Origin of the sequence: Propylenella binzhouense (assembly GCF_009866965.1) — a bacterium.
GTDB classification, from domain to species: domain Bacteria; phylum Pseudomonadota; class Alphaproteobacteria; order Rhizobiales; family Afifellaceae; genus Propylenella; species Propylenella binzhouense.
The window spans coordinates 1-56,437 of record NZ_SPKJ01000006.1; the positions used below are offsets into that span (position 1 = coordinate 1).

The 56,437-nt window shown below is 68.1% G+C and carries 52 protein-coding genes, 1 tRNA gene and 3 pseudogenes (1 of these 56 cut by a window edge); 33 read left to right on the forward strand and 23 right to left on the reverse strand.

What is annotated here, in order from left to right:
- A partial coding sequence (locus E4O86_RS03295; RefSeq protein WP_161139100.1) for a TetR family transcriptional regulator occupies positions 1–727 on the reverse strand: 727 nt, incomplete at its 3' end.
- Between the two features lie 454 nt (positions 728–1,181).
- On the opposite strand from E4O86_RS03295, the gene E4O86_RS03300 reads away from it, so the two are divergent.
- Positions 1,182–1,271, forward strand: a tRNA-Ser gene (locus tag E4O86_RS03300).
- Here E4O86_RS03300 and E4O86_RS03305 read toward each other — a convergent pair.
- From E4O86_RS03305 to traA, 6 genes and pseudogenes are all read right to left on the reverse strand, one after another.
- Positions 1,242–2,870: pseudogene (locus tag E4O86_RS03305) on the reverse strand (recombinase family protein); the annotation flags it as partial. The gene E4O86_RS03300 and the pseudogene E4O86_RS03305 sit on opposite strands and share 30 nt — an antisense overlap.
- The gene (locus tag E4O86_RS03310; RefSeq protein ID WP_161139101.1) at positions 2,867–3,328 is read right to left on the reverse strand and encodes a type II toxin-antitoxin system VapC family toxin; all 462 of its coding nucleotides are present in this window, start codon (positions 3,326–3,328) and stop codon (positions 2,867–2,869) included. The pseudogene E4O86_RS03305 and the gene E4O86_RS03310, both read right to left, overlap by 4 nt.
- Positions 3,325–3,573, reverse strand: coding sequence for a type II toxin-antitoxin system Phd/YefM family antitoxin (locus E4O86_RS03315; RefSeq protein WP_054308812.1), 249 nt, complete (start codon positions 3,571–3,573; stop codon positions 3,325–3,327). The genes E4O86_RS03310 and E4O86_RS03315 overlap by 4 nt, the downstream gene beginning before the upstream one ends.
- 86 nt (positions 3,574–3,659) lie before the next feature.
- Complete coding sequence (locus tag E4O86_RS03320) at positions 3,660–3,905, reverse strand: hypothetical protein (RefSeq protein ID WP_161139102.1); 246 nt, start codon at positions 3,903–3,905, stop codon at positions 3,660–3,662.
- A complete protein-coding gene (locus E4O86_RS03325) occupies positions 3,895–4,113 on the reverse strand; it encodes a helix-turn-helix transcriptional regulator (protein WP_161139103.1) in 219 nt (72 codons plus the stop codon). The genes E4O86_RS03320 and E4O86_RS03325 overlap by 11 nt, the downstream gene beginning before the upstream one ends.
- A 130-nt stretch (positions 4,114–4,243) precedes the next feature.
- A complete protein-coding gene (gene traA, locus E4O86_RS03330) occupies positions 4,244–7,150 on the reverse strand; it encodes a Ti-type conjugative transfer relaxase TraA (RefSeq protein WP_161139104.1) in 2,907 nt (968 codons plus the stop codon).
- A 171-nt stretch (positions 7,151–7,321) separates the two neighbouring features.
- On the opposite strand from traA, the gene E4O86_RS03335 reads away from it, so the two are divergent.
- Positions 7,322–7,648, forward strand: a complete 327-nt coding sequence (locus E4O86_RS03335) for a conjugal transfer protein TraD (protein WP_205520676.1) — start codon at positions 7,322–7,324, stop codon at positions 7,646–7,648.
- Position 7,649: 1 nt separating this feature from the next.
- On the forward strand, positions 7,650–7,919 hold the full coding sequence (locus E4O86_RS03340; RefSeq protein WP_161139106.1) for a conjugal transfer protein TraD: 270 nt from the start codon (positions 7,650–7,652) through the stop codon (positions 7,917–7,919).
- Positions 7,920–7,978: 59 nt separating this feature from the next.
- Here E4O86_RS03340 and E4O86_RS03345 read toward each other — a convergent pair whose 3' ends face one another.
- The 3 genes from E4O86_RS03345 to E4O86_RS03355 form a co-directional block, all read right to left on the reverse strand.
- Positions 7,979–8,467: a sensor histidine kinase gene (locus tag E4O86_RS03345; protein ID WP_246206177.1), complete on the reverse strand. Its 489-nt coding sequence runs from the start codon at positions 8,465–8,467 to the stop codon at positions 7,979–7,981.
- 511 nt (positions 8,468–8,978) lie between these two features.
- Positions 8,979–10,361 (reverse strand): ATP-binding protein, encoded by a 1,383-nt coding sequence (locus E4O86_RS03350; protein ID WP_161139108.1) that lies wholly within the window; start codon positions 10,359–10,361, stop codon positions 8,979–8,981.
- Positions 10,358–11,017, reverse strand: coding sequence for a response regulator transcription factor (locus tag E4O86_RS03355; protein ID WP_161139109.1), 660 nt, complete (start codon positions 11,015–11,017; stop codon positions 10,358–10,360). The genes E4O86_RS03350 and E4O86_RS03355 overlap by 4 nt, the downstream gene beginning before the upstream one ends.
- 145 nt (positions 11,018–11,162) lie before the next feature.
- Between E4O86_RS03355 and E4O86_RS03360 the strand changes: the two genes are divergently transcribed.
- The 10 genes from E4O86_RS03360 to E4O86_RS03405 all read left to right on the forward strand — a co-directional run bounded on the left by E4O86_RS03360 (position 11,163) and on the right by E4O86_RS03405 (position 21,059).
- Positions 11,163–11,477 (forward strand): PepSY domain-containing protein, encoded by a 315-nt coding sequence (locus tag E4O86_RS03360; RefSeq protein WP_161139110.1) that lies wholly within the window; start codon positions 11,163–11,165, stop codon positions 11,475–11,477.
- On the forward strand, positions 11,470–12,132 hold the full coding sequence (locus tag E4O86_RS03365; RefSeq protein ID WP_161139111.1) for a cytochrome b/b6 domain-containing protein: 663 nt from the start codon (positions 11,470–11,472) through the stop codon (positions 12,130–12,132). Before E4O86_RS03360 ends, E4O86_RS03365 begins: the two co-directional genes overlap by 8 nt.
- A gap of 166 nt (positions 12,133–12,298) precedes the next feature.
- Positions 12,299–12,832, forward strand: a complete 534-nt coding sequence (locus E4O86_RS03370) for a hypothetical protein (RefSeq protein WP_161139112.1) — start codon at positions 12,299–12,301, stop codon at positions 12,830–12,832.
- A 270-nt stretch (positions 12,833–13,102) separates the two neighbouring features.
- Positions 13,103–13,477 (forward strand): hypothetical protein, encoded by a 375-nt coding sequence (locus E4O86_RS03375; protein ID WP_161139113.1) that lies wholly within the window; start codon positions 13,103–13,105, stop codon positions 13,475–13,477.
- A gap of 64 nt (positions 13,478–13,541) precedes the next feature.
- Positions 13,542–14,012, forward strand: coding sequence for a DUF2271 domain-containing protein (locus tag E4O86_RS03380; protein ID WP_161139114.1), 471 nt, complete (start codon positions 13,542–13,544; stop codon positions 14,010–14,012).
- Between the two features lie 12 nt (positions 14,013–14,024).
- Complete coding sequence (locus E4O86_RS03385) at positions 14,025–16,232, forward strand: PepSY domain-containing protein (RefSeq protein WP_161139115.1); 2,208 nt, start codon at positions 14,025–14,027, stop codon at positions 16,230–16,232.
- Entirely contained in the window at positions 16,213–17,199 is a 987-nt protein-coding gene (locus E4O86_RS03390; RefSeq protein WP_161139116.1) for an FAD:protein FMN transferase, read from the forward strand. The genes E4O86_RS03385 and E4O86_RS03390 overlap by 20 nt, the downstream gene beginning before the upstream one ends.
- Positions 17,200–17,204: 5 nt before the next feature.
- On the forward strand, positions 17,205–19,112 hold the full coding sequence (locus tag E4O86_RS03395) for a heavy metal translocating P-type ATPase (RefSeq protein ID WP_161139117.1): 1,908 nt from the start codon (positions 17,205–17,207) through the stop codon (positions 19,110–19,112).
- The gene (locus E4O86_RS03400; RefSeq protein WP_161139118.1) at positions 19,109–19,810 is read left to right on the forward strand and encodes a VIT1/CCC1 transporter family protein; all 702 of its coding nucleotides are present in this window, start codon (positions 19,109–19,111) and stop codon (positions 19,808–19,810) included. Before E4O86_RS03395 ends, E4O86_RS03400 begins: the two co-directional genes overlap by 4 nt.
- A 676-nt stretch (positions 19,811–20,486) precedes the next feature.
- Positions 20,487–21,059 (forward strand): AAA family ATPase, encoded by a 573-nt coding sequence (locus E4O86_RS03405; protein ID WP_161139119.1) that lies wholly within the window; start codon positions 20,487–20,489, stop codon positions 21,057–21,059.
- On the opposite strand, the gene E4O86_RS23895 is transcribed toward E4O86_RS03405, so the two are convergent.
- The 3 genes from E4O86_RS23895 to E4O86_RS03415 all read right to left on the reverse strand — a co-directional run bounded on the left by E4O86_RS23895 (position 20,945) and on the right by E4O86_RS03415 (position 23,710).
- Complete coding sequence (locus tag E4O86_RS23895; RefSeq protein ID WP_343039083.1) at positions 20,945–21,226, reverse strand: helix-turn-helix domain-containing transcriptional regulator; 282 nt, start codon at positions 21,224–21,226, stop codon at positions 20,945–20,947. The two genes, E4O86_RS03405 and E4O86_RS23895, sit on opposite strands and share 115 nt — an antisense overlap.
- Before the next feature lie 63 nt (positions 21,227–21,289).
- Complete coding sequence (locus E4O86_RS03410; protein WP_161139120.1) at positions 21,290–22,567, reverse strand: amino acid ABC transporter substrate-binding protein; 1,278 nt, start codon at positions 22,565–22,567, stop codon at positions 21,290–21,292.
- 114 nt (positions 22,568–22,681) lie between these two features.
- Positions 22,682–23,710 (reverse strand): LacI family DNA-binding transcriptional regulator, encoded by a 1,029-nt coding sequence (locus tag E4O86_RS03415; protein WP_161139121.1) that lies wholly within the window; start codon positions 23,708–23,710, stop codon positions 22,682–22,684.
- Between the two features lie 126 nt (positions 23,711–23,836).
- Here E4O86_RS03415 and E4O86_RS03420 point away from each other — a divergent pair, with 126 nt between their 5' ends.
- The 6 genes from E4O86_RS03420 to E4O86_RS03445 all read left to right on the forward strand — a co-directional run bounded on the left by E4O86_RS03420 (position 23,837) and on the right by E4O86_RS03445 (position 30,489).
- Complete coding sequence (locus tag E4O86_RS03420) at positions 23,837–24,721, forward strand: NAD(P)-binding domain-containing protein (RefSeq protein WP_161139122.1); 885 nt, start codon at positions 23,837–23,839, stop codon at positions 24,719–24,721.
- On the forward strand, positions 24,718–25,146 hold the full coding sequence (locus E4O86_RS03425; RefSeq protein WP_161139123.1) for a cupin domain-containing protein: 429 nt from the start codon (positions 24,718–24,720) through the stop codon (positions 25,144–25,146). The genes E4O86_RS03420 and E4O86_RS03425 overlap by 4 nt, the downstream gene beginning before the upstream one ends.
- Positions 25,143–25,856 (forward strand): fumarylacetoacetate hydrolase family protein, encoded by a 714-nt coding sequence (locus E4O86_RS03430; RefSeq protein WP_161139124.1) that lies wholly within the window; start codon positions 25,143–25,145, stop codon positions 25,854–25,856. Before E4O86_RS03425 ends, E4O86_RS03430 begins: the two co-directional genes overlap by 4 nt.
- A gap of 151 nt (positions 25,857–26,007) precedes the next feature.
- Entirely contained in the window at positions 26,008–27,090 is a 1,083-nt protein-coding gene (locus tag E4O86_RS03435) for a C4-dicarboxylate TRAP transporter substrate-binding protein (protein WP_246206163.1), read from the forward strand.
- A 58-nt stretch (positions 27,091–27,148) separates the two neighbouring features.
- The gene (locus E4O86_RS03440; RefSeq protein ID WP_246206165.1) at positions 27,149–29,089 is read left to right on the forward strand and encodes a TRAP transporter large permease subunit; all 1,941 of its coding nucleotides are present in this window, start codon (positions 27,149–27,151) and stop codon (positions 29,087–29,089) included.
- A gap of 32 nt (positions 29,090–29,121) precedes the next feature.
- On the forward strand, positions 29,122–30,489 hold the full coding sequence (locus tag E4O86_RS03445) for an amidohydrolase family protein (RefSeq protein WP_161139125.1): 1,368 nt from the start codon (positions 29,122–29,124) through the stop codon (positions 30,487–30,489).
- A 43-nt stretch (positions 30,490–30,532) separates the two neighbouring features.
- Here the strand turns inward: E4O86_RS03445 and E4O86_RS03450 are convergent, their stop codons facing one another.
- The 4 genes from E4O86_RS03450 to E4O86_RS03465 all read right to left on the reverse strand — a co-directional run bounded on the left by E4O86_RS03450 (position 30,533) and on the right by E4O86_RS03465 (position 34,635).
- Complete coding sequence (locus E4O86_RS03450; protein WP_205520672.1) at positions 30,533–31,207, reverse strand: hypothetical protein; 675 nt, start codon at positions 31,205–31,207, stop codon at positions 30,533–30,535.
- A gap of 113 nt (positions 31,208–31,320) precedes the next feature.
- On the reverse strand, positions 31,321–32,205 hold the full coding sequence (locus E4O86_RS03455) for an alpha/beta hydrolase (RefSeq protein WP_161139126.1): 885 nt from the start codon (positions 32,203–32,205) through the stop codon (positions 31,321–31,323).
- Positions 32,206–32,207: 2 nt separating this feature from the next.
- Positions 32,208–32,501, reverse strand: coding sequence for a DUF2218 domain-containing protein (locus E4O86_RS03460; protein ID WP_161139127.1), 294 nt, complete (start codon positions 32,499–32,501; stop codon positions 32,208–32,210).
- 7 nt (positions 32,502–32,508) lie between these two features.
- On the reverse strand, positions 32,509–34,635 hold the full coding sequence (locus E4O86_RS03465; RefSeq protein WP_205520673.1) for a TonB-dependent siderophore receptor: 2,127 nt from the start codon (positions 34,633–34,635) through the stop codon (positions 32,509–32,511).
- 246 nt (positions 34,636–34,881) lie between these two features.
- On the opposite strand from E4O86_RS03465, the gene E4O86_RS03470 reads away from it, so the two are divergent.
- From E4O86_RS03470 to E4O86_RS03530, 13 genes are all read left to right on the forward strand, one after another.
- On the forward strand, positions 34,882–35,874 hold the full coding sequence (locus E4O86_RS03470; protein ID WP_161139129.1) for a helix-turn-helix transcriptional regulator: 993 nt from the start codon (positions 34,882–34,884) through the stop codon (positions 35,872–35,874).
- 36 nt (positions 35,875–35,910) lie between these two features.
- On the forward strand, positions 35,911–36,834 hold the full coding sequence (locus E4O86_RS03475) for a siderophore ABC transporter substrate-binding protein (protein ID WP_161139130.1): 924 nt from the start codon (positions 35,911–35,913) through the stop codon (positions 36,832–36,834).
- 45 nt (positions 36,835–36,879) lie between these two features.
- Positions 36,880–37,842 carry an iron chelate uptake ABC transporter family permease subunit gene (locus E4O86_RS03480; protein ID WP_161139185.1) on the forward strand — a complete coding sequence of 321 codons (963 nt, stop codon included), beginning with the start codon at positions 36,880–36,882 and terminating at the stop codon, positions 37,840–37,842.
- Complete coding sequence (locus E4O86_RS03485) at positions 37,817–38,803, forward strand: iron chelate uptake ABC transporter family permease subunit (RefSeq protein ID WP_246206166.1); 987 nt, start codon at positions 37,817–37,819, stop codon at positions 38,801–38,803. Before E4O86_RS03480 ends, E4O86_RS03485 begins: the two co-directional genes overlap by 26 nt.
- On the forward strand, positions 38,800–39,558 hold the full coding sequence (locus E4O86_RS03490) for an iron ABC transporter ATP-binding protein (RefSeq protein WP_161139131.1): 759 nt from the start codon (positions 38,800–38,802) through the stop codon (positions 39,556–39,558). The genes E4O86_RS03485 and E4O86_RS03490 overlap by 4 nt, the downstream gene beginning before the upstream one ends.
- 136 nt (positions 39,559–39,694) lie before the next feature.
- Positions 39,695–40,654 (forward strand): pirin family protein, encoded by a 960-nt coding sequence (locus E4O86_RS03495; protein ID WP_161139132.1) that lies wholly within the window; start codon positions 39,695–39,697, stop codon positions 40,652–40,654.
- Between the two features lie 89 nt (positions 40,655–40,743).
- Positions 40,744–42,675: a 1-deoxy-D-xylulose-5-phosphate synthase gene (dxs, locus tag E4O86_RS03500; protein WP_161139133.1), complete on the forward strand. Its 1,932-nt coding sequence runs from the start codon at positions 40,744–40,746 to the stop codon at positions 42,673–42,675.
- Positions 42,676–42,961: 286 nt separating this feature from the next.
- Entirely contained in the window at positions 42,962–43,570 is a 609-nt protein-coding gene (locus E4O86_RS03505) for an SCO family protein (RefSeq protein ID WP_161139134.1), read from the forward strand.
- A 26-nt stretch (positions 43,571–43,596) separates the two neighbouring features.
- On the forward strand, positions 43,597–43,737 hold the full coding sequence (locus E4O86_RS03510) for a hypothetical protein (RefSeq protein ID WP_161139135.1): 141 nt from the start codon (positions 43,597–43,599) through the stop codon (positions 43,735–43,737).
- A gap of 40 nt (positions 43,738–43,777) precedes the next feature.
- The gene (locus E4O86_RS03515; RefSeq protein WP_161139136.1) at positions 43,778–44,521 is read left to right on the forward strand and encodes a TlyA family RNA methyltransferase; all 744 of its coding nucleotides are present in this window, start codon (positions 43,778–43,780) and stop codon (positions 44,519–44,521) included.
- Positions 44,514–45,743 (forward strand): class I SAM-dependent RNA methyltransferase, encoded by a 1,230-nt coding sequence (locus E4O86_RS03520; RefSeq protein ID WP_161139137.1) that lies wholly within the window; start codon positions 44,514–44,516, stop codon positions 45,741–45,743. The genes E4O86_RS03515 and E4O86_RS03520 overlap by 8 nt, the downstream gene beginning before the upstream one ends.
- Positions 45,744–45,813: 70 nt before the next feature.
- A complete protein-coding gene (locus E4O86_RS03525; RefSeq protein ID WP_161139138.1) occupies positions 45,814–46,899 on the forward strand; it encodes a class I SAM-dependent methyltransferase in 1,086 nt (361 codons plus the stop codon).
- Entirely contained in the window at positions 46,896–47,201 is a 306-nt protein-coding gene (locus E4O86_RS03530; protein WP_161139139.1) for a hypothetical protein, read from the forward strand. The genes E4O86_RS03525 and E4O86_RS03530 overlap by 4 nt, the downstream gene beginning before the upstream one ends.
- A gap of 6 nt (positions 47,202–47,207) precedes the next feature.
- Here E4O86_RS03530 and ribB read toward each other — a convergent pair whose 3' ends face one another.
- From ribB to E4O86_RS03560, 6 genes and pseudogenes are all read right to left on the reverse strand, one after another.
- Positions 47,208–48,317, reverse strand: coding sequence for a 3,4-dihydroxy-2-butanone-4-phosphate synthase (gene ribB / locus E4O86_RS03535; protein WP_161139140.1), 1,110 nt, complete (start codon positions 48,315–48,317; stop codon positions 47,208–47,210).
- Positions 48,314–49,423, reverse strand: coding sequence for a chorismate synthase (aroC, locus tag E4O86_RS03540; protein WP_161139141.1), 1,110 nt, complete (start codon positions 49,421–49,423; stop codon positions 48,314–48,316). The genes ribB and aroC overlap by 4 nt, the downstream gene beginning before the upstream one ends.
- A gap of 91 nt (positions 49,424–49,514) precedes the next feature.
- Positions 49,515–50,775: pseudogene (locus E4O86_RS03545) on the reverse strand (MFS transporter).
- Between the two features lie 248 nt (positions 50,776–51,023).
- The gene (locus E4O86_RS03550; RefSeq protein ID WP_161139142.1) at positions 51,024–52,178 is read right to left on the reverse strand and encodes an AAA family ATPase; all 1,155 of its coding nucleotides are present in this window, start codon (positions 52,176–52,178) and stop codon (positions 51,024–51,026) included.
- Between the two features lie 145 nt (positions 52,179–52,323).
- Positions 52,324–52,734 carry a hypothetical protein gene (locus tag E4O86_RS03555; RefSeq protein WP_161139143.1) on the reverse strand — a complete coding sequence of 137 codons (411 nt, stop codon included), beginning with the start codon at positions 52,732–52,734 and terminating at the stop codon, positions 52,324–52,326.
- A 275-nt stretch (positions 52,735–53,009) separates the two neighbouring features.
- Positions 53,010–53,549, reverse strand: coding sequence for a winged helix DNA-binding protein (locus tag E4O86_RS03560; RefSeq protein WP_246206168.1), 540 nt, complete (start codon positions 53,547–53,549; stop codon positions 53,010–53,012).
- A 541-nt stretch (positions 53,550–54,090) separates the two neighbouring features.
- On the opposite strand from E4O86_RS03560, the pseudogene E4O86_RS03565 reads away from it, so the two are divergent.
- Positions 54,091–56,437, forward strand: a pseudogene (locus E4O86_RS03565) (hydantoinase B/oxoprolinase family protein); its annotated part runs 1,247 nt beyond the window's last position; the annotation flags it as partial.

Below are 56,437 nucleotides of genomic sequence, written 5' to 3' on the forward strand. Positions count from 1 at the left end.
CGTCCGCCGCGCCGGCCGGCGCGGCAGCCTGCCGCGCCGGCGGGCCGGGCGCCGGCATGAGACCTTCGGCCGCCCGTCCGAGCAGCCCCTCCGTGGTGACGCGTACGATCTCGTCGACCGCCGCGTCGGCGTCGCCGCCATCCGCCTCGCCGCGCGAGAGCCGGGTCACGCGCTCGGGATTGATGAGCGTGTAGTAGAGGCTGCCGAGCAGGAAGTGCGAGCGCCAGACGACGTCGCCGCGGCTGAGATGCGGCGCCGCCTCGTGGAGCGCGTCGATGAAGGCGTGGCTCGTGGCGTCGAACGCCTCCGCGATGGTGGCGCGGGCGTCGGCATTGTTCTCGGCCGAGAGCGCGGCCCGGAGCCGGGTGAAGCGCGCGCCGCCGCCTGCCTGGTCGCGGAGCGAGGAGAAGGCCGGCACGACATAGGCGCGGACGATCGCCTGCACGCGTTCGACCGGATCGTGGATGCGCCGCGCCTCCCCGAGAAGCTCCAGCCGCCGGGCGTTCATCGGCCCGCAATGGCGCCGGTAGATCTCCCGCAGCAGCCCGGCCTTGGTCCCGAAATGATAGGCGACGCTGCCGAGATGGGCGTCGGCCGCGCGCGCGATGTCCCGCACCGAGACGGAGCTGAAGCCGTTCTCCGCGAACAGCGCCTCGGCCGCCTCGAGGAGCGCCTCGCGGACATTGGCGTGGCGCCTTCCTCCCTGTCTTTCGGCTTGGTTGTTCATATTCCTTGTACACTCGACCAAGGAATTCGTCGTGTCAATCGGGGTGGGTGGGCATTTTCAGAATGTGGGATTGCGAAACGGCGCACCGGGGTCGGACTTCTGCATCCGCGCGCGAAGTCGCTTCGCCGCAGCCGTGAGCCGGCCGCGTTGCGGAATGCCTGCCGGCGCGGCGAAGCGTCCGGGCGCGCGGCGGGCGCCGTCCCTTTGCCCCAAGTTCCGCCCGGCCCGGAGGCGCTCTGCCGGAGGGCGCGGTGGGCGGCAGAGCGGACTGGGGCCATGTCCCGGCCGGGATCCGCTCCGCCGCGACGCCGGCTAACGCCATGCGCGTCCGGCGGCGTTCTCACGCCGGCGGTGAAATTCGCCCCTCCGCACCCCGGTAGCGCCGGAGGTCCTTGCCGGATCGCGGAGCAGCGTTTAGATAGCGCCTGCCTCGTGCCACGCACGCTCTTTACGCGGAGGGGTGCCGGAGTGGTCGATCGGGGCGGTCTCGAAAACCGTTGTGCGGGCAACCGTACCGGGGGTTCGAATCCCTCCCCCTCCGCCACTTCAGTCCCTGAGTGGGCACTGAGTTTACGCCGTTTTTTCCGATAAGCGCCTGTAGCAGCCGGGACTTCGATCCCATAATACGAACCTCGCCGTCCGCGACCTCTACCCGCTGCGCCAGTGCGCGCAGGTGGTCGCGGCGGTAACCACCGCCTTCGAGACGGATGCGCTGGCGGGCGGTCTTGGCGAAGGTGCGGACCAACTGCGGGGTAATGGCCTTGGCGCCAGAGTTGTCGAGCATGGCTTGGGCGCGCTCGGCGTCGGCCTTCGCTTGGTCCCTGATGGCCTTGAGGCCGTCGATGCGGTCTTTCAGCGCCGGGTCGTCGATGTCGGCCACGCCTGCCTCGATGGCGTCATAGAGCCGCTTGAGGCGCAGTTCCGATTCAACGGCGCGCTTGTTCAGTTCCGCGATGTGCTCGCGGCGGCGCTCGGATTGTTCCTGCCTGCGGTCGAGAACGCTGGCGAGGATCGTTTCCAGCCGCTCGGGCTGGAGAAGCTGATCTTCCAGATGGCTGGCGACAAGATCGTCCAACTTGTCCATAGGCACGGCCATGCCCTCACAGGCGGTCGGACCCTGCCGGGCTTTCATCGAGCAAGCATAGTAGCGGTAACGCCCGCCCTTGCCGGTGCGGATGGTCATGGCCCCGCCGCACTTGGCGCAGTGGATCAGGCCGGTCAGCATGGTCGGGCCGCTAATGACGGCGGATGGCATGACCTTGGGGTTGCGGGCCTTGAGCAATGCCTGCACCGCGTCGAACGTCTCGCGGTCGATGATCGGCGGGACCGGAACCGTCACGATCTCGCTGACGGGTTTCAGCTCCTTGGTCTTGCTGCGCTTGTTGAACTCATGCTCGCCCATATAGGTGCGGCGCGTCAGGATGCGATGAACCTGCCCGATGCCCCAGCGCCCGCCGTCGCGGGTGAAGATGCGGCGGCTGTTGAGATAGGAGACGATGTTCTTGACGCCCATCTGGCCGGTCGTGCCGTCGCCTTCCAGCGCCAGGCGATAGATCAGCCGCACCGTGTCGGCGTGGAGCGGGTCGATTTCCAACTTCTTCTTGGTCTTGGCTCCGCGCTGCTCGGCCGCGACGACACGGTATCCGATAGGAGGAAGCGAGCCGTTCCAGAAGCCTTGGCGGGCGTTCTCCTTCAAGGCCCGCATGACGTGCTTGGCGTTTTCCTTGGACTGGTATTCGTCAAACAGCGCCATGATCTGCCGCATCATCTGATGCACCGGATCGTCACCGATCTCCTGCGTGATCGACAGCAGCTTGACGCCGTTCTTCGCCAGCTTCCTGACGTAGAACTCCATATCAAAGGCGTCGCGGAAGAAGCGGCTGAACGAGTGGACGATCACCACGTCGAACGGCGCGGGCTTGGACGTGCCCGCCTCGATCATGCGCTGGAACTCTGGCCGGCGGTCGTTGGTCGCCGAAGCGCCCGGCTCCACGTAGGTTTCGACAAGCTGATAGCCGCGCGAGGCGCAATAGGCTTCGCCCTGGCGCTTCTGGTCAGGGATCGAGACATCATGCTCGGCCTGTCGCGCCGTCGAGACGCGCAGGTAGAGGGCGGCGCGCAGGGGGATTGTGGAAGCGGTCATGCCTGGTCTCCTTCGGCAGCCGCCTCGTCAGGCAACAACACGGCGACACCGAATGGCAGGAAATGCTTCGTGTTGCGGGTGACAACGATGAGTTCATGCGCCGCGGCGATGCCGGCGATCACGGCATCGGCCATGCCGGGGTCGTGACCGGCCGCAAGCGCCTTCGCTTCCAGCCGCCCGCCGATTGCGGCGGCCTGCGCGTCGAAGCCAATGATCTTGTCATCGTATGTGGATACAAGGCCACTGAGCCATGCTTTCAGGCTCGCGGCCTTCGCCGTTGCCCCCTTGTGATCAAGGAGCGCGATTCCCTTCTCGATCTCATGAATGGAGACAACCGACAGGAATAACCGGCCGTCGCCGTCCATGCGATCCAGCCAGGTGAGGAAGTCAGCGGATGCTTCCGACTTCGACGGCGCCAGCATGGAGACGACGTTGGTGTCGAGAAGAAAACCGCTCAAAGCTCGACATCTCGCGATGGCTTGCGGTTGCGCGTGAATTCTCCGCCTGGGAACGTCCTGAGATAGCTGACAAGGCCCGCCCGTTTGCGTTCGAGCGCCTTGCGCGCGATCTCCGCCGCCTCGACCGAAACCAAAGCCGCGACGGGTTTGCCATGACGGGTGATGGTCACGATCTCTCCTTTGACAGCCTCATCAACAAGGCTGGAAAATCCAGCCTTGGCGTCTCTGAGGTTGATGGTCAGCATGTTGCGTCCTCCATATGTAGCCATATGTGACTACATATAATCTATTGAAGGGCGGATTTCAACGCCGATTTCAAATCTCCGAGGTGTCAGCCCTCGGGGCCGAACAGGTCATCGAACAGGTCTCCGAACCATTGCTCGAACACCTCGATCTCGGCCTCTGTGACCGGAACGGGATGGGGCCAGTCGTCGGTGACGGTCCAGGTGGACAGGTCATGTTTGGGCGGTCTGCCGGGGAACGGCCACGGATAGCCCAACAGCGTCTCAAGCTGCTCCGTTGCCGTGGGCGGCCTGACGCGCCGGGAGCGGGACCGCGCGCCGCGATCAGACGCCATCGAGGTCGCGCCCGCTTCCGGGCCGCCAGGCTACGGGATTGGCGACCCATCGGTTAATGTCGGATTCCTTCCAGCCCGCGCCGTTGACGCTGATCTTGATCTGGGGCGGGAACGTGCCCTCGGCGATCTTGCGATAGATGGTGGACCGGGATAGGCCGGTCCGGGCGAGGACGGTGTTCAGGCGGACGATACGGTCTGATGCGAGCATGGCTGCGCTGCCTCCTGCTGGCTATTTCTGACGATTGCAGAGACCAGACAGAGGAGCGATTTGTTGTTGTGCAATAGATATTTGGGCTTCGTAGTAGTGTGGCGAAGAGACGGCGGAAAATAGGATGGTTCTACAGTCCGAGACCCCGCCCCCGACCAAGCCCGAAAGTGAGGGTGAGGTCGCGACCGATGCCCATCCCCGAATCGAATGAGATGCCGAGTTCCCGCTTGCGGCCCGCCAGAAGGGATTCCATCTGCGGGTCGCGTTCGAGGCTGTGGGCCATGTTCCCCATCTCCGCCCGCGCGGCCCTGTGACCGGCATAGTCGCCCGCCGCATACCGTTCGTCGCTGGCCCTGTGGAGATTTTGCCAGCGTTCCACGAAGCGGTCGGCGCGCAGGCTGGGATCGGTGCGCAACTCGGTTTCCAGTTGCAGGGCGCGGATTGCGCGCCGGGCGTCGCCGGACGCTGCCTCCGCCGCAAGCTCCGGGTTTTTCTTGTAGGCGGCTTCGGCGTCGTGCGAGCCGTAGGGGCGCACCTCCTCGAACCGCTGGCGCGCCTCCTGCAATTCCCTGATCTGATCGGGGCTGGCCTTGTAGCCCTGTTCCTGCGCCGCGAAGATCGCATCCACGGCGCGCGCATGACGGACGAGCGCCCGGCCACGGGCGCGGCGCAACGCCGCCTCCGGGTCTTCCTCCACCTTCCTTTCCGGCCCCTGTCCGCCCTCGGCGGGCAGGCGCAGCCCGTCGAAGATGCCGCGCACCTTTTCGGGAACTTGGCGGACGATCTCGACAACCCGTTCCACGCGCTCGCGGAAGGTGATCCCGCGCCGTTCGGCGTAGTCGCGGGCGGGTTCAAAGTCGGTCGCCATGTCCTTGGCGCGCTCGCGCGACATTGCGCCGACAAGCCGGTCCCGATTGGCGAAGTCGTCATGGCCGTAATGCAGGTCCATGCCGTCCCGGTGCCGCGACAGGGCGACATAGCTGCCGTGGGCGTCCATGCCCGGGGTCGCCAACACATGGGCGCGGTCCACGGTCATGCCCTGCGCCTTGTGGATCGTCGCGGCATAGCCGTGGTCGATCTTGTTGTAGTCCTTCAGGTCGAACGCGACATCGCGGCCGTCATCGGTGCGGACGGTCATGCTCTGGGCGCCGACCTGCTCGATGGTGCCGAGCGTGCCGTTCTTCACGCCAAGGCCGCGCTCGTTTTGCAGGAACATCACGCGGTCGCCGGGTGCGAAATTCCGGGCGCCGCGTTCGGCAGCGACAAGCACGTCCGCGCCAAGTTCACCTGCGTCACGCATTTTCTGGCGGGCGGCCTCATTGAGCGCGCGCACCTCCGCATTGGTGTGGGTCAGGATGATGCGGGTTGCGTCGGGGTTCACCTGCCGCTCGCGATCCCAACGGTCGATCAACTCGCCGCGCGCCTGCTCGCGTGATGCGGCCTCATGCACCATGCCATGTGTCTCGTAGGCATGGATCGCATTGCCGGTTTTGCCGGTCGCCAGATCGCGCGTCGCGTCGCGTTGCCAACCTTCCCGCTGGCGGCGCACCTCGCCGATCTCCGCCCCGCCGTGGCGCTCGTGGATCGAACGGAACGCCGCGCCCGCCTCGATGGACTGCAACTGCTGCGGATCGCCGACCAGCACCACCTTGGCCCCGGCCTCGGCGGCATGGGATAGCACGCGCTCCAACTGCCGCGTGCCGACCATGCCCGCCTCGTCGATGACAAGCACATCGCGCGCGGTAAGCACATCGCGGCCCTGCGCCCAACCATGTTCCATGCTGGCGATGGTGCGGGACGTTATGCCCGATCCGCCTTCGAGATTTTGCGCGGCGATGCCGGAAAGGGCGACGCCCCTGACCTCGTAGCCCGCCGCCTCCCAAGCCTCGCGCGCCACGCCGAGCATCGCGCTCTTCCCCGTCCCGGCATAGCCGACGACGACGCCCAGACCGCGCCCGTCCGTGACGTGCGCCAGCGCGTCAGCCTGCTCGCCGGACAGGACAAGGCCGCGCGCTTCCGCGCGCGCCAACGCGGTTTCGCGATTCCTGTCATTCACCTCATGGCGCTCCCGCTCGGCCATCATCTCGGCGGCGCGGTGCAGGTGCCGTTCGGCCTCGATCATGTCGCGGGTGGTGAACCGATCTTCGCCGCGTCCGTCCTTGCCGAGTTCGACCAGATCGGGCGCGTTGCGCATCGCGGCCATCACTTCGTTGAACTGGTCGATCCCGTCGCTGTGCCGGTGCGCGAACATCGCCATGTCGCGCCGCGTGAAGGTCGATTGCTGGTGCGTGATCGCGTCCAGCGCGGCGGAAGGATCGGCGATGATCCGCGCGCCGTTCTCGCGGGCAATGCGGCGATGATCCTGGGCGCGGTCGGCATCAAGTCCGGCGGCTTCCATGCGCTGCGCGGTCGCGCCGATCTGGCTTTGCGGCTCCAGCCCGATGCCCTGCACCTCAAGGCTGCGGTGGTCGATCCGCGCGTCTATGTCGAGTTCCGCCAGCCGCTCGTTGACGTGATCGGCCCAGCGTTCGCGCCAACGCTCGACCAGCTCCGTGCGGTTCCAGTCCCGCACCTTCGGGCCAAAACCGTTTTCGTCCACCGAGCGCATGGTGAGCATGACATGGGCGTGGGGCTTGGGCTGGCCGTCCGCGCCCACATCCCAATGCACATTGAGGTCGGCAATCATGCCCCGATCCACAAACTCGGACTGCACGAAGTCGTGGGCCAGTTCGATGCCCTGGGCCTGTGTCATCTCGCGCGGAAGGGCGAACTCCACCTCGCGGCAAAGCTGGGCGTCCTTCCTCTTCTCGAACGCCTCGACATCATTCCATAGCCGCTCGCGGTCGGACCATGCCTCCGGCGCGTTCTCCGGCAACATGACCTCGGAATGGACGACGCCCGGCTTGTTGGAGAAATCGTGGTCACGGTCCAGCCGGTCATCGCGCAGCCGCGAGGCCGAGCGATAGGCGGCGGCAGCGACCGCGCTGCGGCCCGCCGCGCGTCCGATGACCTGAACGGAGAAATGGTAGATCGCCATGGCGACCTACCAGATACTGCCCTCAAGCGCACGTCGGAACGACGTATAAGCGCGCCCTCGAAATGAATTTCTCGGGATGATCCGCGCCGTTCCAGACCGTCCCGGTAACACAGAAGCATTCCGGCCAGTGCGAAACTATCATCGCTCCATCGACAGCTTATGGAGGACATGATGCGCAGGCCACGGGACTACGACGCGGAACTGAAGGCGCTGGAGGACAAGGCGCAAGACCTGAAGAATCGCAAGGTGCAGCAGCTTGGCGAGCTGGTCATCTCGACCGGAGCCGACGCGCTCACCGCCGACGAACTGGCGGGCGCGCTGATCGTGCTGGCCGAAACCAAGGATGCCGGAAAGAGGGAGGCATGGGCGAAGCGCGGGGCCGCGTTCTTTCGAGGCCGGTCGCGGCGAACTGCATCGGCACCTGACCGCAACGGCGGCGGCGCTCCGGCGCAACCGGGCGGCGCGCAACCGGCATCAGGTGGCACGGGCGCGACGTGACATGCGCACATGGCAGGTCGAGCGCCGCAAGCGCACGCGGCATCTGATCGAACTCGGCGGCCTCGTCGTCAAGGCCGGGATTGTGGACCTGACCGGCGATGATCGGTCCATGATTTACGGCGCGCTGCTCTGGATGGTCGACAAGCTCAAAAGCAATCAGGGCGAACATGCACGGGAACTGTGGGCCGCAAAGGGAAGGCAGATGTTCGAGGTGGAACGCAAAGGAGATGCAACCGCCACGTTGCAGCAGTACCGGCAGGATGGTGCCTGATGTCAGGGGGAGGCCATACCACGCTCCACCGTATCGGAGAATCGCAGATGACCTATCGTTCAAGGCCGGCTCGCGTCAGGAAAAATGAGACGGACGAGCGCGCCGCCGCCCGGCGCATCCTCAAGGCGAATCTCACCCCCATGCAATTCCATGATGGTCGAGGCGATGGCTAGGCCAAGGCCCGCCCCCTCGGTGCGGCTCTTGTCCAGCCGGTAGAAGCGCTCCAGCACGGCTCTACGTTGAGCGGCCGGAATGCCTGGGCCGTGATCGCGTACCGAGCATTGCCGGTCCGGTCCTGCGACAACCTCAACCACTGTCCGCGGCGGGGTATGGGACACGGCGTTCTCGACGACGTTCCTGAGGGCTCGGCCAATCGCATCCGCGTCTCCGTGCACTTCGGTTGCACCGGCATCCTTGAACATGTTCGAGCGGCCGCGGGAAACTGCGAGGGGCGTCAAATCGGCTGCTACATCGGAAGCAATCGCACGAAGGTCCGCGCGTGTGTTCGCGTCGATCTCAAGCGCCGTGGCGTGAGACAAATCGAGCATCTGGTCCACCAGGCGCTTCCTTAACATCCGCGACCTGCACGCGATTCATATTGTAGGCGAGATTGGCGAAGCATGATCTTGGCCTCGGCGCACTTGCGACCGATGGTGCGGACGAACAGACCCATCTTGTCCTTCCGATGGGCGAGCACGTCTCGCCGCCTATGTCGACAGCATCGTGCAGGTGGTCGTCAACGTGGCGGTGCCGACCGAAGGCTGGAACCATCCGCCGACCTGCTGTGCCGTGCTGCTGCGGCCAAGCTCCTACAAGGCCACCATGATCCAGATGGTCGGTCGCGACCTGTGCACGGTGAGTCCCGAGGAGCATTCCCCCGGCCACTCACATTGCCTTCGGGTACACCAAGAAAGCCTTAGGTGAAGCGTCCACCTTGACCGAGAGATATTCGCGCTGCGTTTCGCGGGCAGTCTCCCTCCAGATGGCGCCGAATGCAGAGCGCTTTTAGCATCTGAACAACCTGCTGATGTAAGGCGATGACCCGCGCGGCGGGGTGTTTCACCCCGATCCGCAGCCGTCACAGACGTCGCCCGAGCCTACGAAAATCCTCGACCCGAAAGTCGGGATCCTGACACTCGCCTCAAAGCCCGACTCCTGGCCTGAACGCGGGGATCTTAGTACCAGCGGACTTCCGATGCGATCAGCGATGGTGGCGACAATCGTCAGGCCTAACCCGCTGCCGTCGGAATGTGCGCCGGCGCGTTCGAAGCGGTCGGTCAGGCGGGATAACGTCTCAGGCGGCACGATCGGCCCTTCGTTTGCGACGATCAGTTCCCCGTCCGTCGCGAGCGTCACCTCGACGGGAGAGGTGGCGCTGCCATGGCGCAGGGCGTTTTCGATGAGATTGCGGCATAGGATTCCTACAGCGTCCGGGTCGATGTCCGAGACCACTGGTTGATCAGGAAGTTTTAGAGCGATGCGATCAACCGTCGCGTTTCTCTTGATGTCCTCCACGACAATACGCATCACGTCACGCAGATCCGACATCCGATCCAGGCGCAGCCGTGCTCCCTCGGCCCTGGCCAGCTGCATCAGACGCTCGGCGCGGCGCGTCAGCCGCTTGAGCGTCGCCTCGATGTCGGCGGCTCGTTTCTTGGCCGCGGGATCGCCGGTTTCCGTCTGGAGGCGCTGCGCCTGTGCGATGGCAGCCGCCAGAGGGTTTCGCAGTTCGTGGGCGGCGTTGGCAGCGAAGCTGCGCTCGGCATCAAACGCCGCTTTGAGGTGGTCGAGGAGAGCATTGAGCGTCGTCGCCACCGGGGCGATTTCCGACGGGAGACCATCGGATGGCACAGGCGATAGGTCCCGTTCGTTGCGGGCCTTGAGCCTTTCGCGGAAACGCCGCAGAGGCGCGATGCTTGCCCGAACCGCGAAGACGATCACGATGAATGCGGCCGGGATGACGACGAGGATTGGCAGTCCAAGGCCCATCTGGATTTCTCGCGCGACCGCTGCGCGGTGCTCCAGGGGCTCGGCTACGGTGATCCGCACGCTGCCCTGCAGCGCTTCATCGTTGTAGAGCCTGTGGGTCGCGGTCTGGCGAAAGCCCGGTCCATCATAGGTCGGGAAGATTTTGGGGGCCGCCGCGTGCGATTGCAGCAGGATTCGCCCGTCCGCGTCTCTGACAACGTAGGTGAAGAACTCGTCGTGTTCGCGGATTGTCCCGAGCCGCTGGGTAACGCCATCTTCCTCGCGTCCAACGATATCCACGACGGCAAGCGGCAAGAGGCGCTGCGCGGTTTCCTGAAGCGCGGAGTCAAAGACCTCGTCCATTTCGTGCCGAAGGATCACGGCCGTCATGGAGGCAGCACCTATCCACAAAAGCGTCAGCAGAATCCCGATGGACAGCCCAAGCCGGGCCTGAAGGCTGTGCGGCGTTCTCATGAGGAGCCCAACCGATAGCCAAGACCGCGTTCGGTCTCGATCACTCCCGATCCGAGCTTCTTGCGCAGCCGGCTGACATGGACCTCGATGGTGTTGCTCTCCACCTCTGCGTCAAAGGCGTAGAGCTTTTCCTCGAGTTGCGCCTTGGACAGAAGTTGACCGGGGCGCGCGAGAAATGCTTCGAACAGCGCCCATTCGCGGGCGGTCAGTTGGACAGGCTTGCCGTCCCGACGGATGCTGCGGGACGCGAGATCGATGTCGAGCGCGCCGTGTGTGATGATCGGGTTCGGATTGCCCGTGTAGCGCCGTGCGACCGAGCCGATCCGCGCCGACAACTCGGCGAGATCGAACGGCTTCACGAGGTAGTCGTCGGCGCCGGCGTTCAGTCCCTCAATACGGTCGGAAACCTGGTCGAGCGCGGTCAGGATGATCACCGGCGTCACGTCGCCTCGGGCGCGTAGCGCCTTAAGGAACCCGATCCCCCGGCCGTCCGGCAGCATGAGATCGAGCAGGACCAGATCGTAGGCCGTCCCCGTCATCGCATCACCCGCCGCATCGAGGCGGGTGGCCCAGTCCACGGACTGGCCGTCCCCGGCGATCTGGTCGCGCACGGCGGCGCCCAGAACAGAGTCGTCCTCGATCAGCAGGATGCGCATGGCTTTCCGTTTCCCTTCGTCTTCGTGACACCCCTTGTCCGCTCAGGCTGACGCAAAGCTGACGGTCTCGGGTCCAACGCTTCAGGATCCCGTCAGCTTGGTCGCGCATGGTTCTGCCGAGTTGGCTGCACGATGGAGTTTGCCCATGAAGAAGACACTGACAATTCTGGGCTTTCTCGCGTTGCTCCCGGCGGGGACCGCGTTCGCTGACGACGGCTGTTTCGCTCCCATGGCCAACTGGCAGCCGCGCGAGGCCGTGGCCCGGCTGGCCGAACAGAAAGGCTGGACCGTACGGCGGATCAAGATCGACGACGGGTGCTATGAGATCGACGGCAACGATGCAGAGGGGCGCCGGATCGAGGTGACGGTTCACCCCGCGACGCTTCAGGTGATCGAGATCGAATACGAGGACGACCGCGGCCGCCCGCGCCGCAATCGGGAGGAACAGAGCAATGACTGATACGGTTGTCGAGCAGGCCGCGCCGCAAGGCGGCGATGCAAGCGGCAAGGTTCGGGTCTGGGATCCACTCATCCGCATCTTCCACTGGGGCCTCGTCGTCGCCTTCACGATCGCGTGGCTGACTGCGGACGAGCTGCAGCCGGCCCATGAAATCGCCGGCTACGCGGTTGCGGGCCTCATCGCCTTCCGGTTGATCTGGGGCCTTGTCGGCAGCCGCTATGCGCGCTTCGCGCAATTCCTGCGCGGCCCGGCCACCACTCTGGCCTATCTTGGCGACATGGCGAGGGGGCGGGAGCGCCGCTATCTCGGCCATAACCCCGCAGGCGCGACAATGATCGTGGCACTTCTGCTCACCCTATCCGGCACAGTCCTTACCGGCTGGTTGATGGAAGAGCCGAGCCGTGTCGCGATGCTGCCCGATCTGCCACAGATCGTTGCTCCGGCCCAAGCCGATGACGATGGCAACGAAGGTGAATATGGCGAAGTAGAAAGTCCGTTGAAGGAGGTGCACGAGACATTCGCCAACCTGATGCTCCTCCTCGTGGCGCTGCACGTGGGGGGCGTGGTGCTTGCCTCATTCCGCCATCACGAAAACCTCGCTCGCGCCATGGTTACCGGCGACAAGCGCGCCCCGGATCGCGGCGACATCGCCTGATCTTTTCCTCCAGCGCTGTTTGTTCCGCAGCCCGGACTGAGCCCTGCCCCGTTGGTGGGGCTTTTTCTTGGTTCCTTACAGAAAGCTGAAGCGATAGCCGCTGCCTCGTCAGGAAGCCCTCAGGTGACATCTCCATGTTGGTTGCATCAGCAGAAAGGAGAATATCATGCGCACTACACTCATCGTCACCGCTGTCCTGTCCGTTTTCGCCACCACAGCTTCGGCGGGGTCCTTCGACACCCCATACGCGCTGAGCGCGATCCATCAGGACTTCCTCACGCAACTCAAGGGCACCGCCGACGAAGCAGGCGAAGTCGGAAACGCGGCCCGCGCAGCGGTCAGCGTTTTAGAGCCGCATGTCGAATTGGAGGAAAGTGTCGTCCTGCCATTCCTGAGCTTCTCGGAGGCCGTCAGGGGCGGGAACGCCTCCGTCGTCCCTGAGATTCCGGAGAGGTTGGAAAGGCTGAAAGCGGAGTTACCCCAGCTTCTCGACGCCAAAACGAACGGGATCGGCACGTTGGTCGATCTGTACGCCGTCGCGGACTCGGAAGGCCGCCCCGAGATTGTCCAGCTTGCCGAAAGAATGATCTGGCACGAGACCATCGATGCCGAAATCCTGTATCCGGCCGCGGTTCTCGTCGGACAGGCCGCCCAAGCGAGCATGGTCGGGACAACTTCGGGGGCCACGCCGGGGCCGTGATCCGGTCCCGATTTTCAATATGGGCAATCCTCATGCGCGCTGCCCACCGTGGCGGCCGGCTGTTGCAGCCGGCCGTTTCGTAAGAGCCAGTCACGCAGCAAGGGCCAGTTCCCTCTCGCCTCTCGCGGTCAAATCGCGGCGCTGACGTAAGCCATAATAAGCGTTCTGTTCGTTCCTGACGCCAAGCTGAAGCGGAAACCTCGTCCCTGTCAGGAAGCCCTCAGGTGGCGTCTCCAGACTGGCCTCATTGGTTCAAAGGAGACCCACACCATGAAAAAGACCCTCGCCCTTCTCGTTGCTTCGACGGCCCTGACAGTGGCCATCGGCGTACCCGCATGGAGCGCCATGCGCGTCCCGCAGGATGACGCGAAACCCCAACCAATCGCCGCGCTCTTCGACGACGGACAGGAGGCGCTGCCACTCATCTTCGTCAGCGACGATGATGATGACGATGACGACGATCGCGAAGACCGCCGCTCGTCCCGCTACGGCGACGACGATGATGACGATGATGACGATCGCGAAGACGACGACGATGACGACGCATCTGGCGGCGCGCTCAATCCGGCGCCGGCCGGCACCGTCGCGCCGCCCCAGAACGGGCTCTTCGGAAACGGCGCGCCGCCGCAGATTCAGGTGAAGTGAACCCGACTGTCACGTCCCATCTCCGAAGAAAGCACGTCCCATCTCCGAAGAAAGAATGATTCCCATGAAATCCGTTCTCGCAGCACTCGCGTTGACCACGGCGCTGACGCTTCCCGGGCTCGCCATGGCGCGGCCCGTGACGCTGACCACGACGCTCAACAACTACGGTGGCGATGGCGCCTACCTCGCCGTTTACGTCACCGATCCGCAAGGCGCCTATGCCGGCAGTCTCTGGATGGCCGGCGGCAAGTCGAAATACTACGAGCACCTCCCCGACTGGTACCGTGCCACCGGTGGTGACCCGGCCCAGATCAACGGCATCACCGGCGCCAGCGTCGGGGCGGGCCGGACGCTCGAGATCACGCTCGATCTGGCCGATGCGCTGTTCGATGCCGGCTACACGCTGCACATCGACGCGGCCGTCGAGAACATGCGCGACAGCCCGAACGAGGTCGCCGTGCCGTTGACGACCGATGGCGCGGGCAGGCCGGCGCGCGGGCGCCGCTACATCGCCAGCTTCACCTATGCCATGTGAGGAGACACGGTCATGATCCGCGCCCTCCATCGTTGGCCGGGTCTGCTGGCTCTGGCTCTCGTCACCGTTCTGGCGCTCAGCGGGGCGACGCTGTCGGTCTTTCCTGCGGCGGAACGACTCGGCTCTCCGCAAGCCGAGGCCAGGCTCACAGTGGCCGACCTCGCCTCGCGTATCCAGGCCGTCTATCCGGGCGTCGAACAGATCCGGCGCGCGCCGTCGGGCCGGATCACCGCTTACTGGTTCAACGACGGCGCGCCGGGGGCCGCCGTCATCGACCCTGCAACAGGGCAAGGGGTCGCGTCGGCTGATCCCAATCAGGCCGAACGCTGGCTGACCAACCTGCACCGGTCCCTGTTCCTCGGCGACGGTGGCCGCGTCGCCATGGCAGCGGGCGCGGCCGCGATGCTTGTCCTGTCGCTCTCCGGCGCGGCTCTGGTCGCACGGCGGGCTGGTGGCTGGCGGCGCTGGTTTGCCCCGCTTCGCGGCCCGCTCTCGGGGCGGCTGCATGTCGAGATTGCCCGCGTCGCGGTTGCGGGTCTTGTCCTGTCCTCTGCCACCGCGCTGTGGATGACGGCCTCCACCTTCGACCTTCTGCCCGATGGGAGCGCTGCGCCGGCAATTCCGGCTAAGGTGAGCGACAAGACCAGCGTGGCGACCGGCGCCATGGACCTGCTCGGCGCCACGCCAGTCGCCGAGCTGCGCGAGCTGAGCTTTCCCTATCCCGGCGACGCGAGCGACGTCTTCACACTGAAGACCGATCGGGGCACCGGATACCTCGATCAGGGGACCGGCGCGCTGCTCGCCTGGGCCGATCTCACGGCATGGCAGCGTATCTCGGAAACGATCTACATGCTGCACACCGGTCAGGGCGCGTCCGTACTCAGCCTGGTGTTGGGACTGATGGCGCTGGGCGTGCCGGTGATGGGCGGGACGGGTGTCGTGGTCTGGCTCGCCGGGCAGCGGGGACGGGCGAGGATCAAGGGCAACGTCACAGCGAACCGTGCAGAGACGATCCTTCTGGTCGGCAGTGAGGGCGGCAGCACCTGGGGGTTTGCAGCGACGCTGCATCAGGCGCTGACCGAGGCGGGTCAGAGCGTTCACGCCGCTCCGATGTCGGCCTTCGATCCGGCCTGCTACGGAAAGGCACAGCGAATCCTGGTCCTGGCCGCCACATACGGCGACGGCGACGCGCCTGCTTCGGCCAAAGGTTTTCTTGACCGCTTGGCGCGACTCGACGCACCGCCTGCCGCGCCCCTCGCCGTGCTGGGCTTCGGCGACCGGAGCTTCCCGGCCTTCTGCGCCTTCGCGAAGGCGGTGTCGGCCGTGGCGGAGGCGAAAGGCTGGCAGAAGCTTCTCCCCTTCGACACCGTGGACCGGCAGTCGCCGCAGGATTTCGCCCGCTGGGGCCGGATGCTCGGCACAGCCATGGAGATTTCGCTCGAGCTCTCCCATCAGCCCGTACGTCCTGCCGCGCATCCGCTGACGCTGGTCTCGCGCCGTGATTACGGGGCCGAGGTGCAGGCGCCGACCGCGATCCTGCGCTTCGCCCTGCCGAAGATTCCGCTGTGGCGGCGACTGACGGGACGCGGCTTCGGGCGCTTCCGGGCGGGCGACTTGCTCGGCATCGTGCCTGAAGGCTCTGCCGTGCCCCGCTTCTATTCGCTCGCTTCGGAAAGCCGCGACGGTTTCGTCGAGATCGTGGTGAAGAAGCACCCCGGTGGCCTTTCTTCCGGACAACTCATGGCGCTTGAACCGGGCGATGGCGTTTCCGCATTCCTCCGCCGCAACTCCGACTTCCATGCGGGCCGGGGCCGCACGCCCCTGATCCTGGTCGGAGCGGGGACGGGCATCGGCCCGCTGGCGGGCTTCATCCGGGCGAACACGGCGCGGCGTCCTGTCCATCTGTTTTTCGGCATGCGTCATCCTGACAGCGACTTCCTCTATGGCGAGGAGCTCTCTGCCTGGCAGGACGAAGGTCGCCTCGCACGGCTCGTCACCGCGGTCTCGCGCGGGGCACGACCTCATTACGTGCAGGACGCGCTCCGCGCCGAAGCCGCAGACGTTGCCCGGCTGATCGGGGATGGGGCCCGCGTGATGGTCTGCGGTGGGCGCGACATGGCGGCCGGAGTCGCCGACGCGCTCGCCGACATACTCGCGCCCATCGGGCTGACGCCGGTCGCGCTCAAGGCGGAAGGACGGTATGTCGAAGATGTCTACTGACTTTACGCGCCACGTGCTGAATGGCCCCACGATGGGCACGCGATGGTCGGCTCTGTTCCATGCGGTGGGGCAGCTCGACCCGGCTCCGATCCAGGCCGCGCTTCAGGCAGCAGTAGACGAGGTGGACGGGCAGATGTCCACGTGGAAACCCGACAGCGACCTGATGCTTCTGAATACGGCTCCGGTTGGGAAATGGTTGGCGGTGCCCGCACGGCTAATGGACGTTCTTCACCTCGGGCTCGGGATCGGGCGTGCGTCGGGCGGAGCCTTCGACATTGGCATGGGAGATGCGGTGAGGGCCTGGGGTTTTGGTCCGGAGGCCGCGTCGCCCGCGCGCATCCGTGCCGCGATGACTGCTCCGCGAGAGCCCGCACATGATGTGCTCGAACTCGACAAGGCGGCCGGTCGGGTGCGCAAGCTTGCCCCGATGACGCTCGATCTGAACGGAGTTGCCAAGGGCTACGGCGTCGACCGTCTGGCCGAGACGCTTATGGGGCTCGGGATCAACTCCGGCCTGGTCGGCATCGACGGCGAGATGCGCGCGCTCGGACTGAGGCCGGACGGTGAACCCTGGACGATCGCGGTCGAGGCGCCCGACCCCCATCGGCGCACCCCGCACTCGATCCTCACCCTCGAGGGCGCCGCCGTCGCGACCTCCGGAGACTATCGTCACTGGGTCGAGGTGCGGGGACGGCGCCTGTCGCACACGATGAACCCGCGCCGTGGAGCGCCACTCGTGGACGCACCCGCCTCCGTCACGGTCGTTGCGCGAAGCTGCGCGGAGGCCGATGCATGGGCGACCGCGCTCATGGTTCTCGGCGCCGAGGCAGGCACGAAGCTCGCGCGGCAGCATCGGCTCGACGCGCTCTTTCTGGTGCGCGATGCTGAGGCAAGGACCCGCGGTCTGCGAGTCGGACGCCTGTTTTCCGAAGAGCCAGCGGCGATCGCCTCGGCCGAGGGGAGTTGAGCCGCATGGAACACACAAGTACTGACCGCTTGAAGACCGTCCTCTTGCTGGTCGCACTGGCAGGCCTCGTGACGGGACTTGCCCCTTACTTCGCCGGCAGGACTGATGCGGCCGGCATCGCCTGGTTCGTCGGTGTTATTCCGGTTCTGGCCGCTCTTCTGATCGAGATTCTGCGCAGCCTATGGCGGGGCGAGGTCGGGCTCGACATCGTCGCGGCTTTGTCCATGTCTACGGCTCTTGCCTTTGGCGAGACGCTGGCGGCGGCCGTCGTCGCCGTGATGTATTCCGGTGGCACCTTTCTCGAGAGTTTCGCCGAAGGCCGTGCGCGGCGCGAGATGCGCGACCTCTTGTCGCGCGTTCCTCGAACCGCGACCCGGCATCGGAACGGTGGTCTCGAGGACGTGCCCCTCGATGAGATCGAGCCGGGCGACCGGCTGCTGATCCGGCAGGGCGACGTGGTGCCGGTCGACGGCACGCTGGCGTCGGATGCGGCCTACCTCGACACCTCTGCCCTGACGGGTGAATCGCTGCCCGCGCGCCTGTCACGCGGGGCGGACGCCATGAGCGGATCGACCAACGCGGGCGAGGCCTTCGACCTGACTGCCACTCGCCCTGCGAAGGAAAGCACCTATGCCGGAATCGTCCGGCTGGTCGAGGAGGCGCAGCGGTCCAAGGCGCCGATGTCGCGACTGGCGGACCGCTGGTCGCTGGGCTTTCTGGCCGTTACCGTCGCGATCGCCTTTGCCGCCTGGTGGTTCACGGGCGATCCGATTAGGGCCGTCGCCGTATTGGTCGTGGCGACCCCCTGTCCGCTGATCCTGGCGGTTCCGGTCGCACTGGTGGCCGGCCTGTCGCGGGCGGCGCATTTCGGCGTCCTCATCAAGGGGGCCGGCCCGCTCGAAACAATGGCGCGCATCCGCACGCTGATCCTCGACAAGACCGGCACGCTGACCGACGGGCGCCCGCAGATCGTCGCGATCGACAGCCACGACGGCATGGCCGAACAGGATATCCTCCGCCTCGCTGCCGGGCTGGAGCAGGCGTCGAAACATCCCGTCGCGCAGGCCATCGTGGTGGCGGCCAAAGCGCTGGGTCTTTCGTTGTCCGTGCCCTCGGAGGTCGCCGAGGTCCCGGGCGAAGGCGTCGTCGGAAGCGTCGACGGGCACAAGGTCATTGTGGGCGGCGATGACTTCGTGGCGAAGCGTGTGGGGCGAAGAGTGGGCGACCATCCGGCCCTTGCGGCGGGGTCGGTCCTCGTCGCCGTCGCGGTGGACGGTCATATGGTAGGGCATCTCGTCATGGCCGATCCCCTTCGAGAAGATGCCGCAGCCATGCTCGACGGGCTTCGCCGCGAAGGTATCGGGCGCATCCTTCTGGCGACGGGCGACCGGGTCCAGGTGGCCGAACGCGTGACGGAAGGTCTTGGCTTCGACGGGCTCCGGGCCGGACTAACCCCCGATCAGAAGGTTCTTCTCGTCCTGACCGAGCGGAAGAACGGCCCCGTGATGATGGTCGGCGATGGCGTGAACGACGCACCCGCGCTCGCCGCGGCGGACGTGGGCGTGGCCATGGGCGCCCGCGGCGCCGCTGCCTCGGCCGAAGCCGCCGACGTCGTGCTGCTGGTCGACCGGATCGACCGGCTCGGACCGGGGATCGAGATTGCCCGGCGCTCCCGGCGCATCGCGGTCGAAAGCGTCGTGGCAGGTATCGGCCTCTCCGTCCTCGGCATGGTGGCCGCCGCGTTGGGTTACCTGACCCCCGTGCAGGGAGCGCTCATTCAGGAGGCCATCGATGTCGCCGTCATCCTGAATGCGCTGCGCGCGCTGCGCATCGAACCCCACGAAGCCTCAGTGTCAGAACGCATTGCCGAGATGCCTGTTCGCGACGCCATTTTGAAAGGAACGGTGTCATGAGCCGGCTCTCGCATTCCGAAATCCACATGGTTCACCGCATCGGCTGGCTTCGCGCCGCGGTGCTTGGGGCCAATGACGGCCTCGTGTCGACCTCGAGCCTTGTCGTGGGCGTTGCCGCGGCTGGGTCTGGACGGACCGAGGTGCTGATCGCCGGATTGGCGGGGCTTGTGGCCGGCGCGATGTCCATGGCGGCGGGCGAGTATGTGTCGGTCAGTTCCCAGACCGACGCCGAGAAGGCCGATGTCGCGCGCGAAACCCGCGAACTCGCGGAAACGCCGGAAGCCGAACTTGAAGAACTCACGCGGATCTATGTCGGACGCGGGCTTGATCGTGATCTCGCCGAAAGGGTGGCGGTTCAGCTGACCGAACGGGACGCCCTCGGCACACACGCCCGCGACGAACTCGGCATATCCGAGACCGTGACGGCGCATCCGATCCAGGCCGCGGTCGTGTCCGCTCTGACCTTCGCGGTCGGCGCCGTCGTTCCTCTGATCGTCGCGCTCTTGTCTCCGCCGGCGCAAATCACTCTGGTGGTCGCCGCTTCCACCATTGTCGGCCTGGCGGTGCTGGGAGGGTTGGGAGCGTCCGCAGGCGGCGCCGGCATTGTTCGGGGCGCCGCACGGGTGACCGTCTGGGGTGCCCTTGCGATGGCCGCCACGGCAGTGGTCGGAATGATTTTTGGGGTCAATGCAGGATAGAAGATGGCAACGGAGGTGGAGAAGATTAGGTTGTCATGGACAAAGCTTGACGCTGGACTCGGCGCGTGGGCGAACGGACTCTTCAAGAGCCGCTCTTTAGAGCTACGCTGAATCGGCAGGCGCTCACTATGATCGACGGTGGCACCGTTTCGGCCTAATCGGCTCGGACCTGATAAGTCGCAAAGCCTACCTCTCTGGAGGCAGATCTCGCCGACGTCATAGTGCTATGGCGTAAACGTAGTGCTCATTACTATCGGTCGCGGCCCGCCATCAACTCGCTCACGGCAGTTTCGCTTCGCTCAACGCCTCCGCGGGGGCGGCCTTTCGGCCGGTCGCGCAGTCGCGCTCCTGCCGGAGAGTTCGAACTGTCGCCCGAACTCTCCGCCACTTCGCGGCCGGTTGCCCTCTATGGCGCGCTGTTGCCGCCGATCACCGCACGCTGCAGAGCGATGTGGTAAATCGCCGTCTGCATGCGGTCGACAATCCGCCTGCACCGGGACCGAAGCTCTCGGCCCTGATGCGCCGGGTTCCCGCACCGGTTCGCCGCAATCAAACCCCGAGAGGTCATGATCGGGCGTCAGCGCAACGGGAGCAGAGAGGGCCAGTTCTGACGGTTCCGGCGTTTCGCCTATTTCTGCCTCGCGGCCGCCGATGTTCCACGACAGGATGATGCTTCTTGAAGAATGGTCTTGTCGTGATTTCGGGCTGCTCAGGCGGCGGGAAATCGACCCTGTTGGCCGAGTTGAGCGCGCGCGGCCACACGGTCGTCGAGGAACCTGGCCGTCGCATTATCAGCGAGGAACTGGCCTCCGGCGGCAGCGCGCTGCCTTGGGTCGATCTGGCGGCGTTCCTGCGCCGCGCCATCGACATGGCGCTGGCTGACCGGACGACCGCCGCGCGCCATGAAGGCTGGGTGTTCTTCGATCGTGGTCTGGTGGACGCAGCGTCCGCGTTGGAGGCGCTGACCGGCGATTCGGCCCTGCGCGCGCTCTGCATGACGCATCGTTACCATTCCCGCATGTTCATGGCCCCGCCTTGGCCGGAAATCTATGTGACGGACGCGGATCGCAAGCATGACTTCGACGCAGCGGTGGCGGAGTATGATCGCCTGATGGCGGCGTTCCCGGCCCTCGGCTATGAGGTGATCGCGTTGCCGAAAACGGCGACCGCGCAGCGCGCCGACTTCGTGCTGGCTTCTCTCGATGCGCCTGTCGCGACGCCGGTTTCCCGTCGCCGCTCAGCCTTGTAGAGCGCGTGCCGGGTCAAGCCGGTTTCCTCGGTACGTCGAGACATGCCGCGCGCCCGGGCGACCGCACCCAGCGCGTCGGCGATCCCGCCGGCATCGCCGTCTGCAAAGGCGCCGCCGGGATGGCGGCCCGGTACGGCCTGCTGGCGCTCCCCCGGGGCATCGGACATCCCGCGCGAACGGCCGCCTCCCCGCGCGGGAGAGGCGGCGCGCTCAGCGGCCCTTGCGCCGGCTCACCAGGCCGGCTTCGGATAGACGAGGTCGGACACGCCCGCGAACTCGTCGGTCGGATAGACGAATTTCAGCGCGCCGTCCTGCCATTGCGCGAGGAGCACCGTGCGGTCGACCGGCAGGCCGCGATCGTCCCAGGAGAACGGGCCGAGCACCGTGCGCACCGGATCCTCCTTGGTGCGGGCGTGCAGCCATTCCTTCAGCTTGGCGTTGTCGGTGGTCCCGGCGCCGCGGATCGCCTGCTCGACGCCCTCGCAGACGGCGAAGGGGATCGCCGAATCCTCGTCGGCGTCGCTGCCGAACTTCGCCTTGAACGCCTGCTGGAAGGCCTGGTTCGTGATCTTCTCGCCGGCGATCGCGCCCTCCCAGGGCGCATCGGCATGCCAGGAGGTGTGCACGATGACCCCGTTGGCGGCCTTGCCGAGCCCCTCCTTGTACTCGTTCTGCGTGCCCTGGCTGAGATAGAGCATCTTCGGCTCGGCCCTGACCGTCTGCAGCGCCCGCGTGAGCTGGACCGCCTCCTCGGCGGATGCCGTCAGCCCGATCACCAGATCGGCGTCGGCCCGCTTGATGGAATTGGCGAGGTTCAGCCAGTCGGAGAAGCCCTCCTCGGGCCAGCGCTCTTCCATGACCACCTCCAGCCCGGCCTCCTTGAGGTAGCCCGGCGCGAGATCCGCCACTACGCCGCCGCCCGGATTCTCCACCTTGCGGCCGAGCAGGCCGGCGGCGATGGCGTTCGCGAAGAAGTCGTCGGAATGGACGATCGCCACCGTCTTCGGCCGCTCGCCCTCGGGAACCCGCTCCTGGATCAGCTTCACCGGCGCGTCGCCGAAGAGCTCGGCCGCGTTCTGCTGGAAGTAGAACATGTTGTCGAAGCCCTGCGTCCAGATCCGCAGCGCGCCGCCCGACGGGACCGGGTAGACCATGCCGTATTTGTGCGCGACGGCCGAGGTCGGGAAGGTGAGCTTCGAGGAGAAGGTCCCGAACAGCACGTCGACCTTGTCGACATTGATGAGCCGCTCGTACTGGCTGAGCGCGGTCTCCGTGTCGGAGCGGTTGTCGCTGACGACGAGCTCGACCTTCTTGCCGAGAAGCCCGCCCTTGTCGTTGATCATGTCGACGCAGAGCTGGAAGCCCTGCCGGTGCTTGTCGCCGGTGACGGCGAAGCCGCCCGTCAGCGGCAGCGACGAGCCGATCTTGATGACGCCCTGCGAAAAGGCTGGCGGCGCGAGCAGGGCGAGCCCCGCCGCGGCAATCATCGCCGATTTCATGTGATGCATGCTTTTCCTCCCCGGTCTGCTCTCCGGCAAACGATTGCACTGTGCGCGCGAACCGGGCCGCGGTCAACGCGGTCATGAAGGCGCGGTCCTGAAGGCGCGGTCCGGGAGGAAAGGTCAGGGCGGCGGCGGCCGGGTCGAGCCGCGGACGACGAGCGAGGCCGGAAGGACGACGTGCCGCGCCTCCCGCTCCGGCTCGGGCCGGTCGAGGAGGTCGAGGAGCAGGCGCGCGGATTCCGAGCCGATCTCGACGAGCGGCACGTGGACGGTGGTGAGGCCGGGCGAGAGCAGGTCGACCATCGGCATGTCGTTGTAGCCCGTCACCGAGAGGTCGCGCGGGCATTCGAGGCCGAGCTCGCGGAGCGCGGCGATCGCCCCGACGGCGAGGCGGTCGTTGGCGCAGACGACCGCGGTCGTGCCGGTCGCGCGGGCGACGAGCTCGCGCGCGCAGCGCCGCCCCTCGTCGATGCTGTAGGCATCCGCCGCCACGATCGCCCGTTCCGAGACGCCGAGGCCGAGCGCGGCGCTCGCGCCGCGGAAGGCCTTCAGGCGGTCGGCGCCGGTGGAGAGCTTCTGCGGCCCGGCGATATGGGCGATCGCGCGATGCCCGAGCGCCCTCAGATGCGCGAGCGCCTGCCGGATGCCTTCGACATGGTCGCTCGTCACCGAGGACACGCTCTCGTTCTCGACCCGGCGGCCGACGGTCACGAGCGGAACGCCCTGGGAGAGCAGCTTCGTGGCGACGACATCCTCCCGCTCGACGCTTCCGAGGATGAGCCCGTCGACGTTCCGCGACCGCATGAGGGCCGTGACGTCCGCCTCCCGGCTCATGTCGCCGTCGAGGCTCGCCACGATGGAGACGAAGCGCCGCGGCAGCAGCGCGTTCTCGAGCCCGCGCAGGATGAGCGGGTAGACGGGATCGGTGATGTCCGGGATCACGACGCCGACGAGCCGGGTCCGGCGCGTGCGCAGGGAATAGGCCTCCGCGTTCAGCTCGTAGCCGAGTTCGGCGCTCACGCGGCGGATGTGGAGGGCGAGTTCGTCCCGGATCGGGTGGGAGGTGTTGGGGTCGAGCGCGCGCGATGCCGTCGAGACGTGCACGTTCGCGGCACGGGCCACGTCCTTGAGCGTGATCCTCTTCTTCATCCGCCGATCCGCCTCCGCCTGCGCCCGCGCGTCAAGCCGGGCGAGCCCTCCACCGCTCAGGCAAACGTTTGCCAGCGCGCGATGCGGGTGTTATAGGCGGACGGAAGGGGCATGGGGAGGATGCGCGTGAAGATCGGGTTCATCGGCTTCGGCGACATGGGGATCCGCATCGTCCCCCGCCTGCTTGCCGCCGGCTATTCCGTCACCGGATGGAACCGGACCAGGGCGAAGGCCGAAGGGCTGATCGCGGCCGGGCTGAACTGGGCGGAAAGCCCGCGCGCCGTCGCCGAGTCCTCCGACGTCGTCTTCACCATCGTGACCGACGCCGCGGCCGTGCGGGCGGTGGCGCTCGGGCCGGACGGCGTCATGGCCGGCCTCCGGCCCGGCGGGATCTTCGTCGACATGAGCACGATCGCGCCGGAGGCGAGCCTCGACATTTCGGGCCAGTTCGCGGCGGCGGGGCTCACCATGCTCGACGCGCCGCTGTCGGGGAGCCCGCCCGTCGTCGAGGCGGGCAACGCCTCGGTGATGGTCGGCGGCGACAGGGCCGCCTTCGACCGCGTCGAGCCCGTCCTCCTCGCGATCGGCCGGAAGGCGCTCTATATCGGCGAGCGCGGCCTCGCCGTCCGCATGAAGGTCGCGCTCAACATGTGCCTCGTGGTCGAGATGGTCTCGTTCTGCGAGGCCGTCGCGCTTGCGGAGAAGGGCGGCGTAGAGCGCGAGATCGCGGTCGAGGCAATGCTGAACAGCGTCGTCGCCTCGCCGGTCATGGCCTATCGCGGGCCGTTCATCCTCGACGGCCGGATGCCCGAGAAGCCGCTCGCCGACGTCACGCTCCAGCAGAAGGACATGCTGCTCGCGCTCGACCTCGGCCGGAAGAGCGGCGTTCCGGTGCCGCTCGGCGCGGCCGCCAACGAGATGCTGAACGCCTGCCGGGGCCTCGGCATCGACCACCGCGATTTCGTGACCGTCTACGAAGTGTACCGCCGTCTCGGAGGAATGCTGAAATGAGTGCGCCGAAGCCCTATCGGACCCGGGTCGAGGACGTGCCGCTGGTGGAGGGCCTCACCCGCGAGGACGGCTGGATCGACATGCAGGTCCGCTTCCTGATCGACCAGAAGAGCGCGGGCTCGGACAAGCTCGTCTTCGGCCATACCCTGATGCCGCCGGGCGCGAGCCACGAGAAGCACCGCCACTTCCACTGCGACGAGTTTCTCCTCGTGATGACGGGGAGCGGCATCATCTTCACGGATGACGGCGAGGAGCCGGCGAAGGCGGGCGACGTGGTCTTCACGCCCCGCGGCCATTGGCACGGCTTCCGCAACACCGGGAAGGTCGATTCCCTCCTCATCTGGGGCTGGAGCGGCGCGGGATCCCTCGAGACGGCGGGCTACGAGGTGCCGGCCGGCGCCGATCACGCCGCGAAAGTCGGGTGACCGTGGCGGCCGTCCTCCTCGACGATCCGCGCATCGCCCGCGGCATGGCCGCCCAGCTCGAGGCGCGGGAGACGCGCATGCGCGCGGGCGAGCGCCCGATCGGCTGGAAGGCGGGGTTCGGGGCGCCCGCCGCGCTCGAGAGGCTCGCTCTGGCGGGTCCTCTCATCGGCTTCATGACGGACCGCAGCCTCGTCCCCTCCGGGGCGGCCGTATCGATCGGAGGCTGGTCGAAGCCGGTCGCCGAGCCGGAGATCGCAATCGTCATGGGCGCGGATCTCGAGGGCGGGGCCGGCGAGGATGCCGCCCGCGCCGCGATCGCCGGAATCGGGCCCGCGATCGAGCTTGCCGATCTCGACCGCCCGCCCGACGACGTCGAGGCGATCCTTTCGGGCAACATCTATCATCGCCACGTCGTCCTTGCCGATCCGCCTGTCGCGCGCAGCGGGGCGGATCTCGCGGGGCTGACGGGACGGGTCGGGCGGAACGGAAGCGAGATCGCGTCGACGACCGAGCTCGAGGCGAATACCGGCACGCTCGTCGCGATCGTGCGCCGCGCCGCCGAAACGCTCGCCGGCTTCGGCATGCGCCTGCGCAAGGGCGACGTGCTCATCGCGGGCTCCATCGTCCCGCCGCTCTTCCTGGACGCGGGCGACCGCGAGGTCGCCTGCATCCTTGATCCGATCGGCGGGGTGGCGGTGAGGCTCGGGTGAAGAAATAAGGTAGCTCGCGGCGGCGATCCGGAGGCACGGGCCGGGACTCCCGCAGCAAACGTTTGCATGATTCAGCGCCCCGGGTTCGGGCGCCAAGAAACGAGCGGGCCGGAACCAACCGCTCCTCGGGACGCCAGTGGGAGGAATGCAAATGCTGCTCATTTCCAGACGCGCGGTTCTCGCCGGCACCGCGGCCATCGCCGCCGGGCCGGTCAAGGGCGCCTTCGCCCAGACGAAGACGATCCCGCTCACGATCTCGTCGAGCCACCCGCTCACCATTCCGTGGGTCGAGCCGCTGAAGACGGTGATCGTCGAACAGTCGAACAGGAAGCTCGAGGCGATGGGATCGCCGAACCGGATCGAGTGGACCGAAGCCTTCGGAGGATCGCTCTACGGCTTCAACGACACGCTCGAATCGGTGACGCAGCAGCTCACCGACATGGGCTGGATCGGCGCCCTCTGGGAGCCCTCGGCACTGCCTCTGCAGAACATCATGTACTCGACCCCGTTTGCGACCAGCACGGTGCGGCAGGCGGTCGACGTGATGAACGAGCTCAACCAGAAGAACGCTGCCATGAAGGCCGAGTGGGACAGGCAGAACATCGTCTTCTTCGGCTGCTGCGTTTCCGACGGCTATCACCTCTTCACGAAGAAGCCGATCGAGAGCCTCGCCGATCTGAAGGGCCTGAAGATCCTGGGCGCCCCCGTCTGCGCGCCCTGGATCGAGCCGCTCGGGGCGACCCTCGTCGGCACCGGCCTCCCGGCGCAGTATTCGCAGCTCCAGACCGGGGTCGGCGACGGCTCCATCCTGATCGCGACCGGCGCCTATCCGCTCAAGATCCACGAGGTCGCGCCCTACGTGACGCTGGTCGACACCGGCCCGCTCACCTTCGGCGGCTTCGGCGTGAACAAGGACACGTTCGAGGGCCTGCCCGACGACGTGAAGACGGTGCTCACCGAGCTCGGCTACGCGTACAGTGCCGAGAACGCCCGCCTCATCGAGGAGAAGCAGAAGGCGGCTCTGGAAAAGATGGAGGCGGAGGGCGCCAAGCTGCACAAGATGCCGCAGGATCAGCGGGTCGCCTGGGTGAAGGCGATGCCGGATCTCGGCAAGATCTGGGTCGAGGGGAACGAGGCGAAGGGCGTGCCGGCCCGCGAGATCATGAAGGCTTTCATGGCGGCGGTGAAGGCGCATGGCGGCGAGCCGCTGCGCGATTGGTCCGAGAACGTCTGAACCTCATCCGGAGCCTGCGGTCCGCCCGTCGGGGCGGACCGGCGCGGAGGCGGACGTGATGGCGAGCGAGACGACGACTGCGATCGGGAGGGGGACGGCGGCCGGGGCCCGGTGGTCGGCGCTCTATGGCTGGGTTCCGTTCTCGCTCTCGGTCGTCGCCTCGTCGGGCATCGTCTTCATCATGCTCATGATCTGCGCGGACATCGTCCTGCGCTTCTTCTTCAGCGCGCCGATCAACGGCGTGACCGACATCGTCTCCTACGTGATCGTGGCCTGCGTCTTCCTGCAGATCGGGAGCACGATCCGCGACAACCGCCTGATCCGCGCCGATTTCCTGTTCGGAACCTGGGCGGCGGAGCGGCCCGGCTTCGCGCGCGTCCTCGACCTCGCCTTCTTCGGCGTGGCGAGCCTCCTCCTCTGGCGGGCGCTCGGCTGGCTCTGGCGCGACTTTCTCGGCTCCTATGCCACCGGCGAGTTCACGGGCGCGGTCGGCGCCTATCAGATCACGATCTGGCCCTTCAAGCTCGCCGTCGTCGTCGGCTGCGCCGTCGCGCTGGTCGAGACGGTGTGGAAGGCGGCCGCGGCGGCGTTCGACCTTGCGAGGAGGGAACGGCTCCGGAGCGCCGACGCCTTTCCGGTCTTCGCGTTCCTGACCGGGGTCGCGGTCTTCCTCTACCTCAATTTCGAGGTGGCGAGCTCGCCCGTCTCGGTCGGGCTCCTCTCGCTTGCCGGCCTCCTCGTCGCCGTCGCGATCGGCATGCCGATCGCCTTCGCCCTGCTCGTGCTCTCCTTCGTCGGCGTCTGGCTCACGCGGCACAATCCGGTGGTCGCCGACAATGCGCTCGGCATCGCCGCGAGCGGCGCCATCCGGTCCTACGAGTTCGGCGTCGTGCCGCTCTTCGTGATGATGGGCCTCCTCCTCGACAAGGCGGATGTCGGCCGAGACGCCTTCCAGGTCGCGGTGTCGCTGCTCCGCCGGATCCGGGGCGGCCTCGGCATCGCGACGGTCGCGGCCAACGCCGTCTTCGCCTCGATCACGGGCAGCTCGATCGCATCCGCGGCCGTGTTCAGCCGTATCGCGGTGCCGCCCATGATCGAGGGCGGCTACACGGCGCGCTTCGCCGTCGGCGTGGTCGCCGGCAGCTCCGTGCTGGGGATGCTGATCCCGCCGAGCCTGCTCCTCATCATCTACGGCTTGGTCGCGGAGGCCTCGATCGGCAAGCTCTTCGTCGCCGCGATCATTCCGGGCCTTCTGCTCGCGGGCGCCTTCGCGCTCCTCAACGTGCTGATGGCGAGCTTCTTTCCCCGCTTCGTCGGCCGGCCGCACGAGATCGAGGGCGACGGCATGACGCCCGGGCAGGTCGTGCTGAGGCTCGCGCCGGTCGTCGGAATCGTCGCCCTGGTGATGGGCGGCATCTATGCCGGCATGTTCACGCCGACCGAGGCGGGCGCGGTCGGCGCCCTCGGCGCCTTCCTGGTCGGCGCCCTGCGGCGCAAGCTGACGCTGCCGACGATCCGCCGCATCGTGCTGGAGACCGGCTACATCTCGGCGGCGATCCTGTTCCTGATCGTCGCCGCCAACCTCTACGGCCGCATGCTGACGCTCTCCACCATCCCGATGAAGATGACCGCCTTCGTCGCGGAGCTCGGGCTCGGCATGCCGCTCTTCCTCGCCTTCTATTTCGCCGTGGTGCTCCTCCTCGGCATGATCCTCGATTCCACCTCGATCATGCTCATCATGCTGCCGATCGTGCTGCCGATCGTGACGAGCTTCGGCGGCGATCCGGTCTGGTTCGGGATCGTGACGGTGATCGCCGTGGAGGTGGGGCTGCTGACGCCGCCCTTCGGGCTCTCCGTCTTCGTGGTGAAATCCTCCCTTCCGCCGGGCTTCGTGACGCTCGGCGACATCTTCGCCGGGTCGGCCCCCTTCGTGGTGACGATGATCCTCGTCACGGTCCTCGTCATGGCCTTCCCGCAGATCAGCCTCGTCCTCCTCTGAGGCGGCGCAAGAGACGACGGAGGTTTGTTCCCGTGTCCCATCTCCTCCTGAAGGGCGGCACCATCGTCAGCATGGATCCCGGCATCGGCACGCTGCCGCAAGGCGACGTGCTGATCGAGGGCCAGCGGATCGCCGCGATCGCGCCCGCGCTCGAGGCGCCGCCGGGCGCGGAGGTGGTCGACGCCGCCGGCCGGATCGTGATGCCGGGCTTCGTCAACGCCCACATGCACACCTGGCAGACGGCGCTCAAGGGGATCGCCGCGGACTGGACGATCCAGGAATATCTGCGCGCCATGCATGCCGGGCTCGCGACCCATTTCCGGGCCGAGGACGTCTACATCGCCAATCTCGTCGGCGCCCTCGGCCAGATCGACTGCGGGACCACCACCCTCGTCGACTGGTGCCATAACAATCCGACACCGTGCTGCACCGACGCTGCCATCGACGCGCTCGAGGAATCCGGCCTGCGCGCGCTCTTCCTGCACGGCTCCCCCAAGCCTGACCCGAAGGAGGGGCAGAAGCATTTCAGCGAAGTGCCGCTGCCGCGCTCCGAAATCGAGCGCATCCGCCGCGACCGCTTCACCAGCGACGACCGGCTCGTGACCTGCGGACTGGCGATTCTCGGCCCCGGAATGTCGGTCTTCGACGTCTCGAAGGCCGACCTCCTGCTCGCGCGCGAGCTCGACCTCGTCGCCTCCATGCATGTGAGCGGCCCGATGCTCGTCCCGGACGGCTTCGAGCGGCTCTGCGCGCTCGGCGGACTGATCGGGCCGAAGACGAACATCGTGCACGGCAACACGATCGCACCCGACTGCCTCTCGCTCCTCGTCGATCACGGCGCGACCTTCTCCGTCACCGCCGAGGTAGAAATGCAGATGGGCTTCGGCCGGCCGCTGACGAACCGGCTGCGCGCGCTCGGAGGCGCGATCTCGATCGGCTCCGACATCGAATCCGGGATGGCAAGCGACATGTTCGCGGTCACGCGCTTCGCGCTGCAATGCGCGCGCTTCCTCGACAGCCTCGACGCCATCGAGGCGACGGGGCGCGGACCTGCCGCCATCACGGTACGCGCGGAGGAGGCGCTGCACTGGGCAACGCTCGGCGGGGCGCGGATGGCCGGGCTCGAGCACAAGGTCGGCTCGCTCGCGCCGCGCAAGCAGGCCGATCTCATCCTCCTCCGGACCGACGATCTGAACCTCTTTCCGGTCGCCGATCCGATCGCCTCGATCGTGCTCCAGGCCGGCCCGAAGAACGTCGAGAGCGTGCTCGTGGCGGGACGGTTCCTGAAGCGCTCGGGCAGCCTGCTCTACGGTACGCTCGAGGCGAAGCGGGAGGCGCTCGCGGCCTCCGGCGCCCGCATCCTGCGCGCCTTCGCGCAACCCGCGCATCTCGTCGCCTGACCTGGCGCAGTGGGCGGCCCGCTTCCGAGCCGCCGTCCGCGCCTCAGTGCGGCCCGCCGGCCGACCCGGGATTGTAGGACGGCGCGTCGCTCGCCGGGAAGGATTCCCGCCCCGCCTCGTCGATCGCCTCCGCCATCCTCGCCTGCATGTCGGCGCCCGCTTCCGCGGCGCTCGAGAGATCGTGCACATGCACGTCCTCGCCGCCCGCGCGCTTCAGGATCTCCGTCGCGCGGCTCGCATGCTCCGCGTCCCGCGTGCGGACCCAGAGCAGAAGGCCGCCGCGGGCGAGCTGCTCCTCCAGGCGGCGCAGGTGGTCGCGCTCGATCAGCCGGTCGAGCAGGATGCCGAGCGCGCCGCCGCCCCCTCCGGCAATCGTCGCCGCGGCGATCGCCGCCGCCAGCGTTCCGCCGGAGGCGACCAGCGCGCCTGCGGTCGCGACCGCGCCCACATAGAGGAGGCAGGCGGCAAGCGCGCCTTCGCCCTCGGTCCGCTCGTCGGGCGAGACATAGGCGACCGTCGGAACCGAAGTGTCGTCCTCGAGCTCGCGCACGGAGACGAAGGCGTGCCCCAGGCAGGTGTCGACCGCGCTGGCGCTCGCCACCAGGCTGAGATCGGCCCGGTCGAATCCGGAGGTGAGGAGCGCGTCGACGGCGGCCTGGAACCGGACCGGATCCCGGAATATGCCGACGGCTTCGCGGTTCTGAAGGTGCTCGATCATCCGGGCCTCCGCGTCTTGGAGACCGCACATTCGGCGCCTCGCCCCGGCCGCGCCTTGCGCTCGATCAATTCGCCGGCCAGGACCGACGCCCTCCTCTTCCGGTTCGCCGCGGATCAGACGGGAGGCGCGGCGGCCGCGACACGCAGCGCCGCCGAAGCGGCCGCCGGCAGCACGGTGATGTGATCCAGGCCCGCCAGCTCCTCGTAGTCGAGCCTGACATGCGCCGTGCCGCCGGAACGGATGAGGCGCGCGAGGTCACGGGCATTCCCGATCATGCGGTTGCCCTCCACCCAGGCGCGGCGCACCTCCCGGTCCATCCCGCGTCGGACGTCCCGTTCCATCACCGTCTCCTCCTCGCTGCCAACCGTGAGCCGCAGCGGCACCGGCTCGGCAGGCGGCCTCGCCTCGCGCAGGAAGCGTGCGAAGGCAGCGACCAGGCTGCCGCCGTCGAACCAGAGCGACGGACTGCTGGCGACATAGGCCCGGAAGGCGTCCGGGCGCGACAGCAGTGCATGGAGGGTCAGAAGGCCGCCGAGGGAATGGCCGAACAACGTGTCGCGCCCCTGGGCGATAGGACGACGCGCTGCGACGAGCGGCTTCACGTCCCGTTCGATCGTGTCGAGCAGTTCGTCGCCGCCGCCGAGCGGCGGCCAGGGCTCGCCGTTCGGCCGATCGGGAAGGCGATAGACCGCGCGCGGCGGGGTCAGGTCGTAGATGCGGCGGTCGAGGCGGCGCGCGCCGTCGGGATAGCCGACCGCCACCACCAGGGGCAGGACCGTACCGGCACCGCCGGCGCCGGCGATCCGGGCCGCATGTCCGACCAGAAGATCGAAGCATTCCGCCGCGTCGAAGGCGTAGAGCGCCGGCCGTCCGGTCGCAGGCGCGTCGCCCGGCGGCGACCAGATCCGGATCCGGAACACCGCGCCGCTTACGGAGGACCTGATGTCGAGCGCCTCGGCGCAGCCGAACTCCGCCATGCGGGCGGCCTGACCCGGCAAGGTCAACCCTCGTCGCCGCTCCGCCAGACGATCTCCGGCCGCTCGCGCCAGGCGAAGCGGACGAGATGGTCGTCGATCACCTGCTGGCTGCGCGCCAGCGCTTCGGCGTTCGGCGCCTCGCACGCGATCTCGAGCGCGCGCTCGTCCGCCCGCATCCGGCAGCTTCCGAACGGAAATCCGATGCGGGCGCTATGCGGATCGTACTCGACGGCCACCTTGTGCGCGAAGTGCTTGGAGAGCTGCTGCAGATATTTCGAGGCGTTCGCGGTCGCGACGCGGGTGCATGAGTTCGGCATGGGCGCCTCAGAATCTCGCGGATACCTTGAGGGTCGCGCTGCGCGGCTCGCCGTAGAAGTTGAAGACGGAGGTGCCGCCGACCCGGGCATAGTACTTCTCGTCGAAGACGTTGTTCACGACCAGCTTGGCATCGAAGCGGTCGTTGAAGGAATAGCCGGCGAGGAGATCGACCACGGTGTAGCCCGGCGCCTCGATGTCGCCGGAGGAGAACTCGCTGAAGACCTTCAGTCCGCCGCCGACATAGGCGCCCGACAGCATGCCGAAGCGGTCGTCGAACGTGTACTTGGTCCAGAGCTGAAGCATGTGCTCCGGCGTGTAGGTGCTGAACGGCTCGCCTGCTGCCTCGGTGTTGAGGTATTCGGTGTGCGTGTAGGTGTAGCCGGCGGTGACCTCCCAGCCCGGGAGCACCGTTCCGCTCGCCTCGATTTCGATGCCGTCCGCCTCGACCTCGCCCTGCGCGATCTGGAAGCCCGGATTGTCCGGGTCGGCGACGGCGCGGTTCGTGTCGCGGAGATTGAAATAAGCGAGGGTCGCGTTGAGCCCGTCGAGGAGCTCCGCCTTCACGCCCGTTTCGTACTGCCTGCCTTCGCGCGGATCGAGCAGGTTCCCGCTCACGTCGACGACCGCCTGCGGCTGGAAGATCTCCGTGTAGCTCGCATAGAGCGACGCCCAGTCGGTCACGTCGAGCACGACGCCGGCATAGGGCGTGATCTGGCCGTCGACCTCGACCGTGCTCGTCGTCTCTCCCTTCACGAGATCCTTCGTGGAGGCCTGATACCAGGACAGCCGGCCGCCGCCGATCAGGGTGAGGCGGTCGATCGGCTTGACGCGAAGCTGGCCGTAAAGCCCGAACTGCTCCGGATCGGTCTTGGTCTTCTGCGTGTACGCGACCGTCGGCTCCGGGACCTCGGCATCCCAGTCGAGAAGATCGAACGGGCCCGCGATGCTTCCGGTCGCCTGCCGGGTCGTGGTCTCGACGTTGCGATAGTCGGCGCCGAGGATGATGTTGTGCTCCTGGCCGAACAGCTCGAACGGCTTGCTCACATGTGCGTCGAGCGCGAGCGAGGTCTCCGAGAGATCGCGCGCGAGCCAGCGCATGCTGTCGACCGTCAGGTCTTCGGAGGCTGCCGTCCCGGCATAGCCGTAGAGGAAGTCGACCGCGCGGTCGGAATAGCGGGCGGAGAGCTTGGCGTGACCGCCATCGTCGAAGCGGTGCTCGAGCTCGACGATGTAGTCCGTCACGCTGTTGTCGAAGCGGTTCCAGTCCGCGCCCGTGAAGGTGGAGCGGGGGAGGTCGAGCAGCGTCCCGTCGGACAGCGTCGGCAGGCCGTTGAAGGGCGCTATGTCCCGTTCCATGTGGCTGATGGTGAAGGTCGCCGTCGTGCTGTCGGTAAGGTCGGCCTGCAGGGTTCCGTAGGCGAGCCCGACATCGTTGCTGACCCAGTCCACCCAGCTGTCCTGGGTCTGGAAGGCGCCGATGATGCGGCCGCGGATCGTGCCCGCCTTGTTGAGCGGACCGCCGAGATCGAGCTCGGTCCTGCGGTTGTCCCACGAGCCGGCCATCCCGGTCAGGCTCGCCTGGAACTCATCGTTCGCCTGCTTCAGGCGCATGTTGATCGCGCCGGCGGGCTCCCCCGCGCCGCCGTAGAGGCCGGCGGGGCCGCGCAGGATCTCGATATGGTCGACGATGGCCATGTCCGGCTGCGTGCCGTAGATGCTCGAAAGCGGCGCCGGCAGGCCGTTGAAGTAGAGGGTGTCGAACTCGAATCCGCGCGAGAAGATGCTGGAGCGGCCGTCATCGTTGTTGAGAACGACGATCCCCGGCGTCTCCCGCAGGGCCGTGTCGAGCGACGTGAAACTGCCGTCGTCCAGGCGCTCGCGGGTCACCACGGTGGTCGACTGGGGGATCTCCCGGACCGAGCGCACGTCCTTCTCGCCCACGCTGACGAGATCCGTGGTGTAGCTGCCCGTGCCTTCCGTCTCGTAGCTCGATCCCTCGACGAGGACCTCCGGCAGGAGCGTGCCGTTCGGGTCCGCCTGCCCCTCCTGCGCCCGGGCCTGAACGATTCCGAGGCCCGTCAGGATCGTGGAGGCGGCGAGAAGCGTCCGCAGCGGGATTGCGTCCGCCCTCAATGGCCGCCCCAGATTTTCCGTGCCGAACATCCGAACCCCCAAACGCCTACGCGACCCGCAACTGGTCATAAGTTGAACACTATCGTCATGTTTGGTAGTGGATCGGGATCGGCGCGGCTAGACGCGAGGCGTTTGCGCAATCGCCAAAAGCGTTTGCGGGATGGGCAAGCGGCTCGGCCTGCGCGCCGGGCACGTTGACCTGGCCGGCTTCGGCCGGCGACAGGCCGGGGTCGAGAGGAAGAAGTCTTGGTTGCTGCCAATGTCGAGGCGGAGCCGGTCGTGCGGCTCGCGGAGATCGCAGACACGTCGCGCTTCGTCGGCACCCGCTTCGCCGTCTCCGGCTCGGGAGCCGATGGCGGCGAGGCCGCGCTCGCCGGAACCTTCCGCATGCTCCGCCTGCGCCCGGGCATCGTTTTCCACAGTTCCGATGCGCGGGACCTCAGCGACATGGTGACGAGCGTCGTGCAGCAGCCCGGCCTCACGCTCCACTTCTTCCTCTCGGGAGCGGTCGACGCGCGGCTCGGGGGAAGGCCGCTCGGCCTCGGCCGACGTGCCGATGCCCCGGTGCGCGGCGTGATCACCGCCCGGGCGGAACCGGAACTCTTCGAGCGGCGCTCGCGCCGGGGCGAGCATGTACGCAAGGTCAACGTGACGATGACGAACGAGTGGCTCGAGGCCTGCGGCTCCGAGATGGCCGAGGACCATGCCGCGCTCCGCCGCTTCGCCGGGAGCCATCTCGCCCAGTTCGCCTGGACGCCTTCCCCGACGACGCTCTCGGTGGCGGAGCAGCTTCTGCGGCCGCCCTGCTCCCCATGCCTGCTCCAGAGCCTCTATCTGGAGAGCCGATCGCTCGACCTGGTCGCCGAGGGCTTCGCCGCGCTCACGTGCCGGACCGAAGAGCCGGGGGTCCGGCTGCGGCCGAACGACCACCGCCGGCTGCGCATGATCGAGGACTACATCGAAACGCGCGGCCGGGAGATCACCTCGCTCGAGGAGATCGCGCGGAGCGGCAATGTGAGCGTGAGCACATTGCGGCGCCTGTTCCGGGCCGCCCACGGCATGAGCGTCTTCGAATATCTCCGGCGCAGGGGCCTGGAGCGTGCGCGCGCCGCGCTCGAGCGCCAGGGCGTCGCCGTCGCCGAGGCCGCGTACATCGCCGGATATTCGAGCGCCGCCAACTTCGCCACCGCCTTCAAACGGCGGTTCGGTCTGACCCCTACCGAAGTCCGCCGCCATTAGCGCCCCGCGCATGACGGACGTCCCCAGGAGACAGCAATGCCGCTTGCCCCCTTGAAGCTCGTCGCCGCCATGGCGCTCGCCCTCGCCTGCCTGGCCCTTCCCGCCGCGGCACGGGCCGAGATCGCGGTCCGCCACGTCCAGGGCGAGACCGTGCTGCCGGAACGGCCGAAGACCGTGCTGGTCTTCGACCTCGCCGCCCTCGACACGCTCGACAGGCTCGGCGTTCCGGTCGCCGGGGTGCCGGGATCCAATCTTCCCGAATATCTCGCCAAGTACCGCGACAAGCAGTACCTCAAGATCGGGACGCTGTTCGAGCCGGACTTCGAGGCGGTCCACGCCGCCGCGCCGGACCTCATCATCGTGGGCGGACGCTCCGCGCCGAAATATGCCGAGCTCGCGCGCATCGCGCCGACCATCGACCTCACGGTCGACCCGAGCCGCTACGTCGAGAGCGTCCGCCGGAACACCGAGACGCTCGGGCGGATCTTCGGAAGGGAGAAGGAGGCGGGCGCGCTCGAGGCGAAGCTCGACGGCGCGATGGCGCGTGTGCGCGCCCTCGCCCCGGAGGCCGGGCGTTCGCTGGTCATCCTCACCACGGGCGGAAAGGTCTCCGCCTACGGCAAGGGAACGCGGTTCGGCTGGGTCCACAGCGATCTCGGCTTCGCGCAGGCGGCGGAGGGCCTGACGATCGCCACGCATGGCGAGCCGGTCTCCTTCGAGTTCATCCTGAAGACCAATCCCGACACGCTCTTCGTCATCGACCGGGACGCGGCGATCGGCCGGGCCGGCAGCTCGGCGAAGAAGACCCTCGACAACGACCTCGTCGCGGCGACGAAGGCGGCCCGGAACAACAGGATCGTCTATGTCGACCCCGCCCTCTGGTACATCGTCGGCGGCGGCGTCGGCGCCCTCACGACGGCCGTGGAGGAGATCGGCGACGCGCTCCGCCGCGCTTCGTAGCGGCTCCGGCCGCCGGCACCGGACGCTCCGCATGATCCCGCAGTGATCGGGCGGCTCGCGCTCGCCCTTGTCGGCCTGGCGGTGCTCGCCTCGGCAAGCCTCGTCGTCGGCGTCGGCGATCTCGACCTGAGGGGCCTCGTGACAGGCGGGGCGGACGCCGAAACGCTCCGCCTGCTCGCGGTCAGCCGGATTCCGCGGACCGTGGCCGTCATCCTCGCCGGTGCGTCGATGGGGATAGCGGCGGTCATCATGCAGATGCTCTTCCGCAACCGCTTCGTGGAGCCGACGACCTCGGGCGGCGCCGAAGCGGCGAGCCTCGGGCTGCTCGCGGTCGCGCTCCTCGCCCCCGACCTGCCGGTGATGGGAAAGATGCTCGTGGCAGCGCTCTTCTCGCTTGCCGGCACGGCGCTCTTCCTGCTGCTGGTGGACAGGCTGCCGGTGCGCTCGACCCTGATCGTGCCGCTCCTCGGCATCATGCTCGGCAAGGTCATCGAGGCCGTGACGACCTTCTTCGCGTACCGCTACGACCTCCTGCAATCCCTCGCGGCCTGGACCAACGGCGACTTCTCGGGCGTGCTGCGCGGCCGGTACGAGCTGCTCTGGGTCGCCGCCGCCCTGACGGCGCTCGCCTATCTCGCGGCCGACCGCTTCACCGTGGCGGGGCTCGGCGAGAGCTTCACCACCAATCTCGGGCTGAACTACAGGCGCATCGTCACGCTCGGGCTCGCCGTCGTCTCGCTCGTCACCGCCGCCACGGTGGTGACGGTCGGAACGGTGCCCTTCCTCGGCCTGATCGTCGCCAATCTCGTCAGCATGCTGGCAGGCGACAATCTGCGCCGCTCGATGCCATGGATCGCGCTCGCCGGCGCGGCCTTCCTGCTCGCCTCGGACATTCTCGGCCGGCTCGTCCGGTTTCCGTACGAAGTCCCGGTCGGAACTGTGGTCGGTGTCGTCGGAAGCGGTATCTTCCTGGTGCTTCTCCTTGGCCGACGGGCGCGCTTTGGCTGACGAGCGGACGCCGCGGCGGACCCGGATCGTCCTCGGCACGCTCGGCGCGGCGGCGGCGCTTTCGGCCGCCGCCTTCATGACCGTCGGGGCGCGCGGCGACTGGGCCTTCGTGCTGGCGTTCCGGGCCGAGAAGCTCGCCGGCCTCGTCCTCGTCGCCGCCGCGGTGGCGATCGCGACGGTGCTCTTCCAGACGATCGCCGAGAACCGGATCCTGACCCCGGCGGTGATGGGCTTCGATTCCCTCTATCTCGCGATCCAGACCGGTGCCGTCCACTTCCTCGGCTCGCGCGCGCTGGTCGCGCTCGACCCCCGCCTTCGCTTCGTCGTCGAGACCGCCGCCATGGTCGCGCTTTCCGGCCTGCTCTTCCGATGGCTCTTTCTCGGCCGGCGCCGCAGCATCCATCTCGTGGTCCTCGCCGGGCTCGTCTTCGGCCTCTTCTTCCGGAGCCTGTCGAGCATGGTGCAGCGGATGCTGGATCCGAACGAGTTCGCCGTGGTGCAGGACATGATGTTCGCGAGCTTCAACAAGGTCGATACGGACCTCCTGGCGGTCGCCGCCGCGGCGGTCGCGGGTTCGGGCATCGTCTGCCTCCGTCTCGTCCACGCGCTCGACGTGCTCGCGCTCGGCCGCGACCTCTCCGTCAATCTGGGCGTCGACCATCGCCGGCTGGTGACGGCCCTCTTCGCCGTGGTCGCGATCCTCGTTTCCGTCTCCACGGCGCTCGTGGGCCCGATCACGTTCTTCGGCCTGCTCGTCGCGAGCCTTGCCTATCAGGTCGCCGGCAGCGACCGGCACCGCGAGACGCTCCCTGCGGCAATCCTGATCGCGATCGTCGCGCTCGTCGGCGGGCAGACGGTGCTCGAGCGCGTGTTCGGTCTCGATACCGCCCTCAGCGTCATCGTCGACTTCGCCGGCGGGCTCGCCTTCCTCGTCCTCCTCCTGCGGAGCGCCCGCGCATGATCGAGATCGACAGCGTCACCAAGCGCTACGGCGAAACCGCGGTGGTCGACGACGTGAGCCTTGCATTGCCAGCGGGCGGGATCACCGCGATCGTCGGTCCGAACGGCGCGGGCAAGTCGACGCTTCTCTCGATCGTTGCGCGGCTCGCGCCAGCGGATGCCGGACGGGTGCGGGTCGACGGCCTCGACGTGGCGTCGACGCCGGGCGCGGTCCTCGCCAAGCGGCTCGCCATGCTCCGGCAGGAGAACCAGGTGCTGGCGCGGCTGACCGTCCGGGAGCTGGTGGCGTTCGGCCGCTACCCGCATTCGAGGGGCAGGCCGACGGCCGAGGACGAACGGCACGTGGCGAATTCGATCGCCTATCTCGGCCTCGAGCCGCTCCAGGAGCGATTCCTCGACGAGCTGTCGGGCGGCCAGCGCCAGCGCGCCTTCGTGGCGATGGTGCTCTGCCAGGACACGGACTACGTCCTCCTCGACGAGCCGCTCAACAGCCTCGACATGAAGCACGCCGCGGCGATGATGCGGCTCCTGCGCCGTGCCGCGGACGAGCTCGGAAAATCCATCGTCCTGGTCCTGCACGACATCAATTTCGCGGCCGCCTATGCCGACCGGATCGTGGCGATGCGGGACGGCCGCGTGGTGTTCGACGGTCCGCCCGAAGGCCTGATGCGGGAGGACGTGCTCGAAAGCGTCTACGACATGCGCATCCGCGTCGAGGCGATCGGGGACTGGCGCCTCGCCGTCTATTACCGCTGACCCTCGGCGCGGCCACACGGCTTGCGGGCGCGCCGACTTGGCCTATTCTCAGCGGCCAGATCGATCGGCCTGCGCGAGGCTTCCTCCCCCGAGGGAGGAGGTGGCAAGCGAGGGTCCTGTCAGCGCGGAGCGCCCGATGTCCTACCAGCCTGCGGAAGATCCGGTCCCCGGCGATCCCCATTCGTGCTCCGCGATCGAAACGGTGATCGTGCCGCGCGCGAGCGACCTCGGCGGCTTCGAGGTCAGGCGCGCGCTGCCCTCCAGGGGCCGCAAGATGATCGGACCGTTCATCTTCTTCGACCAGATGGGGCCGGCCGAGTTCTTCCTGGGCAACGGCATCGACGTGCGTCCGCACCCCCATATCGGTCTTGCGACCGTCACGTACCTCTTCACCGGCGCGATCACGCACCGGGATTCCCTCGGCACCGAGATCGACATCGAGCCGGGCGCCGTGAACCTGATGGCGGCGGGGCGCGGCATCGCGCATTCGGAGCGGACCCCGGCGCGGCTGCGGACCGGCGGCACGAGTCTCTTCGGCATCCAGACCTGGGTCGCACTGCCGCTCGGTCTGGAGGAAGCGGCTCCGAGCTTCCGCCATCATCCCGCCGCGGAGCTGCCGGTGATCGAGGATGGCGGCGCGCGCGTTCGCCTCGTCGCGGGTTCGCTCTACGGCGCGAGCTCGCCCGTCGAAGCCTTCTCGGAAACCGTCTACGCCGATGTCCAGCTCGCCGCCGGCGCGGCCATCCCGCTCGATCCGAGCTTCGAGGAGCGCGGCCTCTATGTCGTTTCCGGCGAGATCGAGATCGCCGGGGACCGCTTCGAGGGCCCGCAGCTCCTCGTCTTCCGGCCGGGCGACACGATCACGGTGCGCGCCGTCTCCGCAAGCCGGCTGATGGTCCTCGGCGGCGCGGCCATGGACGGCGACCGCTACATCTGGTGGAACTTCGTGTCGTCCCGCCGCGAGCGGATCGAGGCGGCGCGGAACGACTGGGAGGCGGGCCGCTTCGACCGCGTCCAGGGCGAGGCGCCCGACGAGTTCATCCCGGCCCCGCCGCAGGTCCGGCTCGCCGAGAAGCGTCGCGTCGATTATCCCTGACAGACCTCCGGCGGCTCACTCCAAGCCGGCCTTGGCCCGCCCTATGTATGTGGTGTAACCGTCCACCCCTTCGTTCGCGCCCCGGATCCATGGCACCACCTTCCACTCCGCTCCTTGACCGCGTCCGCACGCCGGACGACCTGCGGAAGCTCCGGGAAGAGGATCTCGGGCAGCTCGCGGCCGAGCTCCGCGCGGAGATGGTCGACGCGGTCTCCGTCACCGGCGGCCACCTCGGGGCCGGGCTCGGGGTGATCGAGCTGACGGTCGCGCTCCACTATATCTTCGACACCCCGCGCGACCGGCTGATCTGGGACGTCGGCCACCAGGCCTATCCGCACAAGATCCTGACCGGGCGGCGCGACCGCATCCGGACGCTGCGCCAGGGCGGCGGGCTTTCCGGATTCACGCGCCGGAGCGAGAGCGCGTACGACCCATTCGGAGCGGCCCACTCCTCGACCTCCATCTCGGCCGGCCTCGGCATGGCGGTCGCGCGCGACCTCTCCGGCGGCGACAACAAGGTCGTCGCCGTGATCGGCGACGGCGCGATGTCGGCCGGGATGGCCTATGAGGCGATGAACAATGCGGGCGCGCTGAAATCGCGCCTCATCGTGATCCTCAACGACAACGACATGTCGATCGCGCCGCCGACGGGCGCGATGCGGGCCCATCTTGCGCGCCTCGTCTCCGGGCGCACCTATCTGACCATCCGCGAGGCGGCGAAGAGCTTCACGAGCCGGCTGCCCCGCTTCATCCGCGAGAAGGCGCGCCAGACGGAGGAATATGCCCGCGGCTTCTGGACGGGCGGCACCCTCTTCGAGGAGCTCGGCTTCTACTATGTCGGGCCGATCGACGGCCACAATCTCGACCATCTCCTTCCGGTTCTGAAGAACGTGCGCGACGCCGACGAGGGCCCGATCCTCGTCCACGTGGTGACGCAGAAGGGCAAGGGCTACGCCCCAGCCGAGGCCTCCGACGACAAGTATCACGGCGTCGGCAAGTTCAACGTCGTGACCGGCGAGCAGGCCAAGGCCAAGGCGAACGCGCCGTCCTACACCCGGGTCTTCGCCACCTCCCTCGTCCAGGAGGCGGAGCGGGACGACAAGATCGTCGCCGTCACGGCCGCGATGCCGGCGGGCACCGGGCTCGATCTCTTCGGCGAGGCGTTTCCGGCGCGCATGTTCGACGTCGGCATCGCGGAACAGCATGCCGTCACCTTTTCCGCCGGAATGGCGGCGGAGGGCCTGAAGCCGTTCTGCGCGATCTATTCGACCTTCCTGCAGCGCGCCTACGACCAGGTCGTGCACGACGTCGCGATCCAGAACCTGCCGGTGCGGTTCCCGATCGATCGCGCGGGCCTGGTCGGAGCCGACGGCGCCACGCATGCCGGCAGCTTCGACGTCGCCTATCTCGGCTGCGTGCCGAACATGGTCGTCATGGCGGCCGCCGACGAGGCGGAGCTCCGCCACATGGTCCGCACCGCCGCCGCCTATGACGAGGGACCGATCGCCTTCCGCTATCCCCGCGGGGAAGGTGTCGGGATCGATCTTCCGGAGCGCGGCGAGATCCTGACGATCGGCCGCGGCCGGATCCTCCGGGAGGGCACGAAGATCGCCCTCGTCACGCTCGGCGGCCGGCTCCAGGAGGCCCTCAAGGCGGCGGAGATCCTGGAGACGCACGGCCTTTCGACCACCGTCGCGGACGCCCGCTTCGCCAAGCCGCTCGACACCGACCTCGTGCTCCGGCTCGCCGCCGAGCACGAGGCGCTGATCACGGTGGAGGAAGGGTCGATCGGCGGCTTCGGAAGCTACGTTCTGGGCACGCTCGCCGAGGCCGGACGGCTCGACGACGGACTGACGGTGCGGACGCTCGTACTTCCCGACCGCTTCATCGACCATGACAGGCCGGATGCCATGTACGCCGGGGCCGGGCTCGACGCGCCGGCCATCGTCGCGAAGGTATTCGAAGCGCTCGGCCGCCGCCCGGTAGAGAAGCGGCCGCGCCTCGGCCAGGCGGGAAGCTGAGGCGCTCCCGGCCGGCCATGCGTGACGAATGGGCGCGGGTGCCGCGTCCAAACGCGCCGTCGGCGGGTGCCGCGCGACCTGCCATATTGAGCGCATGCCGAACCTGCTCCTTCGCCTCTGGCTTCCGCTTGCCGTCGCGATTCTCCTGACGATCGCCGCCGCGGTGACCTTGACGCGCGCCGAGGAACCGGCTTTCCCCGGCGGGATCCGCTCGGCCGCGGGCACGCGAGCCGATCCGCCCGGCGGCTCAATCGGGTTCCGGTCCTGACCGGCAAGAGGGGACGGCATGAACGCATTGCGTGCGCTGAGGCTCTTTCTCTGGCTGCTCGTCCCGGTGGCGGCCTTCGTGGCGGCCGGCTACTACTTCACCGTCATCCGGGCGCCTGCCGACAGCGGCGGCGTGGCGGTGAACGCGCCGCTCGGCGGTCCCTTCCAGCTCGTCGACGGCGACGGCAAGCCGGTCACGGAATCAATCTTCCGCGACGAGCCGAGCGCGGTCTTCTTCGGCTTCACGCATTGCCCCGACGTGTGCCCGACGGCTCTCTCCGACATGGCGCAATGGATCGATGCCCTCGGGGCTGACGCCGACCGCATGCGCTTCGTCTTCGTGACCGTCGATCCGGAGCGCGACACGCCCGAGGTCATGAAGGAATATGTCGGCGCCTTCTCGCCGAAGATCATGGGCGTCACGGGCGAGCCGGCGAAGGTGACGTCGATGCTCGACGACTATCACATCTACTACAGGAAGGTGCCGACGGAGGGCGGCGACTACAGCATGGACCATTCCGCCTCGATCTTCCTCCTGAACGAGCGCGGCGAGCTCACGGGCACGATCAGCCCGGACGAATCCGGCGACAGCGCCGTGGCGAAACTGAAGCGACTTGTGGCAGGATAGGTCCGGAACCTGATCGGGCCAGCACCATGGACCTCACCTCTTCCGGCCTGCGCGTCGTCGTCCTCGCCTTCGGCGTGGTCGCCCTCCTTGCCGGTGCCGGCTGGGCCGTCTACGGCGACGAGATCTTTCTTTCCATCCTCATGGCCGGGATCGCCGGCTGCCTCTGAACGATTGCGCGGCCGGACGATCCGGCCCATCTAGCGCGCGATGAACACGCGGCAGCGTCTCGACGAGGCTCTGGTTGCGGCCGGCCTCGCGCCGAGCCGCTCGCGCGCACGCGACATGGTCCTGCGCGGCACGGTCTCCATCGACGGCGTGCGAGGAGAGCGGCCCGGCCAGCGCGTTTCGCCGGACGCGGTCCTCGCGGTCGCCGATCCCGCCGCCAGCTATGTGTCGCGCGCCGCGCTGAAGCTCGTCGCCGCCCTCGATTCCTTCGGCTACGACCCGTCCGGGCGGGTCTGCCTCGATCTCGGGTCCTCGACCGGCGGCTTCACGCAGGTCCTGCTCCGGCGCGACGCCCGCCGCGTGCACGCGGTCGATGTCGGCCGGGACCAGCTCGATCCCGTCCTTGCCGGCGATCCGCGCGTGCGGAGCCGGGAAGGCCTCAACGCCCGCGAGCTGACCGCCGCTCATCTTGACGGCGACCCGATCGAAGCCGTCGTGTCGGATCTGAGCTTCATCAGCCTGACGGTCGCGCTGCCGCCGGCGCTCGCGCTGGCCGCCTCGGGCGCCTGGGGCGTGTTTCTGGTGAAGCCGCAATTCGAGGTCGGCCGCGAGGGCATCGGCCGGGGCGGGATCGTCCGGGATCCGGGTCTCGCCGAGGCCGCCGCCGAGCGGGTCGCCGGCTGGCTCGCGGCCCGGTCCGGATGGACCGTCGACGCGCTGATCCCGTCCCCGATCGCAGGCGGAGACGGCAACCGGGAGTTCCTGCTCGGGGGCCGCCATGGCTGAGACGGTGCGGGTCGCCGCGCTCGGCCATCGCGGCGACGGCGTGGCGGCGGGCCCGGAGGGAGCGCTCTACGTTCCCTTCACGCTTCCCGGCGAAGAGGTGCGGATCGAGCGTGCCGGCACGCGCGCGCGGCTTCTCGAAATCATGGCGCCGAGCCCCGAACGCGTCGCCCCCGCCTGCCCGCATTTCGGGCTCTGCGGCGGCTGCCAGCTCCAGATGATGTCGCTCGATGCGGCCCGTTCCCTGAAGCGGCGCTTCGTCGCGGATGCGCTCGCGCGGGAAGGGATCGGAGCCGAACCGGCGGAGACGATCGGCGTCGATCCGGCCAGCCGGCGGCGCGCGGCGCTCACCGCCGTGAAGGCCGGCGACCGCGTGCTCCTCGGCTTCAACGAGCGAAACTCCAACCGCCTCGTCGACCTTGAACGCTGCGTGGTCCTCGTGCCCGGGATCGCCGGACGGCTGCCGGCGATCCGCCGTCTGCTTGCGCCGCTGCTCGCGCCGAGAAAGCCGGCGCGGGTGACCGTCCTTGCGACCGGCACCGGCCTCGACATCGCCGTCGAAGGAACGGCGCGGCGCGGCCCGGGGCGGCTTCCGCATCTTCTCGAGCTCGCGGAAGCGGCCGGCATCGCCCGCCTCAGCCTCGACGGCGAGGTGCTGCTCGGGCTCGCCGAGCCGCGGCTCGCGGTCGGCGGCCTGGACATCGTCCCGCCGCCCGGCGCCTTCGTGCAGGCCTCCGCCGAAGCGGAGGCGGCGATGACCCGCCTCGTCGTCCGGCATCTCGCCGGCGCCGGGAACGTGGTCGACCTCTTCGCCGGGCTCGGCACGTTCAGCCTGGCGCTCGCCCGCACGGCACGCGTGACCGCCGTGGAATCGGCCGGTCCCGCTCTCGACGCCCTTGCGGCGGCCGCACGCCGCGCGACCGGCCTCAAGCCGATCCGGACCGAGCGCCGGGACCTCTTCGCCTTCCCGCTCGCGGAGGGCGAGCTCGCCCGCTTCGACGGCGCCGTGTTCGACCCGCCGCGGGCAGGCGCGAAAGCGCAGGCCGCCCTGCTCGCGCGGTCCACGATCGGCCGCATTGCTGCGGTCTCCTGCAATCCGGCGAGCTTCGCCCGGGACGCCCGCCTGCTCGTCGACGGCGGCTATCGGCTGGAGACGGTGGTCCCGGTCGATCAGTTCGTCCATTCCGCCGAAGTGGAGGTCGTCGGGCTCTTCGTCCGGACCTGACCCCGCACTGCGGCAAGAGGAAGCTGGACGGCGCGTGGCGCCGCACCATCTCCCCTGCGGAGAGATCGGAATGGCTGAGACAGGCTTCGAACGTTGGACCAACAGGCTGACCTTCGCCGCGCGGCAGGGCGCCCGGGTGGCCTGGTACGCGGGGCACGGCGCGGCGCTGCGCCGGATGGTGCGCCGCATCGAAGCCGAGAACCCGCACTGGCGGAAGCGGATCGAGCGGCCCTCCGTCCCGGTGCCGGGCATGCGCGATCTGCTCGGCGGCGTGCGCGCGCTCCTCGCCCGCGACCTGGCCAATGTCGAAGCCGGCTTCTATCCGCTGCCCGACGACGAGGACGGCGATCTCGGCGCGCTCCTCGAGCGGAGCCGCGCCTTCTTCCGCGACGCGCCGGAGGTCGTGCGGCGGCGGCACGCGCAAGGCGGCCATGCCGAGGTGCTCGAGCGGGCCGGCGCGGAAGGCAGCCGCCGCCCGGACTATTACATGCAGAACTTCCACTTCCAGAGCGGCGGCTGGATGACCGAGGAATCCGCGCAGCTCTACGACATGCAGGTGGAAGTGCTGTTCTCCGGCGCGGCGAACGCCATGCGCCGGCAGGCGCTGCCGCCGATCGCGCGCGAGATCGCCGGCCGCGACCAGCGCGACATACGCAACGCCGACCTCGCCTGCGGTCCGGGCACCTTCATCACCCAGCTCCGGCGCGCCTTCCCGCGGCTGCCCACGATCGCGCTCGACCTGTCCGAGGCCTATCTCCAGGAGGCGCGCCGGCGGGTCGGGCGCGCGCCCGGCATCTATCCCGTGGTGGCCAAGGCCGAAGCGATTCCGCTCGCCGACGGCGCGCTCGAGCTCGCCACCTCGATCTACCTCTTTCACGAGCTGCCCGAAGAGGTGCGACGGGCGGTCGCCGCCGAGATGGCGCGCGTGGTTCGGCCGGGCGGCCTGCTGGTCGTGGTCGATTCGCTCCAGGCCGGCGACGAGCCGCGCTATGACGGGCTCCTGGAGATCTTTCCGCAGCTCTTTCACGAGCCCTACTTCAAGACCTATCTCCGGGATCCGCTCGAGGCCGTGTTCGAAGGCGCGGGTTTCGCGGTCGAGGAGCGGACGAACGCGTTCCTCTCGAAGGTCCTGCAGTTGCGGAGACGGCCGGCATGATCCGCAGGCTGCTGATCTATCTCCTCGCCGCGCTCTGCCTGCTGCTGGGGCTCGCCTTCATGGTGACGCCCATCCCGCTCGGCCTGCCGCTTCTTGCTACCGGATTGATCCTCGTCACGGCGACGAGCCGGCGGGCGGCCGGGCTCGTGCTCGCCAGCCGTCGCGGCGTCCCGCTCGTCGACCGCTCGATCGGATTTCTCGAGGCGCATTCCGGGCCGCGCCTTCGCCGCGCGCTGCGGCGCACCCGCCCGGGGCGGCTGCCGAGGCGGATCCCGCCGATCGCCGGGGCGGGCCCCGCCTGACCGGCGTCAACCCTCGAGGAGGTCGGTGTCCTCGATCTCGATGCCGAAGCCGCCGAGCCCGACATAGCGGCGCTCGCGCGAGGCGATGAGCCGGATCGAGCGGACGCCGAGATCCTTCAGGATCTGGGCGCCGAGGCCGATCTCGCGCCATTCGAGCTCGCGCGCCTGCGCGGAGCCGTGCTCCTCGTCGGAGCGCGAGGCGTCGCGCGTGCGGATCCCCGAGCGGGCGACGCCGACCGCGCCCTCGCGCAGATAGATGATGACCCCGCGCTGTTCGCGGGCGAGCCGCTCGATGATGGCGTCGAGCCGGCCGGGGCGGCCGAAGACGTGCTCCGCCACGTCTTCCATCTGAAGGCGCACCGGAATTCCCTTTCCGTCGCCGATCTCGCCGAACGTCACCGCGAGGTGGTGCATCGGATCGAAGGGCGTGCGGAACACGGTGACGGTGGCCGGCCCGTGCGCGGTCTCCATTCCGAAGCTGTTGAGCCGCTCGATCAGCCGCTCGGAACGCTGGCGGTACGTGATGAGGTCCGCCACCGAGACCGAGAGCAGGCCGTGCGTCGCCGCGAAGGCGGCGACCTGCGCGCCGCGCATGACGGTGCCGTCGTCGTTCACCAGCTCGGCGAGCACGCCGACCGGCGTGAGCCCGGCGAGCTTGCAGAGGTCGACGCAGGCCTCGGTATGGCCGGACCGCATCAGAACGCCGCCGTCGCGCGCAATCAGCGGGAAGACGTGGCCGGGCCTGACGAAGTCCGAGGGGCCGGCATTGTCGTTCGCCAGGCCGCGCACCGTCGCCGTACGCTCTTCGGCCGAGATGCCGGTCGTCAGATTGTGGCGGAAGTCGACCGAGACCGTGAAGGCGGTGCCGAGCGGCGCGTCGTTGGAGGCGACCATCGGGTCGAGCCGGAGGCGGCGGGCATGGTCTCCGGTCAGCGGCGCGCAGACGATGCCGCTCGTATGGCGGACGATGAACGCCATCTTCTCGGCGGTGCAGTGCTGGGCGGCGACGAAGAGGTCGCCCTCGTTCTCGCGGTCGTCGTCGTCCGTGACGACGACGAGTTCCCCGCGCTTGAAAGCTTCGATCGCCGCAGCGACCCGTTCGATGGGATCGGTCATGTTCTTGAAGTGCTCTCGGATCCGGTCTGTGCGCGATGGCGCAGATAGTGGTCGGCAAGGACGATGGCGAGCATCGCCTCGCCGACGGGAACGGCGCGGATGCCCACGCAGGGGTCGTGCCGGCCCTTGGTGACGATGTCGACGTTCTCGCCCCGGCGCGTGATGCCCTGCACCGGCACGAGCAGGGACGAGGTCGGCTTGACGGCGAAGCGGACCACGATCGGCTGTCCCGTCGAGATGCCGCCGAGGATGCCGCCCGCTCTGTTGGAGAGGAAGACGGGCCTTCCGTCCGGACCGGCGCGCATGGCGTCGGCGTTCTCCTCGCCCCGGAGCCGCGCCGCCTCGAAGCCGGCCCCGATCTCCACGCCCTTGACGGCGTTGATCGACATCATCGCGGCCGCGAGGTCCTGGTCGAGCTTGCCGTAGACCGGCGCGCCGAGGCCGACGGGCACCCCCTCGGCCACGACCTCGACGACGGCGCCGACGGAGGATCCCGCCTTCCTGATGCCGTCGAGATAGGTCGCCCAGCGTTCGGCGGTCTGCGGATCGGGACAGAAGAAGGGGTTCTTCTCCACCACGTCCCAGTCCCAGGCGGCACGGTCGATGTCGATCTCGCCGATCGAGACGAGCGCGCCCCGGATCGAAACCCCGGGCAGGAGCTTGCGGGCGATCGCGCCGGCCGCCACCCGCATCGCGGTCTCGCGCGCCGAGGACCGTCCTCCGCCGCGATAGTCGCGCAGCCCGTACTTGGCGTCGTAGGTGTAGTCGGCGTGGCCGGGCCGGTAGCGGTCGCGGATCTCGGAATAGTCCTTCGAGCGCTGGTCGACATTGTCGATCTGCAGCGCGATCGGCGTCCCCGTGGTCACGAGCCCGCCGGTCTCGTCGTCCTCGAAAACGCCCGAGAGGATGCGGACCTCGTCGGGCTCGCGCCGCTGCGTCGTATAGCGCGATTGTCCCGGCCGCCGCCGGTCGAGCTCGGCCTGGATCTCGGCCGCCGAGATCGGCAGCCCCGGCGGGCACCCGTCCACCACGCAGCCGATCGCGGGCCCGTGGCTTTCGCCCCAGGTGGTCACGCGGAAAAGATGGCCGAAGGTGTTGTGGGACATCGAAGGGAGCCGAGATCGTGTTGATCTCATAGAAAGCCCGGTGCCGGGGGTCAAACGGCGATCGGCGTTCTTACGGGCGCCGAGGCGCGCCTCAGCCGCCGCGGGCGGTGCGCGCGCGTACGGCCCGCTCGTCGAAGAGCGCGACCAGCCAGATCGCGAAGCCGGCGGCCGCGAGCGCGGCACCCACCCAGCCGGTCGAGGCCCAGCCCCAGCCCGGCAGCGATGGCGAGACCGCCGAGCCAGGGTCCGATCGCGTTCGCGACGTTGAAGGCGCTGTGGTTGAGCGCCGCCGCGAGCGTCTGCGCGTCCTCGGCGACGTCCATCAGGCGCGTCTGCAGAACGGGCGCAAGCCCTCCGCCCATGCCGATCAGGAAGGCGAACACGGCGACGGCGACCGCGTCCTGCACCGCGAAGGGATAGAGCGCGAGCACGGCCGCGCTCCAGACGAGCATGCCTCCGGCCGTCCGCATCAGCCCGCGATCCGCGAACCACGAGGCGATGAGCGTTCCCGCGGTCATCCCGAAGCCGAAGACGCAGAGAACGACCGGCACGAAAGCCGGCGATACGCCGGTGACCTCGATCAGCGTCGAAGCCGCGTAGGAATAGACGGCGAACAGGCCGCCGAAGCCGATCGCACCGATGGCGAGCGTCAGCCAGACCTGCCTGCGCCGCAGTGCGCCGAGCTCCCGGAGCGGGCTTGCGCCGCCGGCGGGCCGGTCGTGCGGCACGAGGAGCCAGACGAGCGCGGCCGTCAGGATCGCGAGCACGCCGACAACGCCGAAACCCCAGCGCCAGCCGAGCGCCTGGCCGAGCCAGTTGGCGAGCGGCACGCCGGCTATGGTGGCGATGGTGAGGCCGAGCATCATCCGCGCCACCGCCTGCGTCCGCCGGTGCAGCGGCACGAGCGATGCCGCGACAAGGGCCGCCACGCCGAAATAGGCGCCGTGCGGGAGCCCGCTCAGGAACCGGAAGACCAGCATCCAGCCGTAGGACGGGGCGAGCGCGGCAAGCACGTTGGCGGCCGCGAACAACGCCATCAGGCCGATGAGCAGCGTGCGGCGGGCGACCTTCGCCGCCAGCACGGCGATCACGGGGGCGCCGACCACGACGCCGAGCGCATAGGCGCTGATGACGTGTCCCGCCGTCGGCTCGTCGATCCCGAGCCCGCGCGCGAAATAGGGAAGCAGGCTCATTGCCGCGAACTCGGTCGTGCCGATCGCGAACCCGCCCATGGAGAGCGCGAAGAGGACCGCACCCGGGCGGACGGTCCGCTCCGCCTCCGCCGCCCGGGAGCCAATGAGCGGATCGGCCGGCAGGCACAACCCGCCGGCTTGCGAGCTGGTGGAAGTCATCTCGAAGCGTGTCCCTGGGAAGAGCCGGTTCCGGCCCTTGGCGGAGGAGAGAATAGGGTCCGCCGGAAGGGGGCGCCACCGCCGCGAACGCCCGATCTCGCATATGCGAGATGTCCGGGACGCATAGCTCCTGCTGGGCCCTTCGGCCGATTGCGGGAAGGGGCCGCCTCCGCCCGGGGCGATGACGAAGATCCCGCTTCCGCGCCGTCCGTACCGCGCCGGGACCCGTTCTCCGGCGCGGAATCCGGTCAGCGTTTGGGCCAGCGCCAGGCCGGCGGGTCATCGACGTCGGAGACGGTCTCGCCAAGCTCCTTGCGGAGGGTGACGATGCGCGCGCCCGCAATCCTTTCGAGCGCCGCCGCGAGTGCGGCGGCATGGGTCACGACGACGACCTGGGTGGCGGCAGATGCCCGGGCGATCAGCCGGGCGAGCGGCGCCAGGAGGTCGGGATGCAGGCTCGTCTCCGGCTCGTTGAGCACGAGGAGCGAAGGGGGACGCGGCGAAAGCAGCGCCGCGGCGAGCAGCAGATAGCGCAACGTCCCGTCGGAGAGCTCGGCGGCGCGGAGCGGCCGCAGCAGCCCTTTCTGGCGCATGGTCGCCTCGAACAGGCCGTCGGCGATCCGTATCTCGATCGCAGCGCCGGAAAACGCGTCGGCAATCGCCGAATCGAGGGCTTCCGCATCGCCGATCTCGCGGATCGTCTCCAGCGCCGCGGCGAGGTCGGCACCGTCGGATGCGAGCACCGGCGTGCGCGTGCCGACCTGCGGGCGGCGGGCGGGAGCCGCGGGATCGGCGCGGAAATGATCGTAGAAGCGCCAGCTCCGCATGCGCTCGCGAAGCGCGAGGAGTTCCGGCGCGCCGCGCGGATCGGCGGCATGGGTCATCATGCTGTCGAAAGCCGCGAGATCGGAGAGCACGACCGCACGCTCCGCCTTCTCGTCGAGGATGCGTACGACCGGCCCGCTGCGCAGGGCGAAGGCGTTGTGCCGCCCGAGCTTCTCGCCCGCCCACACCGCCTCCGCCTTGATCTCCGGGTCGCGGCCGAAGGCGGAGCCGCCGGTGACCGGCAGTCCGAGATCGACGGCATAGCCGTAGTCCTCGCTCGCAAAGCCGAGGCGGAGCCTCACGCGGTCGCGGCGGGGTCCTCCCTGGACCGGGTCGTCGCCCGCCTTCATCCCCCGCGAGAACTGCTCCGGCCCGGCCCAGAGGGTGGATTGCAGGCCGCCTTCCGCGGCGAGCGAAGCGACGAGGCGCCCCTGGGCCGCATCGGCGAGGAGCCTGACGGCGCGGTAGAGGCTCGACTTGCCGCTCCCGTTCGCGCCCGTGACGATCGTCAGCGGCCCGAGCGGGAGCACGAGATCGCGGAGCGACCGGTAGCCCGAAATGGCGAGGGTTATGATCATCGGGTCTCGTCCGCGACGGCCTGCCGCGCCGCTCCCTTACGAGCCGGAGAACGATCCTGCCATCCGGAGATCCATCGGTCCGACGGACGCCGTCGTGGGCGGCTGCGGCCGAGGACGATCGAAATCCGGGTTGCCGCCCGGCCGCTCAGGCCGGCGCGAACCGGAAGATCCGGCTCCAGAAGGAACCTTCCCGGCGCGCTTCCGCGACGCCGAGCCTCGCCTCCAGGACCTCGCACATGGCTTTCGCCTGCGCGGCTCTGATGCCGAGGTCGGTCGCACGGACGCGCGCTTCGTCCCGCTCCCGCAGAGCGGTCGCAAGTTCCCGCTCGAGGCGTTCCACCCTTTCGGCGAGCGCCGTGCCGGCGGGCGTGTCCGCGATGCCCGGGCGACCTCCATAGAGCGCGTCCACCGGCACATGGACGCGGGCGCGGCCGTCGCTCCCCTTGCTGCGGCTCCATCCCTTGCGGCCGACGAACTGGCGCGCGCTCCTGCGGGTGAGACCGAAGGCCGATGCCAGTTCATCGTAGGTGAGCAGTCGCTCGTCAGCCAGGATCATGGTTCGCTCCAATGGCTTGGCCAGGAAGGTGCGCGGCGAGTCTGGCGGCTGCGGTCTTAACGGTCCGTTAAGCATGGCTGACGGCGGACCCGCCCTCCGCCGCCGGGAGCGCGCGCGCCGCGCCGGGCGCCGACGGGCCGACGCCGCCGCGCTGTGCGCGACATTCCGGTCGTTCAGACCCTGCGGCAGGGGTTCGTGAAAGCTGCCGGAGCGACGCGCGGCCGGAGAAGAATGGGCGAATCAGGCAACATGCGCCCTCAGCCCGTCTCCATCAGCTAAAGCGTTGCTGCGGTTCGCGTCGCCTGATCATAATGGCCGGAAAGCACGCGCATGGTCGAAGCGACGGCGCCGATGGCCTTTGGATCGAGGCGCAATGCTGAGACCGCGTTAACAAGCAGACGCTCGCGTATCTGGCCGTAGCGCTGGCATGCTGCCTCGCCGGCCGGCGTGATCAGGACCAGCTTCTCCTTGCCCTGGCGCACGCGACCGATCAGCCCCTGCGATTCAAGCTTCTTCAGCGCATAGACGACGGTGTGCGTATCCTCGATGCCGAGGACGAGGCAGATGTCCGACAGGCGCTTCGGCCGTTGGCGGTGCGTGACTGAGTGCAGCACCAGAACCTCCAGCGAGGTCAGGCCGGGCTGGCCGGCCGCAGCCATGCAGCGCACTATCCAGCGGTCGAAGGCGTTGCTCGCAAGGATAAGGCCGAACTCGAACTCCGAAAGCTCCGGCAGACTGCTTGATGCAGCGAGATGCGCCGACGACACGATGTGGCCGCTGCCAGCCGCATCGAGAGGATTTTCATGTTTGCTCAAGTCGACGACCTTCCAGATTGCAGGGGAGAGTGGAGCCACGCTCTCCAGAGTTTGTTCGCATGATAGCTATGTCTTATCGGTAACAGGCTCGTCGAATTCCGACTAGAGCATCGGGCGATCAATGCGCAACATATCCTGCGGCCTTGAGATAGTTCCAGCATTCGTCGGGCGGGAACAGATCGCCGATGCTTCCGACGGCACGCCAGAGGGGCGTCGAGGGTGCGGGCGGCGGGCTTGCGCAGCAGCCTCTTGAGTTTTGACGCCACCGCCCGGCACGGCCGCCCCCCTTCACACGATCCGTTCCCGCAAGTCTGATGGACGTCGGCTTTCCCGTGCCGCGCATCTCCGCCCGCCACGGAATCAGATTCTTCGGCCCCCGCGGAATCCCGGGATCCGGCCTACTCGGCCGCTGCTCCAGTCCAACCTTCATCGGTGCGCCAGGCGGGACGATTTCGCGCCTAAAGCCCGAATGACGCGATCATATCGTTGACATGTTATCGACAAAATGAAATCGTTCGGTGGTGGGATTGTAAGGCGGGCAATGAGCTGGGACTTCTGGATCGACCGCGGCGGCACCTTTACCGACATCATCGCGCGGAAGCCCGACGGCACGCTGGAAGCGCGCAAGCTACTTTCGGAGAACCCCGGTGTGTATCGCGACTCCGCCACCGCAGGCATTCGCGCGTTTCTCGGGTTGAAGCCCGGCGACGCAATCCCGCCGGATGCGATCGGCACCATCAAGATGGGGACGACCGTGGCAACCAATGCCCTGCTTGAACGCAAGGGCGAGCCGCTGGCGCTCTTCATCACCGCAGGCTTTCGCGATCAGCTGGAGATCGGCTACCAGTCGCGCAGCGATATCTTCGCCATGAAGATCGAAAAGCCGGAAACGCTCTACACCTGTGTTTCCGAGGTCGACGAACGCGTGCTTGCGGATGGCACGGTGGAGCGGCCACTTGATCTCGATGCCGCGCGTCGAAAGTTCGAGGAGGTGCAGGCGAGGGGCATAACTTCCGTCGCCATCGTCTTGATGCACGCTTATCGCCATCCTGCGCACGAACAGGCTCTTGCGCAGCTGGCGCGCGAGATGGGCTTTGCCCAAGTGTCGGTCAGTCATGAGATTTCGCCTCTCATCAAGATCGTGGGACGTGGCGACACGACCGTGGTGGACGCCTATCTGTCGCCGGTCCTGCAGCGCTATCTCGATGGCGTGATCGCCGATCTCGACCTCGATGCGACAGGTGCCCGGCTCTTGTGCATGACGTCGGGGGGCGGGCTGACGTCGGCCGATCTCTTCCGCGGTCGCGATGCGATCCTGTCCGGTCCCGCGGGCGGCGTGGTGGGCGCTGCGCGGACCTGCGAGGCAGCGGGCTACGACAAGATCATCGGCTTCGACATGGGCGGCACGTCGACCGACGTGATGCACTACGAGGGCGAGTACGAGCGGACCTTCGAGTCGGAAGTCGCCGGCGTGCGCATGCGTGCACCGATGATGATGATCCACACTGTTGCGGCCGGCGGCGGATCGATCCTCTCGTTCGACGGTGCGCGGTTCCAGGTTGGGCCGGAATCGGCCGGCGCAAATCCCGGACCAGCCTGCTATCGCCGGGGCGGCCCGCTCACCATCACCGATGCCAACGTGATGCTGGGCAAGCTGCGCAAGCAGAACTTTCCGAAAATTTTTGGTCCCGGTCAGGACCAGCCGCTCGACGATGCGGTCGTGCGCGAGCGTTTCGCTGATCTCGTGAAAAGCGCCGGAGCGGGCATCACGCCTGAAGAAGCGGCGGACGGCTTCATCACCATCGCCGTGCAGAACATGGCCAGCGCCATCAAGAAGATTTCGGTGGCGCGCGGGTATGACATCACGCGCTATGCGCTGGCCTGTTTCGGCGGCGCCGGCGGGCAGCATGCCTGCCGGGTGGCAGAAACGCTAGGGATGAAGACCATCGTCGTCCATCCCTTCTCCGGCCTGCTGTCGGCCTACGGCATCGGCCTCGGCGACCTGCGCGCCAGCCGCCAGCAGAGTGTCGAGAAAGTGCTGTCGCCCGAGGTCATGACGTCGATTTCAGCGCTTTCCGAAAGACTGCTGTCCGAGACGCGGTCGTCGCTGGAATCGCAGGGCGTGGCGGCAACCGAAATGGCCGATGAGGTCAGGGTTCATCTCCGCTACATGGGCACGGATTCCGCCGTCGAGGTGAAGGCGGACAGCATGGACGAGATGGTCGCAGCCTTCGAGCGCGAACATCGCCAGCGTTTCGGATTCATCCAGGAGGGGCGCGACCTGGTGGTTGAGACCATGTCGGTGGAATCGATCGGCGGGGGCGCCGCCGTGCCGGAAACCCGGCGAGCGAAACCGGTCGTCCCTTCCGCGCTTCCTGAGACCTTCACCGGGATCTACAGCCAGGGCGCATGGCGGGAGGCCCGCGTCGTGCTGCGCCATGAGTTGGACGTCGGGCAGGTACTGGACGGGCCGGCTCTGCTCATTGAGCCAAACCAGACAGTCGTGATCGAGGCCGGCTGGTCGGGCCGGATCACAGAGCGCGACGATCTGGTTCTCACATTTTCGGAGAGTCCGGCGCAGACCACTGCCATGCAGCGGGGAACTGAATCGAACCCGATCATGCTGGAAGTGTTCAACAATCTCTTCATGTCCATAGCCGAGCAGATGGGCGTCGTTCTTCAGAATACGGCGCGGTCGGTCAACATGAAGGAGCGGCTGGACTTCTCCTGTGCGCTGTTCGACAGCGAAGGCAATCTGGTGGCCAATGCGCCGCATGTGCCGGTGCATCTGGGCTCAATGGATTCCTCGGTGCGGACGGTGCTCGAGCGAAATCGGGGCAACATCCGTCCCGGTGACGTCTTCGTACTGAACGCTCCATACGAGGGCG

Excerpts from the sequence above, each read along its gene's own strand:
- E4O86_RS03490 (WP_161139131.1), top strand. The coding sequence starts at position 38,800 with ATGATCGAGATCGACAGCGTCACCAAGCGCTACGGCGAAACCGCGGTG.
- E4O86_RS03510 (WP_161139135.1), top strand. The coding sequence starts at position 43,597 with ATGGACCTCACCTCTTCCGGCCTGCGCGTCGTCGTCCTCGCCTTCGGC.
- E4O86_RS03530 (WP_161139139.1), top strand. The coding sequence starts at position 46,896 with ATGATCCGCAGGCTGCTGATCTATCTCCTCGCCGCGCTCTGCCTGCTG.
- E4O86_RS23895 (WP_343039083.1), bottom strand. The coding sequence starts at position 21,226 with ATGTCCGATGCCCCGGGGGAGCGCCAGCAGGCCGTACCGGGCCGCCAT.
- E4O86_RS03425 (WP_161139123.1), top strand. The coding sequence starts at position 24,718 with ATGAGTGCGCCGAAGCCCTATCGGACCCGGGTCGAGGACGTGCCGCTG.
- E4O86_RS03415 (WP_161139121.1), bottom strand. The coding sequence starts at position 23,710 with ATGAAGAAGAGGATCACGCTCAAGGACGTGGCCCGTGCCGCGAACGTG.
- dxs (WP_161139133.1), top strand. The coding sequence starts at position 40,744 with ATGGCACCACCTTCCACTCCGCTCCTTGACCGCGTCCGCACGCCGGAC.
- E4O86_RS03340 (WP_161139106.1), top strand. The coding sequence starts at position 7,650 with ATGCGCACATGGCAGGTCGAGCGCCGCAAGCGCACGCGGCATCTGATC.
- E4O86_RS03390 (WP_161139116.1), top strand. The coding sequence starts at position 16,213 with ATGTCGAAGATGTCTACTGACTTTACGCGCCACGTGCTGAATGGCCCC.
- E4O86_RS03400 (WP_161139118.1), top strand. The coding sequence starts at position 19,109 with ATGAGCCGGCTCTCGCATTCCGAAATCCACATGGTTCACCGCATCGGC.
- aroC (WP_161139141.1), bottom strand. The coding sequence starts at position 49,423 with ATGTCCCACAACACCTTCGGCCATCTTTTCCGCGTGACCACCTGGGGC.
- E4O86_RS03505 (WP_161139134.1), top strand. The coding sequence starts at position 42,962 with ATGAACGCATTGCGTGCGCTGAGGCTCTTTCTCTGGCTGCTCGTCCCG.
- E4O86_RS03385 (WP_161139115.1), top strand. The coding sequence starts at position 14,025 with ATGATCCGCGCCCTCCATCGTTGGCCGGGTCTGCTGGCTCTGGCTCTC.
- E4O86_RS03335 (WP_205520676.1), top strand. The coding sequence starts at position 7,322 with ATGCGCAGGCCACGGGACTACGACGCGGAACTGAAGGCGCTGGAGGAC.
- E4O86_RS03520 (WP_161139137.1), top strand. The coding sequence starts at position 44,514 with ATGGCTGAGACGGTGCGGGTCGCCGCGCTCGGCCATCGCGGCGACGGC.
- E4O86_RS03440 (WP_246206165.1), top strand. The coding sequence starts at position 27,149 with ATGGCGAGCGAGACGACGACTGCGATCGGGAGGGGGACGGCGGCCGGG.
- E4O86_RS03325 (WP_161139103.1), bottom strand. The coding sequence starts at position 4,113 with ATGCTCGCATCAGACCGTATCGTCCGCCTGAACACCGTCCTCGCCCGG.
- E4O86_RS03555 (WP_161139143.1), bottom strand. The coding sequence starts at position 52,734 with ATGATCCTGGCTGACGAGCGACTGCTCACCTACGATGAACTGGCATCG.
- E4O86_RS03375 (WP_161139113.1), top strand. The coding sequence starts at position 13,103 with ATGAAAAAGACCCTCGCCCTTCTCGTTGCTTCGACGGCCCTGACAGTG.
- E4O86_RS03475 (WP_161139130.1), top strand. The coding sequence starts at position 35,911 with ATGCCGCTTGCCCCCTTGAAGCTCGTCGCCGCCATGGCGCTCGCCCTC.
- E4O86_RS03370 (WP_161139112.1), top strand. The coding sequence starts at position 12,299 with ATGCGCACTACACTCATCGTCACCGCTGTCCTGTCCGTTTTCGCCACC.
- E4O86_RS03365 (WP_161139111.1), top strand. The coding sequence starts at position 11,470 with ATGACTGATACGGTTGTCGAGCAGGCCGCGCCGCAAGGCGGCGATGCA.
- E4O86_RS03525 (WP_161139138.1), top strand. The coding sequence starts at position 45,814 with ATGGCTGAGACAGGCTTCGAACGTTGGACCAACAGGCTGACCTTCGCC.
- E4O86_RS03435 (WP_246206163.1), top strand. The coding sequence starts at position 26,008 with ATGCTGCTCATTTCCAGACGCGCGGTTCTCGCCGGCACCGCGGCCATC.
- E4O86_RS03380 (WP_161139114.1), top strand. The coding sequence starts at position 13,542 with ATGAAATCCGTTCTCGCAGCACTCGCGTTGACCACGGCGCTGACGCTT.
- E4O86_RS03355 (WP_161139109.1), bottom strand. The coding sequence starts at position 11,017 with ATGCGCATCCTGCTGATCGAGGACGACTCTGTTCTGGGCGCCGCCGTG.
- E4O86_RS03360 (WP_161139110.1), top strand. The coding sequence starts at position 11,163 with ATGAAGAAGACACTGACAATTCTGGGCTTTCTCGCGTTGCTCCCGGCG.
- E4O86_RS03460 (WP_161139127.1), bottom strand. The coding sequence starts at position 32,501 with ATGCCGAACTCATGCACCCGCGTCGCGACCGCGAACGCCTCGAAATAT.
- E4O86_RS03515 (WP_161139136.1), top strand. The coding sequence starts at position 43,778 with ATGAACACGCGGCAGCGTCTCGACGAGGCTCTGGTTGCGGCCGGCCTC.
- traA (WP_161139104.1), bottom strand. The coding sequence starts at position 7,150 with ATGGCGATCTACCATTTCTCCGTTCAGGTCATCGGACGCGCGGCGGGC.
- E4O86_RS03320 (WP_161139102.1), bottom strand. The coding sequence starts at position 3,905 with ATGGCGTCTGATCGCGGCGCGCGGTCCCGCTCCCGGCGCGTCAGGCCG.
- E4O86_RS03495 (WP_161139132.1), top strand. The coding sequence starts at position 39,695 with ATGTCCTACCAGCCTGCGGAAGATCCGGTCCCCGGCGATCCCCATTCG.
- E4O86_RS03350 (WP_161139108.1), bottom strand. The coding sequence starts at position 10,361 with ATGAGAACGCCGCACAGCCTTCAGGCCCGGCTTGGGCTGTCCATCGGG.
- E4O86_RS03550 (WP_161139142.1), bottom strand. The coding sequence starts at position 52,178 with ATGATCATAACCCTCGCCATTTCGGGCTACCGGTCGCTCCGCGATCTC.
- E4O86_RS03315 (WP_054308812.1), bottom strand. The coding sequence starts at position 3,573 with ATGCTGACCATCAACCTCAGAGACGCCAAGGCTGGATTTTCCAGCCTT.
- ribB (WP_161139140.1), bottom strand. The coding sequence starts at position 48,317 with ATGACCGATCCCATCGAACGGGTCGCTGCGGCGATCGAAGCTTTCAAG.
- E4O86_RS03345 (WP_246206177.1), bottom strand. The coding sequence starts at position 8,467 with ATGCTCGATTTGTCTCACGCCACGGCGCTTGAGATCGACGCGAACACA.
- E4O86_RS03395 (WP_161139117.1), top strand. The coding sequence starts at position 17,205 with ATGGAACACACAAGTACTGACCGCTTGAAGACCGTCCTCTTGCTGGTC.
- E4O86_RS03450 (WP_205520672.1), bottom strand. The coding sequence starts at position 31,207 with ATGATCGAGCACCTTCAGAACCGCGAAGCCGTCGGCATATTCCGGGAT.
- E4O86_RS03410 (WP_161139120.1), bottom strand. The coding sequence starts at position 22,567 with ATGCATCACATGAAATCGGCGATGATTGCCGCGGCGGGGCTCGCCCTG.